This window comes from Parachlamydia sp. (assembly GCF_050255895.1).
Lineage (GTDB): Bacteria > Chlamydiota > Chlamydiia > Chlamydiales > Parachlamydiaceae > Parachlamydia > Parachlamydia acanthamoebae.
On sequence record NZ_JBFWIR010000001.1, the window covers coordinates 57,672 to 105,765 of the forward strand.

The 48,094-nt window shown below is 40.1% G+C and carries 42 protein-coding genes and 1 pseudogene (1 of these 43 running past the window's edge); 20 read left to right on the top strand and 23 right to left on the bottom strand.

The features are described 5' to 3' along the window. The 6 genes from AB7E63_RS00205 to metK all read right to left on the bottom strand — a co-directional run. Positions 1–219, bottom strand: partial view of a flavin monoamine oxidase family protein gene (locus AB7E63_RS00205; RefSeq protein ID WP_428418383.1) — the beginning only. The gene continues 1,170 nt to the left of window position 1, outside the view; only the first 219 of its 1,389 coding nucleotides appear in the window; it begins with the start codon at positions 217–219; its stop codon lies beyond the left edge, outside the window. A 615-nt stretch (positions 220–834) separates the two neighbouring features. Continuing rightward, positions 835–2,079, bottom strand: a complete 1,245-nt coding sequence (locus AB7E63_RS00210; RefSeq protein WP_006340586.1) for a polysaccharide pyruvyl transferase family protein — start codon at positions 2,077–2,079, stop codon at positions 835–837. 86 nt (positions 2,080–2,165) lie between these two features. Further along, on the bottom strand, positions 2,166–5,117 hold the full coding sequence (locus AB7E63_RS00215; protein WP_059360368.1) for a hypothetical protein: 2,952 nt from the start codon (positions 5,115–5,117) through the stop codon (positions 2,166–2,168). Between the two features lie 11 nt (positions 5,118–5,128). Then, positions 5,129–6,175 carry a polysaccharide biosynthesis/export family protein gene (locus AB7E63_RS00220; protein WP_006340589.1) on the bottom strand — a complete coding sequence of 349 codons (1,047 nt, stop codon included), beginning with the start codon at positions 6,173–6,175 and terminating at the stop codon, positions 5,129–5,131. Between the two features lie 181 nt (positions 6,176–6,356). Further along, positions 6,357–7,742: an NFACT RNA binding domain-containing protein gene (locus AB7E63_RS00225; RefSeq protein ID WP_006340590.1), complete on the bottom strand. Its 1,386-nt coding sequence runs from the start codon at positions 7,740–7,742 to the stop codon at positions 6,357–6,359. Then, positions 7,732–8,898 (bottom strand): methionine adenosyltransferase, encoded by a 1,167-nt coding sequence (metK, locus tag AB7E63_RS00230; protein WP_006340591.1) that lies wholly within the window; start codon positions 8,896–8,898, stop codon positions 7,732–7,734. Before metK ends, AB7E63_RS00225 begins: the two co-directional genes overlap by 11 nt. A 90-nt stretch (positions 8,899–8,988) precedes the next feature. On the opposite strand from metK, the gene AB7E63_RS00235 reads away from it, so the two are divergent. Further along, entirely contained in the window at positions 8,989–9,429 is a 441-nt protein-coding gene (locus AB7E63_RS00235) for a hypothetical protein (RefSeq protein ID WP_006340592.1), read from the top strand. 265 nt (positions 9,430–9,694) lie between these two features. On the opposite strand, the gene AB7E63_RS00240 is transcribed toward AB7E63_RS00235, so the two are convergent. Further along, on the bottom strand, positions 9,695–11,248 hold the full coding sequence (locus tag AB7E63_RS00240) for an NTP/NDP exchange transporter (RefSeq protein WP_006340593.1): 1,554 nt from the start codon (positions 11,246–11,248) through the stop codon (positions 9,695–9,697). Positions 11,249–11,468: 220 nt separating this feature from the next. After that, positions 11,469–11,996 carry a hypothetical protein gene (locus AB7E63_RS00245; RefSeq protein WP_006340594.1) on the bottom strand — a complete coding sequence of 176 codons (528 nt, stop codon included), beginning with the start codon at positions 11,994–11,996 and terminating at the stop codon, positions 11,469–11,471. Between the two features lie 767 nt (positions 11,997–12,763). On the opposite strand from AB7E63_RS00245, the gene AB7E63_RS00250 reads away from it, so the two are divergent. From AB7E63_RS00250 to AB7E63_RS00275, 6 genes are read left to right on the top strand one after another with little or no spacing between them, the layout of a single operon-like run. Next, a complete protein-coding gene (locus tag AB7E63_RS00250) occupies positions 12,764–13,612 on the top strand; it encodes an Mrp/NBP35 family ATP-binding protein (protein ID WP_036745969.1) in 849 nt (282 codons plus the stop codon). Next, complete coding sequence (locus AB7E63_RS00255) at positions 13,609–13,935, top strand: DUF971 domain-containing protein (RefSeq protein WP_013924208.1); 327 nt, start codon at positions 13,609–13,611, stop codon at positions 13,933–13,935. Before AB7E63_RS00250 ends, AB7E63_RS00255 begins: the two co-directional genes overlap by 4 nt. After that, the gene (locus tag AB7E63_RS00260) at positions 13,922–14,959 is read left to right on the top strand and encodes a metal ABC transporter solute-binding protein, Zn/Mn family (RefSeq protein ID WP_013924207.1); all 1,038 of its coding nucleotides are present in this window, start codon (positions 13,922–13,924) and stop codon (positions 14,957–14,959) included. The genes AB7E63_RS00255 and AB7E63_RS00260 overlap by 14 nt, the downstream gene beginning before the upstream one ends. Beyond that, on the top strand, positions 14,943–15,734 hold the full coding sequence (locus AB7E63_RS00265) for a metal ABC transporter ATP-binding protein (protein WP_006340598.1): 792 nt from the start codon (positions 14,943–14,945) through the stop codon (positions 15,732–15,734). The genes AB7E63_RS00260 and AB7E63_RS00265 overlap by 17 nt, the downstream gene beginning before the upstream one ends. A 9-nt stretch (positions 15,735–15,743) precedes the next feature. Then, complete coding sequence (locus AB7E63_RS00270) at positions 15,744–17,087, top strand: iron chelate uptake ABC transporter family permease subunit (protein WP_006340599.1); 1,344 nt, start codon at positions 15,744–15,746, stop codon at positions 17,085–17,087. Positions 17,088–17,096: 9 nt separating this feature from the next. Beyond that, positions 17,097–18,083: a metal ABC transporter permease gene (locus tag AB7E63_RS00275; RefSeq protein WP_006340600.1), complete on the top strand. Its 987-nt coding sequence runs from the start codon at positions 17,097–17,099 to the stop codon at positions 18,081–18,083. Here the strand turns inward: AB7E63_RS00275 and AB7E63_RS00280 are convergent. Beyond that, positions 18,080–18,862, bottom strand: a complete 783-nt coding sequence (locus AB7E63_RS00280) for an esterase/lipase family protein (protein ID WP_036745971.1) — start codon at positions 18,860–18,862, stop codon at positions 18,080–18,082. The two genes, AB7E63_RS00275 and AB7E63_RS00280, sit on opposite strands and share 4 nt — an antisense overlap. Before the next feature lie 233 nt (positions 18,863–19,095). On the opposite strand from AB7E63_RS00280, the gene AB7E63_RS00285 reads away from it, so the two are divergent. From AB7E63_RS00285 to AB7E63_RS00310, 6 genes are all read left to right on the top strand, one after another. After that, positions 19,096–19,389 carry a GroES family chaperonin gene (locus tag AB7E63_RS00285; protein ID WP_006340602.1) on the top strand — a complete coding sequence of 98 codons (294 nt, stop codon included), beginning with the start codon at positions 19,096–19,098 and terminating at the stop codon, positions 19,387–19,389. Between the two features lie 36 nt (positions 19,390–19,425). Further along, entirely contained in the window at positions 19,426–21,108 is a 1,683-nt protein-coding gene (gene groL, locus AB7E63_RS00290) for a chaperonin GroEL (protein WP_006340603.1), read from the top strand. A 67-nt stretch (positions 21,109–21,175) separates the two neighbouring features. Further along, positions 21,176–21,433: an FmdB family zinc ribbon protein gene (locus tag AB7E63_RS00295; protein ID WP_013924204.1), complete on the top strand. Its 258-nt coding sequence runs from the start codon at positions 21,176–21,178 to the stop codon at positions 21,431–21,433. Positions 21,434–21,615: 182 nt separating this feature from the next. Next, entirely contained in the window at positions 21,616–22,077 is a 462-nt protein-coding gene (locus AB7E63_RS00300; RefSeq protein ID WP_036745973.1) for a hypothetical protein, read from the top strand. A gap of 430 nt (positions 22,078–22,507) precedes the next feature. Next, entirely contained in the window at positions 22,508–23,002 is a 495-nt protein-coding gene (locus tag AB7E63_RS00305; protein ID WP_006340606.1) for a hypothetical protein, read from the top strand. Positions 23,003–23,284: 282 nt separating this feature from the next. Continuing rightward, positions 23,285–24,607: a hypothetical protein gene (locus AB7E63_RS00310; protein ID WP_050784549.1), complete on the top strand. Its 1,323-nt coding sequence runs from the start codon at positions 23,285–23,287 to the stop codon at positions 24,605–24,607. Between the two features lie 60 nt (positions 24,608–24,667). Here the strand turns inward: AB7E63_RS00310 and AB7E63_RS00315 are convergent, their stop codons facing one another. The 6 genes from AB7E63_RS00315 to AB7E63_RS00340 all read right to left on the bottom strand — a co-directional run bounded on the left by AB7E63_RS00315 (position 24,668) and on the right by AB7E63_RS00340 (position 30,160). Then, positions 24,668–26,305, bottom strand: a complete 1,638-nt coding sequence (locus AB7E63_RS00315; protein WP_006340608.1) for an FAD-dependent thymidylate synthase — start codon at positions 26,303–26,305, stop codon at positions 24,668–24,670. Positions 26,306–26,414: 109 nt separating this feature from the next. Beyond that, positions 26,415–27,248 carry a hypothetical protein gene (locus AB7E63_RS00320; RefSeq protein WP_006340609.1) on the bottom strand — a complete coding sequence of 278 codons (834 nt, stop codon included), beginning with the start codon at positions 27,246–27,248 and terminating at the stop codon, positions 26,415–26,417. Between the two features lie 56 nt (positions 27,249–27,304). Continuing rightward, positions 27,305–28,075: a tRNA pseudouridine(38-40) synthase TruA gene (gene truA, locus AB7E63_RS00325; RefSeq protein WP_036745976.1), complete on the bottom strand. Its 771-nt coding sequence runs from the start codon at positions 28,073–28,075 to the stop codon at positions 27,305–27,307. Continuing rightward, the gene (gene ispD, locus AB7E63_RS00330) at positions 28,065–28,754 is read right to left on the bottom strand and encodes a 2-C-methyl-D-erythritol 4-phosphate cytidylyltransferase (protein ID WP_006340611.1); all 690 of its coding nucleotides are present in this window, start codon (positions 28,752–28,754) and stop codon (positions 28,065–28,067) included. Before ispD ends, truA begins: the two co-directional genes overlap by 11 nt. Then, positions 28,751–29,734, bottom strand: coding sequence for a UDP-2,3-diacylglucosamine diphosphatase LpxG (gene lpxG / locus AB7E63_RS00335; RefSeq protein WP_006340612.1), 984 nt, complete (start codon positions 29,732–29,734; stop codon positions 28,751–28,753). The genes ispD and lpxG overlap by 4 nt, the downstream gene beginning before the upstream one ends. A 132-nt stretch (positions 29,735–29,866) precedes the next feature. Further along, positions 29,867–30,160: an SWIB/MDM2 domain-containing protein gene (locus AB7E63_RS00340; protein WP_006340613.1), complete on the bottom strand. Its 294-nt coding sequence runs from the start codon at positions 30,158–30,160 to the stop codon at positions 29,867–29,869. Positions 30,161–30,496: 336 nt separating this feature from the next. Between AB7E63_RS00340 and AB7E63_RS00345 the strand changes: the two genes are divergently transcribed. The 4 genes from AB7E63_RS00345 (at position 30,497) to AB7E63_RS00360 (ending at position 38,219) form a co-directional block, all read left to right on the top strand. Beyond that, positions 30,497–32,686, top strand: a complete 2,190-nt coding sequence (locus tag AB7E63_RS00345; protein ID WP_241208972.1) for a UTP--glucose-1-phosphate uridylyltransferase — start codon at positions 30,497–30,499, stop codon at positions 32,684–32,686. 82 nt (positions 32,687–32,768) lie between these two features. Continuing rightward, a complete protein-coding gene (locus tag AB7E63_RS00350) occupies positions 32,769–33,836 on the top strand; it encodes an efflux RND transporter periplasmic adaptor subunit (protein WP_006340615.1) in 1,068 nt (355 codons plus the stop codon). 5 nt (positions 33,837–33,841) lie between these two features. Beyond that, on the top strand, positions 33,842–36,964 hold the full coding sequence (locus tag AB7E63_RS00355) for an efflux RND transporter permease subunit (RefSeq protein ID WP_006340616.1): 3,123 nt from the start codon (positions 33,842–33,844) through the stop codon (positions 36,962–36,964). Then, complete coding sequence (locus AB7E63_RS00360) at positions 36,957–38,219, top strand: TolC family outer membrane protein (protein ID WP_036745978.1); 1,263 nt, start codon at positions 36,957–36,959, stop codon at positions 38,217–38,219. Before AB7E63_RS00355 ends, AB7E63_RS00360 begins: the two co-directional genes overlap by 8 nt. On the opposite strand, the gene AB7E63_RS00365 is transcribed toward AB7E63_RS00360, so the two are convergent. After that, the gene (locus tag AB7E63_RS00365) at positions 38,216–41,863 is read right to left on the bottom strand and encodes a hypothetical protein (protein ID WP_006340618.1); all 3,648 of its coding nucleotides are present in this window, start codon (positions 41,861–41,863) and stop codon (positions 38,216–38,218) included. The genes AB7E63_RS00360 and AB7E63_RS00365 overlap by 4 nt on opposite strands. Before the next feature lie 174 nt (positions 41,864–42,037). Beyond that, the gene (locus AB7E63_RS00370; protein ID WP_006340619.1) at positions 42,038–42,340 is read right to left on the bottom strand and encodes a hypothetical protein; all 303 of its coding nucleotides are present in this window, start codon (positions 42,338–42,340) and stop codon (positions 42,038–42,040) included. A 268-nt stretch (positions 42,341–42,608) separates the two neighbouring features. Here AB7E63_RS00370 and AB7E63_RS00375 point away from each other — a divergent pair, with 268 nt between their 5' ends. After that, entirely contained in the window at positions 42,609–43,046 is a 438-nt protein-coding gene (locus AB7E63_RS00375) for a helix-turn-helix domain-containing protein (RefSeq protein ID WP_006340620.1), read from the top strand. An 80-nt stretch (positions 43,047–43,126) separates the two neighbouring features. Here the strand turns inward: AB7E63_RS00375 and AB7E63_RS00380 are convergent, their stop codons facing one another. The 3 genes and pseudogenes from AB7E63_RS00380 to AB7E63_RS00390 form a co-directional block, all read right to left on the bottom strand. After that, positions 43,127–43,309, bottom strand: coding sequence for a hypothetical protein (locus tag AB7E63_RS00380; RefSeq protein WP_284452793.1), 183 nt, complete (start codon positions 43,307–43,309; stop codon positions 43,127–43,129). Positions 43,310–43,344: 35 nt separating this feature from the next. Beyond that, positions 43,345–43,437, bottom strand: a pseudogene (locus AB7E63_RS00385) (hypothetical protein); the annotation flags it as partial. Positions 43,438–43,529: 92 nt separating this feature from the next. Next, positions 43,530–43,892 carry a helix-turn-helix domain-containing protein gene (locus tag AB7E63_RS00390; protein ID WP_428418398.1) on the bottom strand — a complete coding sequence of 121 codons (363 nt, stop codon included), beginning with the start codon at positions 43,890–43,892 and terminating at the stop codon, positions 43,530–43,532. A 351-nt stretch (positions 43,893–44,243) separates the two neighbouring features. Between AB7E63_RS00390 and AB7E63_RS00395 the strand changes: the two genes are divergently transcribed. Next, positions 44,244–44,801, top strand: a complete 558-nt coding sequence (locus AB7E63_RS00395) for an IS630 family transposase (RefSeq protein WP_241208961.1) — start codon at positions 44,244–44,246, stop codon at positions 44,799–44,801. 50 nt (positions 44,802–44,851) lie between these two features. On the opposite strand, the gene AB7E63_RS00400 is transcribed toward AB7E63_RS00395, so the two are convergent. After that, positions 44,852–45,493 (bottom strand): hypothetical protein, encoded by a 642-nt coding sequence (locus tag AB7E63_RS00400; RefSeq protein WP_100067478.1) that lies wholly within the window; start codon positions 45,491–45,493, stop codon positions 44,852–44,854. A gap of 85 nt (positions 45,494–45,578) precedes the next feature. On the opposite strand from AB7E63_RS00400, the gene AB7E63_RS00405 reads away from it, so the two are divergent. Beyond that, positions 45,579–45,851, top strand: coding sequence for a hypothetical protein (locus tag AB7E63_RS00405; protein ID WP_006340249.1), 273 nt, complete (start codon positions 45,579–45,581; stop codon positions 45,849–45,851). 128 nt (positions 45,852–45,979) lie between these two features. On the opposite strand, the gene AB7E63_RS00410 is transcribed toward AB7E63_RS00405, so the two are convergent. Both AB7E63_RS00410 and AB7E63_RS00415 read right to left on the bottom strand, forming a co-directional pair. Further along, the gene (locus tag AB7E63_RS00410; protein ID WP_050784542.1) at positions 45,980–46,582 is read right to left on the bottom strand and encodes a hypothetical protein; all 603 of its coding nucleotides are present in this window, start codon (positions 46,580–46,582) and stop codon (positions 45,980–45,982) included. A gap of 1 nt (position 46,583) precedes the next feature. Then, positions 46,584–48,094, bottom strand: a 1,511-nt coding sequence (locus AB7E63_RS00415; RefSeq protein WP_428418401.1) for an RHS repeat domain-containing protein, incomplete at its 5' end; no start/stop codon positions are given.

A 48,094-nucleotide genomic window follows, 5' to 3' on the forward strand; every position in this document is an offset into this window, starting at 1 on the left:
ATCGATGATGCTTTGACCTCCTAATTCAGCAATTTTATCGCCTATTTTTACAGTGAGGATCCTTCCACCAACTCGATCGCGCGCTTCATATACATCTACATCCATGCCCTTCTGCTGTAGTCGATAGGCTGCTGTCAATCCGGCTAGCCCTGCTCCGATAACAGCAACCTTTGGTTTACTTTCTGCAAAAATAGAGGTCGTTGTAAAAGTGATGGCCATTAAGCAAAGTATCCTTGAAAAAAACATCAGAACTTCCTTCAATCTATTATGATAGGCAAGAAATTATCCAGTTGTATCAAAGGATTTGATTGTTCTCAAGCGCTATACATCGTGCTATCAGGGTTTATTCACAGATTCCGACTTTTGCATTGATCTACTCGTCAAAAATTTGTCGGTCAACTGCGAAAGCTCCAATACAATATCTTCAAATGGAATTTGTTTCTTACTCATAGAAGAAAGAAAGTTATTCCATCTTTATAGCACTTTTTGGCGTCATAAAAATACCATAGAATAACGTCACCGACGTAAAGATCCCATCAATTGCTCCCTGAATTTCCCTCGCTAGACAAAAATCGTGTCAGTCCTACCATAAGACATACAACAGCAACTTGGCGCAGACATCAATACTCTTCGTGCTTGGCTTGGACATGTCTCTATTAATACAACGCATATCTATGTTGAGGAGGATCTTGAGATGAAGGCCAAGATATTGGCATGCCGTGAAGTAAAAAAACAAAAAAGCATAGGCGCGACGATAAAAACTTGATGGATTTCTTGGACTCTTTATGAAAGCCTCTCATAATTAAAGCAAAACAAGAAAACTGAATAAGTAATTTAAAAGGATGAATAGGATTTAGAGGCTGAGTTACTAAATCTATCTTCAGCAAGTGATTTAAGCCCGTTAAAATTTTTTTCGGCAAGCTGGTAAATTTCTGTCACTTTCGTGTCGTTGTCAATACTAGGAGAAGAAATAATGGCATTCGTCCTTAACAATAAGTGATCAAAAAGTTCTGGATCTGAGAAAAGAAGCGGCTCTGCCTGCCCTAAAAGAGCGCAGATTGCATGCACCTTGTGCGTGTTACTATTGAGAGCAATAAACGGCGTATTCAAACAAAAAGCTGCAATCGAATGATGGAATCGACCTGAGACAAGAAAAGTTGCTTGATTGATTGTATCTAGCCATTCTTCCATTGAAGAGGCTTTAATGAGTTCCCAGGGAGCTTCGCAATGCGTTTTTAGAAAACTGACAAATGATTGATCATCTTTTGATGGAAATGCTGCTGCACCGATCAAAACTTTAATCTCAAATCCTGTTGCAGCTATAGTTTCAAGATAGCGACATAATTTTTCTGCCCCAGTTTCAGAGAAAGCAGCCGAACCTGCAATAACAAGTGTTTTTTCCTTAATTCGTTTTTTGGTTCGGTAATGATCTCTAATATATAAAGGTAAGCAATCAAAACTTAAAGTAGATGCAATATTGATTTTTCTCATCTCATCTTGACTAACAGGTTCTCGAATAGCAATAAAGTCGAGTTCGGCATATATAGTTCTATAAATTGCTTGCGCTTGCTCTAATTCTCGCTCAGCCCTCTCCTTTTCAATTTCAAAATTTTCCAAAAAACAAGCAGATAGACCTGGATCGTCCTTGGGATAAGCGGAATGGTTGATGATCTCTACGTGCTTTTCAAAAAACTTTTTAGAAATATGAGCTAAATAAAGAAGAGCTTTAGGGCCAGACCGTAAATCATGAATAGTCCCTTCTCCTGTAATCACCACAGCAACAGCATTTTGAATTGCTTCAATGGTCTCCCTGTTTTCTTCACAGAATTGATCAAATTTCTGGAGATCGTTGAATTCTTCGAACTGGGGAACTTGTTTTAGAGCATAGGTTACATTGATAGGAACAGCTTGTATGTCGAATCCCAATTCCTGAATTCCTTCTTTTAAAGCTGTACTTGTTCCTGTGCATCCCCAATGATACCAAGCAGAAGTGTCATTGAAGAGAACTACTTTTTGATTTGCATAAACCGAAGTAAAAGCAGTAATGCTTAGAAGAAAAAGAACTCGGAAAATAGACAAATGAACCTCTTAAGTGAAAAAATAGTCTAATGCCTAATCTAGGAACGCCATTTTACGAGTAATCTTAATCGTAAAATGGCATCTGCTTAAGAAAAAATAAAGGCACGTTGAATGGATGGATCCTTTTCGGAAATGAATGCACAGCAGTCTCTTAGATCATCAATTGTTTCATTCGTGACACTAATGATGGCACGTTGGTAATGGCCGAGTAGCATTCTGGCATCCCCACTCTTGGCTGATGCATGACTCACCACAAAAATCCAATCGTAGTCCAGTAAAAGAGGTTCCAAATATTGATTAAATCGCAAAGATGTCAAGAGCTCTGCCTCATAACGGGAGCTCGCACCTGCCGGTATAGCATCAAAAAATGGACACTTGACAATTGTTGGGGCTTTTTTCCCAGTTTCAAGATAAGGAATTAAACCCGCGTCACTAGTTAAGCTTTCTGGCATTTGCGTTAAAGGAAGAATTAAGATCTTAAAGCCTGTCTTTGCAAGCAAACTCGCTAAACTGCGGCAATATTCTGCTCCATTTCCTTCAATGAATAGCGTCACTTTCTCTTTATCTAGAAGCTCTTTATCAGGGTGGATAAAAGCTGCTGCTTTTCGCAGTGTACTTAAGTCTTGCTCATTCAATGGATGATTTCCACGATCCTGAAAAGTCGGAGACAAACGCCCTAACACTTCAAAACCTGAGGCAGTAAGATTCTCCTCGCTTGCCTGAATTCCGCGGAGAATTGTTTCAACAACAACTTGACCTGCAACAAGGAAAACCCCAAGAAAAGCTCCAAGAAAGGTCATCAACAATAATCTAGGTGGTCGTGGATGAAGAGGAGGCTCGGCCAAATCCAGAGGTGCCGATTGAATAATTTCCAAATTGCTCGCCGTATTTTTGGTTTCCACTAAACGTGTTAACTCTTCAACCATAGCTTGGTTAGATGCCATTTGTAAATTTACAAGCTTTTCCGCAATCCAACGAGAAGGTAACTGTTTCAACTGACCTTGTAAATCCTTCAATTGCTGCTGCACAGCATCATTTTCTTCGTGCAAATTATCCAAACGACTTTGAATAAAATCTCCTAGATTTGTTTCCAGAACGGAGATTTTTTGTTGGCTTAACTCCAAAATCACATTTTGTAAGGCCAAAATCTTGCTTGTGAGAAGCTCGATTTGCAAACGGGTGAGCTGTTGCGTTTGGTTTAAGTGGGCTTTTAAAAATTGCTTCTGAAGATCGAGTTCTTCTCTTAATCGCGTTTGCTCTTTCGCGCTTCGGTTGGCTTGGTCTTGTAAAGACAATGCCAGTGTGCTGGCCCGATCAATCATTTGACGGCTAACTGAATCTGTTAACACTGAACTTAAGGAACTGATTTCAAATGTTTCATCTTCCAACTGAGCAATGATAAAATCACGTTGCTTCAAAAGAGTTTCCGCCTGACTCATTTCCGTGCTTATCTGCACATACAATGAATTGGCTGTGGACAGACTAATTCCTTGAAACTGCTTTTGAGGTAATTGTTGCCGAGAGATTCTTTCATGCAATGTATTTTCCAAGACTTCAAAGTAGTGTGTTAACTGATTCAGATAAGCCATGTAGTTATCTTTACAACTATTGTATTCTTTCTCTCGAGAAGCACTTTCTTCTAAAGAACAGCTCTCAAAACGTTGAAAAGCTTCCTGAAGTTTACTATTCCATAGGCTCACAAAGTAATCTGGACTGTCTAATTGCTGAATTTTAATCTCTTGAATGTTATTCTCTTCTAAACGTGCCAAAATCCATTTAGCTTCATCCACACGTTTTTGGGCTAATTCATGTTCTTGAATTTGCTTTAAAAAGAGACCCCGCTGCTCTTGATCTTGATACGAAGAATTACGACGTACCACTAAGTTAAGCCCATCACATTCTTGTTTGAGATTGCGGATTTCAGATAGTATGGCATTAATCACTTGAGGATCGCTAGAACCATAGCGGTCGAGAAAAACAATATTTCCATTCTGCGCTCTTTCCAATCGCTCAATCTCTAAATTGATATCAAGTAATTTTTGTTTGTGCTTTTGGAGTGCTTCCGCGAGAAAGCGCATTCCTTCTTCTGTATTCGTAAAGCCTGTATTCACCACATCTGAGGATACCCGATCGGCAAAAACTTGCATCATGTCATGCAAGCCAGACTGCATTGTCCCTCGTCTTTTTTCCAAATAATTGATTTGCTCCTGCGAAACACGTTGATGTTCTTTTTTTAACAAATCTTGGTAAAAAGCCATCACTGTATTTAAATGCTTGCACCCCTCTTGTCGGTTTGGACAGAGATATTTGAGCTTCAAAATACTGCGGTTTTGTGTGTCTGGTTCGATATTTAATCTTGAAAACAGGTCTTTAACAACATTTCGGATCGCTCGAATTGTCAATGTATACTCTTGACCCATCAGAGGCTCAACAGCGCCCCCATCTAAGATAACTTGAAATGCTTCATTTGCAAATGGCTCACCTAAAGTACCCTCTCCCAGTAATCCAAATCGGCTTTCAGTGATCTCGTACGTATGATTTGTTAAAAATTTGAGTGTCAGGACAAGAGGAATTTCCCCTTCATATTGCAGTTTTGTCACAACAAGGTTTTCTTGTGTGTCTTTCACTGCAGGAGCTAGGCGATTGCGTAGATAGGCATATTCTGTTCGAAGGTTGTTCTTCATCCGTTTGAACAAAGGAAAGGTCCACCCTTCTTGACGCAAATCCGCTTGAATACCGTGCTCTCTAATCACATCTTGAAGCAATCGATTAGATTTCATCACCACAAGAGCTTCACTTTTGCCCGCCTCTCCTCCACTTAAAAGAGAAGAAAATACATTGCTGCCTAAGCCGGAATCTTTGGCTCCTTTCTCTTTGAATGATGCTTCTACAGCAAATTCAATCGGCCGTGTAATCGCATAACAAAAGGCTAAACATGCAAATACAAGAGCTCCATATAGGAGCTTTTTTTTGGCTTTTTTAATTGCCGCCCAGAAATCTGAAAAGGTTACTAAAAAAATCTCTTCATTCCGATCCATATGCACAAACCTTAATCTGTTGTTAGGCGATAAACGCCATAAGCTGCTTGCACTCCCTGAAAACTTGGGAGTAATTGGTTGATAAAGCGGTTCCAAGCAGTAATTGGTTTTTCTGAAACATACACGGTGTCTCCTGGCATGAGGAGTAAACTGTTGTTGGGAAGGTGAATAATGTGCTCCCAAGATAGCACGTAAATTTTGGGACAAGGGATGTTGCCTCTAATGACCTGAATGCGTCGTCGATCTCCCGTATAGGGAATCCCTCTAGCAGCCACTAAAGCTTCACGTAAAGACATAAAGCCATAAGGAAGGCTCACAGCTGTCGGTAAGCCAACTTCTCCCATCAACATCACGGTAGCGTCAGAAGGACTTGCAATGAAAATTTTATCACCTCCTCTCATGACGATATTCTGGCTCATATCTCCCGTATTCATTAATTTATACATATCCACAGCCATGGGCATTCCGTTGCGCAAAACATAGCTCATGTATAAGTTGGCTTGTGGAGGAGGACTGGCTTTAGAGAGAACTTCAAATAACCGGATTTTTCCATCGACTGGTACTGCCGGGACTTTGACTAGCCCTGCCAATTCCACCTTTCTGAGTAAACGATCTTTATAACCGATGAAAACTTCTGCATCTTGGATATGTTCGCTCAAGCGTGCCTGAACTTCCATGCGAGCTTCTTCTAATGTAAGCCCTTCCACATAGACGGATTCTATATCCGGAAGCTCAAGTCGACCTTGATAAACTCTGAATCCACCCACTTTGTCATTAATGAACTGAAAAGATTCCATCAAATCTTTTCGCTTCGGATGATAAACAACGACATTTAACACGTCATCTTCCGCAATGGCATCTTGATACTCTTCCATTGCTTCAGGGGGAATACAGCCGGTCTCTATTCCTTCCATTTCTAAAATGCCAAATTTCCCTTCACGAATTTTATACGAATCCGTGACAAATTCATCTGCACCCACAATGGCATAATCGCAATATGGGCGTGAACAGCCAGTTGCAATGCAGATTAATAACGCAAAAAACATGAGAGGTTTCATCTAGAGTTCCTTTTCAAAAACGACTCAGCCAATTGCTCTTCGCGAAAGAATGGATATAATGAAAAGTTGAAGAATGGAGCTTGGCTAAAGCGCAATCCATCATATTTAACCTATTCTCTCTTAAATCTAAAGGTTTTTTGTGGATAAAGATGATTCAAAAAGAAGCTTGAAATGAGTGAAATTATTTGATTTTTCTGTTCTTAATTTTTTGAAAACGTTCGGAATCAAAACTTTCTAGAAAAATTTCGTGCGAAGAGACATGGACCTGCCCAATTTTTTTACGACCAAAACGAGACACATGTTTACATTGGGTCAAAAGAATTTCGGCCTTTCCCTGATTTTTAGCTTTGCTATAGGCTAATGCGAGTTGAAAGGCATCTTTTAAAGATTCCCTATCTGGTCGTTGTCCCTTTGCAACGCGGATCACCACATGCGCACCCGGGAAATCACGGACATGCAACCACCAATCAGATCCTTTTGCATAAGAAAAGGTTAAGCGTTCATTTTGCTTAGCCCCTTTTCCCACCCAAATTTTTAAGCCGACTTCAGACTGATATTCAAAAAAAGGAAGGGCAATTGTTTCCTTTTGTTTTTCGGCTGGGCGGTGAAGGAGCCATTTATTACGGATATTTTGTAAATCAACTTCCGTCACAGCTTTTTCTGCAAGGACTAAAGCGCTTTCCCATTGCTCCAAATCAATAGAAGCTTGAATAAGTTGAGCCTGACAACGCTCAATCCCACCCTTCCTTTTTTTTGCCTGTCGAAACAGCTGAGCAATGCGTTCGGCAGGTTCTTCATGGATATCAAAAGTTAGGACGCGCAATTGCCCTGCATGAAACCAGTCCTCCACTTCTAATGAAGCCATGCCCTTTTTTATACGAAATAAGTTCGCTTGAATCAACTCACCTTCTTCTTGGAAATCTTTCCATTTTTCAAGCTGTTGCAATTCTTGGGTGTGTTTGAGCCTATATTTCTCACATTTTTTTATTTTGTCTCTAATCTCCCGATGCAGAGATTGCTTTTCTTTTTGAAAAACCGCAGCCTTCTCAAGTACAAGATAGCGGCTTTCAATTTCTTGACTGGATAAAATGGGAGCATTTGGAGCGGATGAATCCGGTGGACGAAGCGAAGGTACAATATAAACACCTGCTGAAACAGAATTCAAGCTTGCCAAGATATGATTTTGAGAATCAAGCAAGAACAGGTTAGGACGTTTAGAAAAAAACTCGCCTACCAAACGATAAAGCTGTTTTTCTTTTTGAAAGGTCACTTGCAAGATACGATCATCATTGAGTTGTTCGATCTTCATGACATAGCTGTCTTGCAAGAAAAAATAAAGTTTGCGCGACAGCTCACCATGAGTTACACGCTGTTTTTGCGACGTCAAGTGAAAGCGTAAGAAAGGCTCTTGGAAACCCAACAAAAGGGTCAAGATAGACCCTTTTGTTGTTTTAAAAACGAGGAATAGCTGTCGGGCTTCTTTTTGAATGCAATCTAAAATTTGAGCTCCCTGAAGACATTGCAACTCGACAATTAGATGCGCAATCTCTGTTCGATTAAGGGACATGTTTTTCGATTGCCTTTTGCAAAGCATGCACCTGGTCCGTTTTCTCCCATGTGAATTCAGGCTCTTCTCGACCAAAATGCCCGCCAAAAGCCGTCTTTTTATAAATGGGCCGTCGCAGATCGAGCATTTCGATCAATCCATGAGGAGTCAATGGGAAAACCGCATGAATCGCTTTTTCAAGCTGTTCACTGCTATATTTAGAGGTTCCAAAAGTTTGCACATGCAAAGCTGTGGGTTGCGACACCCCGATGGCATAGGATAATTGGACTTCGCAACGTTTGGCTAGTTTTGCTTTAACGATATTTTTCGCAATATACCGAGCCATATAGCAAGCAGAGCGATCTACTTTTGTGGGATCTTTTCCTGAGAAAGCGCCTCCACCGTGACGAGCAATACCTCCGTATGTGTCGACAATAATTTTTCGCCCTGTCAAACCTGTATCAGCTACAGGCCCGCCTAAAACAAATCGGCCCGTCGGATTGATAAAGAAAAGGGTTTTGTTATCAATAAATTTCGGCGGAACAATACGATACGCCATACGCGTCATATCTTCATAAATGGTTTGATTATCGACATCTGCCGAATGTTGCGTTGAAATCACCACATTATGTACGCGTACAGGTTGGTCATGTTCATCATATTCAACAGTCACCTGTGTCTTTCCATCCGGCCGCAGATAAGGCAATTCTTTGGAAACTCTGAGTCTGCGCAATTCCCTTACAAAAGCATGTGCAAGAGCAATGGGCAATGGCATCAGCTCTTCCGTTTCATCCGAAGCATAGCCAAACATTAAACCTTGATCTCCTGCACCCATTTCATCGGGCGTCTCTTCATGAATTCCTCGGGCAATGTCAGGAGATTGCGTGTGGAGAGAAGTTAAAATTCCACAAGAACGAAAATCAAATCCTAGGAAACTTTCATGATAGCCAATCTCTTGGATGGTTTGCCGCACAACATCCTGATAGTTAACATTGGCGGTTGTGGTAATTTCACCGGCTAACATCACCAAACCGGATGTCACAAGGGTTTCACAAGCGACCCTAGAAAGAGGGTCTTGCTCTAGACAGGCATCTAAAATAGCATCTGAAATTTGATCGGCGATTTTGTCAGGATGCCCGACAGCGACAGACTCGGAAGTGAATAAATAATTTCCCATTAAGATCCTATATGCAATGCTGGTGGCAACGAAGTTTGCTGAAAGAGAACTATAGAAAAAGAGCAGTTATTATTTCAATTGGAGAAATGCATGTTTAAGAAATTAGGACTATTAATTTTTCTTTGTTATACCCCCCTTTTAATGAGTTCAGAACCCGCCACATTTCACCAAATAGCCCAATTAAGTGATCAAACAGCGATCAAAATCCGCGGTTTTCTCTATGAAAACCCGCAAGGGGGATGGATTCTTGCTGCAGAACCCAATCTCAAGTCTTGTTGCATTGGAAATAAAATGGATAAGCAAATTTTCATCGAAAACTTTCTCGCCCTGCCTAACACAGAACAAATCGTGGAGTTAGATGGAATTTTATCTGTAGTCACATTGACCAATGGGCAACGCCAATATTTTTTAAATCAGGCAAAACAGATGAATGTTGAAAACCAATCTCAGCTAGGAATGGGTCTTTTGATGCTTTTGGGAATCGGAGGATTCAGCTGGCTGCTCCTCAGATTCTGTGCCAAATCTCTATAATGGGCAGCATCCTGAAGGGTCCTGTGTTCCCATGATTGGAATGATAATAAGATGGTTGGTAAACCACATACACATCCATTCGCAGTCAAAAAAATAGACCTCGTTTGCATCTTTTCTAAAAAATTTTAATCCGTTTTTTATCAATGTGAAATTTAGAAAGAAAAAGGCAATCTATCACGTAATTGAAAATAGCAGGTCAAAAAAAACCAGCTATAAGACAAGCTTATAGCTGGTTTAATTTACGATCCCTTTCGGAAGCGATAGCTTATGCAGCCGTTGTTTCTGTTGCGGCTTTAACTGCTGCCACAGGAACTGCAGGCTTCGCAATAGTTTCCCCTGTCAAAGCAACGAATTGCTTATTCAGAGAGCGTACTGCGATCATCCATACAACGATTACTGCAATTGTTGCAACTGCAACATATGGAGTAATTGCGCTGATTGTTCCGAAGAACACAAGAAGACCTTGCTGAATGAATGAACCACCGGATTTTCCAAGACGAGCTCCTACCACGTCAATAGCCGCTTTCCCTTTAACTTTTGACTCTTGGTCAAGAGGGATATAAGCCATTTCTTTGGTCGGATCGAACAAGGAATACTTTGTCGATTTACTCATGATGTTTTGGATCATTCCAATCACAACAGCAAGCATCAATGGAGTTGTTCCCAACATTGCGATGTATCCCTGTAGAGAATCACGGAAAATCACGAAGGAGAAGAATCCTAAGCCTGTGAGAAGCAATACAGTTGGAGTTGTCATCGCTGCAAATCCCCATCCCTTCTTACGTACGATGTATCCACCAACGAACATCATAATGATCGTGATAGCACCCGTGAATGTAGAGAAGGCTCCCATGAATGTGTTATATTCATTTGGATTAGGATATTGCAATTTAAGCTGGTTCTTCCAGGTTACTTCTACAAGGTTAATTGAAATCCCGTAGCAGATCACTAAGATTGCGATGCATAGAATGTACTTGGACTTACCTAAGAATGCGAAGCTTTCCATGATAGACATTTTAGCTTTTGCTTTTTTAGGTTGTTTTACATCACTTGGATCATAGTAACGAGGATCTGTCATCACGTTACGCTGCATCCACCAGTAAACAGCCACCACACAAACACCTGCAAGAACAACGGATCCCATTAAGTAGTTAAGGGAAACTTGCCATGCATCTACACCAGCTGGAAGATGTTTACGAATATCAGAGAAGTACATAATCGCAGGACCGGAAACGAGCAATGCCACGTTTGCTCCTAATCCTAGCAAAGTGTAAAAACGTTTTGCTTCTGTGATTTTCATGATGTCATTTGCAAAGCCCCAGAACATCAAGGAAAGAACAGCGCTTCCCCACAATTCAGAAAGAATGTAGAAAAGAGAGTATGTCCAGTTACGGTAGCAAGCAACTAAGCCACCCAAGCCTTCTGGTAAGAAAGATTGAATGTATTCTGCTGAAGTTGTCGGATGCAAAAAGTCTTTATTTGGATAAAGCACTGTAGCAAACAGGGCAAAGAAAACAATAAACGGAGTGATTGTGACATAAAAAAGTTTTTCTTTGCTAAGGATGTTGCTTAATTTTGCATAAAGCAACATAAAAATAATGGCTGCAGGTACAACGCCCCAAACTTTCAAGAATGGAATCGCTTCTGCACCAGAAGAAGTCACAATTAATGTATCCTTAGTATCTCTTAAAATTGTATAGTTAAAAGAAATACAAAAAAACATCAAAAACATCGGCAAGAGTTTTCTCAACTCGTAGTTATGCACAGGCCAAAAAAAGGAGCGCAACGGTCCAAACTCTGGCTTGGATTCATTTGTCATAAAATCAACCTCAAACTAGTTCATATTTTTTCAATTCTAATTATCTACAAAACGAATGTTCGTTTTATGCGATAAACTTATTCTCTAAATTTAAGAATTTAAACTCTTTCCATTAAAAAGGCAAGAAAAATGTTTGAAAAGTAAAGCTATAAAAAGACAAAAGCACTCCTAAATAAGAGTGCTTTCGTGGATCAAATGTAAAAACTATTCAACGCTCTTTTTAAACCAAAGCTGTAGAAGTGGGAATTGCATTCATTTGGTTATGGTGACTTGTAATAACTTCCACATACAAATTCCACAATTCAGGGTCAATTTTTCCATGGCGAATAGAAGCGATTAATTCTCTTTTAATTGTGCGGAGATCTTTTTTAGGTGTTAGTTTTCTAACCATGTCCTTGTCTCCTGCCAAACGCGCCATATTTAACATCCGCTCGATGTCTTGCTTAGAAAACTGGAATTGATCACGACGTTTTCTTGAACCTCTAGCAGCTCTTGGTTTTGGAGTCACGAGTGCAGGAGCCTCAGGATCGATAATGTATTTCTGGATTAAACCTGCTAACTCGATTGGATCTTCGACTTTTAATTTACGCATTGTAAAATGGTGAATGTAACCTCCTGTATCAACAGGCAAATAACGGCAAATGTCATTTTCTTTATCTCCCGCTATTTTTCTTACCGCAGCATGAATCAACGCTTCGATTTGCTTGGCGTCGACTTTCACTTTTTCTCTCTCTAATGTTTGAGTCATTTCTACCTTCCTTATTGTTATATCGATTCAATTTAATGTCTAAAATCAAGCGCTTTGGCTTTTCAATTTTTCAGCTGAAAAACTGAGTAATTATAAAAATAAAAAGAAATTTTTTACGATTCGAATTCGCTTTTAGAGAAAATGAATGCCTAATTAATCAATTGTTCGGTTGTTACAATTTTTGCATTCATCTCTTTTTCACAAACTCTTATAAATCTCATGATCTGAGTATCCAAAACTTCCGCATCTTATTTGCTGTTTTCTCTCAGTGAAATAAGGCTTAAATCACAAACAGAGGGCTTTTCCTCTATACTCAAATTAGTAAATTAGGAACTTAAAGAGTTATATGATTTTTATGCAACACAAATTCAAGGAAAACTTAGAAATAATTCAATTGTCCGAGTATGAACAATTTTCAAACTTTAATGATCCATTAATCCGTTTCACCAACATTTCATCATATTTAAGCGATTGCACACCTTAACTAAATAATCGAAGGTTTTTGTTACTCTTCAAATTTTTTCTAGCAAATAAAAAAATCGACTTCATTTGCACCCTGTTTATTGGAAGAAGATAAGCCTGTATTTTTTCCTAAATTAAAATGATAAAAGCCCTCTCTTCCTCCCATTTATTTAGACTCCCCCTTTAATACGCAGCAAGTTTCAAAAAGCACCCTAATATATTTTGATAGGAAAGGGTAAATCAGGTAAAATTACATCTTGTATACTTTAATTTTGTATATTTTGCTCTCCACAAAGGATTTCATCATGCCAATCCAAATGTTTGACAACACAAAAACTCCTTCTATTCAAAATGCGATTGCAATCGCTGCAGGTAAAGGTGGCGTTGGAAAATCGACAATGACAGTCAATCTGGCTTTGGCCTTGAAACGACTAGGATACGAAGTTGGGATTCTCGATGCCGATATTTACGGTCCTTCCATTCGCAAAATGCTTCCGGAGGATCGCCTTCCCACCCAGCGAGATGCCTTGATTACCCCTGCCCTTTGCCAAGGGATTCGAATGATTTCTATCGCTTATTTTAGACACGAAAACGAAGCTGCCGTGGTAAGAGCTCCCATTGCCAATAATGTGATCACACAATTTATCCAAAATGTCAGTTGGGGACAGCTCGATTATCTTTTAGTGGATTTCCCTCCAGGAACCGGAGACATTCAACTTACATTGGCACAACAGGCCAATTTAACAGGTGCAATTGTCGTTACCACGCCTCAAGAAATCTCTTTGTTAGATGTTCGAAAAGCCATTCATATGTTTAATCAAGTCAAAATCCCTTTAATTGGCATTATTGAAAATATGAGCTATTATGTAGATCCAAGCTCTCAAGAAAAACGGTTTCTTTTTGGAGAGGGTGGAGGCAAAAAATTAGCGACGGAAATAGGCGCTCCTCTTCTAGGGTCTATCCCAATCGATCCGGAGATTTGCCGCAGTGGAGATGAAGGGTCTTCGCTTTTTTCTAAAACCCCTTTATCCTCTAGTGCTCAGTCTTTTCAACATGCAGCGGGTCAACTCGTCGACCATGTGCAAGTTCTCAAAGAAAATAGCAAAAAAGGACTTTCTCATTTTGAACTGAACTGGAAGGAAATGGCTAAATGACACATACACCCGCATTATATATTTGCTCGATTCAGCAAAAGGATAATCACACATTCTCAATTGAATGGAACGATGGACATCGCATGAACTATCGCTTATCTGACCTTCAACGCGTCTGCCCTTGTGCGGGATGCTGGGATGACGCCAATCAAGAGCGTTTAAATCTACCCCAAAATAGTCCAGACAATCTCACCGCGCTTAAAATTACCAGCGTAGGAAGATATGCTCTCCAAATTCGCTTTTCTTCAGGATGTTCAAATGGCATTTATTGCTACGATTTTCTTCATGCTTTCCACTTAAGGACCCAAAATGAAACCACCTAGTCTTCTTTTGTTGTGCTTGTTTAGCTTCATGCTTTGGGGGTGTGCTTCTGAAAAACCGCATTCAAATCATTCTGACGCCTCTCAAAAAAAGAAAATCTCCGTGCTTTCTACAACTGCGATGATTAATGATTTAGTGAAAACGATTGGAGGGGAATATATAGATACGCGTATTTTAATTCCTGGAGAGCTCGACCCTCACTCTTATCAATTAGTCAAAGGGGATGATGAAAAGCTCACATCGGCCCAAATAATCTTTTCGAATGGATTAGAGCTTGAGCATGGGCCTAGCCTGAAACAATATTTGCAAAAAAGTCCTAAAGCTATTCCCTTGGGCAACAAAATTTTAGGTCAAAATCCTTCTGTGATTTTGCAAGAAAATGGGCAATTTGATCCCCACATCTGGATGGACATGTCTCTTTGGGCCCAAACCATTCCCTTTATTACAGAAAAACTTTCTGAAGTTGACCCCAGACATGCCCCTATCTATCGTAAGCGGGCAGAAACCTTACAAAAAACCTTGCTAGAGGTCCACCAAGAAATTCGTAAGGATATGCAGGAAATTCCTTGCCCCAAACGATTCCTAGTCACTAGCCATGATGCCTTTAATTATTTCACAAGAGCCTACCTTGCTGAAGAAGATGAATTATCTTCCCATAAATGGAAGCACCGTTTTGCAGCTCCTGAAGGCCTGGCCCCAGATAGTCAATTGAGTGCTGTAGATATCCAAAATGTGATCGACCATTTAAAAAATTACCAAGTTCACGTTCTTTTCCCAGAATCTAATGTCAGCAAAGATTCTATCCGCAAAATCGTGTATGCAGGAAAAGAACATGGCCTCAATTTGATCATGGCCCAGGTCCCCTTGTATGGGGATGCCATGGGACCTCCTGGTTCTGATGGAGATACATACATTAAAATGATCCAGCACAATGCGCGCACAATTAAACATTATCTGATTGCTTATCCAGATGCCCCTGAATACTCTATCCATATCCAAGAGTCTTGCCATGTCAAAATCCCCTGATCCTAAACATCCTTATGCTTTGGAAACAACCCAATTAACTGTCAATTACGACAAAACACCCGTTCTTTGGGATGTTTCCTTAAACATTCCCACAGGTCAATTAGTCGGAATCATTGGACCAAATGGGGCAGGCAAAACAACGCTATTAAAGGCATGTCTTGGACTTTTGAAACCACTTTCTGGAAAAATTTCTTTTCTAGGTAGCCCCCTAGACAAGGTGCGCTTAAAGGTTGCTTATGTCCCCCAGAAAGAAACAGTCGATTGGGATTTTCCCATAACGGTCAGAGAACTTGTGCTCATGGGGCGCTACGGAAGCCTTGGCTTATGGAATAGCCCAAAAGAATCCGATAAAATGTCTGCTGAGCATCACTTAAATACTCTAGGAATGTCGACTTTTGCTGATCGGCAAATTAATCAACTTTCGGGCGGGCAAAAGCAAAGAGTTTTTCTCGCTCGTGCTCTTGTGCAGGATGCTGATATCTATTTAATGGATGAGCCATTCACAGGAATCGATATGGCTACTGAAAGGATCATTATGGATCTTCTCCATCAATTAAAAGACCAAGGGAAAACGGTATTCGTTGTGCATCACGATTTGAATACGGTTCGTAGCTACTTCGACTGGATTATTCTACTGAATATGCGACTCGTTGCAGCTGGTCCTACAGAAGATGTTTTTACACCCGAAAATCTTAATACAGCCTACGGGAAAAGCTACGCCTTATTTGATGAGGCGTTGAAAATTTCACAACAGAAAACGTCCGGAATGTCTTAAAGGAACTTTGTGCATACATTCGTCTCATTCTTTTTAGATCCTGTTTTACGTGCACCCACTATCGGATGCATGCTCATGAGTTTTTCCGCTGCTCTTGTAGGAGTTATAGTCTTTCTACGCAAACAGTCTTTGATTGGAGAGACACTTTCTCATGCCACCTATCCAGGGGTGATTTTTGGAGTGATTATTGCTGCTATCATCCCTTTAGAGCAAGATCACGAATTGCAAATAGCAACTTTAATTATCTTGGGTGCTTTTATAACAGCATTAATTAGTTTGTGGTGCATCCAAATTTTAGAAAATAAGTGGAACATCCGCACCGATTCAGCCCTTTGTTTTATTCTTGCAACATTCTTTGGTGTTGGGGTGACGCTGGCCAGCTATTTACAGTTTGCTTCGCCTTCTTTTTACAAACAAAGCCAAAGTTATTTATATGGCCAAGCCGCCACGATGAACGATTACCATGTCATTTTATATGCCATTCTTTCTTTAATTGTCGTTTTACTCTTAGCATTTTTGTATAAAGAACTGCAAATCATCACTTTTGATCGGGAATATGCGAAGAGTTTAGGTATTCCAATTAAAAAAATCGATGCCTGCCTATTCATCCTCATCGCACTTGCGCTTGTTGCGGGAATTCGTTCTGTGGGTGTTGTCTTGATGTCTGCAATGCTCGTCATCCCAGCTGCATCTGCCCGTCAGTATACGAATAAACTGAGCCATATGTTTATGCTAGCTGGTTGCTTTGCTTTAATCAGTGGTTTCTTTGGCAACTATTTTTCGGTCGAGGGCAGCACCTATTTTGCTCAAAAATACCCCACAGCACGCATTTCTCTTCCAACAGGGCCGATGATCGTTCTAGTGGGAGCCGTAATTTGTCTTTTTTCTCTCTTATTTGCCCCCGAAAGAGGATATTTACTCCGTTTAATACGTATTTTTTTGTTTCAAGATCGCTGCATTAGCGAAAACTTGCTGAAAGCCATGTGGCAGAAAAGGGGCAAACAACCTTTTTCTTTGGATACCATTTTTGAATTTCAAAGCGCTTCACGTATTTACTTGTGGTTCTGCCTCATGAGGCTTATTCACAATGGTTGGGTTGAGCAATATCACCATAATGCCTATGCCTTAACTGTCGACGGTGAAGCGCGCGCCGCACAAATTGTGCGCTTACATCGCCTGTGGGAAGTCTATTTAGCAGATTACTTAGGAATGGGATCAGAAAGAGTACATCGCAGCGCGGAAGAAATGGAGCACATTCTCACCCCCGAACTGGAAAAAGAGCTAACGGTGCTTTTAAAAGACCCCAAAAAAGATCCTCATCATCAGCCCATTCCCCCAAGCCCTTCTTTTTAGGTGAAACTTATGGAAAACACACTGAATCCTTATTCAGGCAATCTATTTCTCGACTTTTTTTATACGCTGATTACTCGCCTATTTCTGTTCGCAACGGGGCAGCTTTCACTCAATCAACTGGCAAGTGATGAGATCCAAATGATCGTTCTGATCGAAATTTCAGCAGCTGCAGCGCTTATAGGGTGTTTTTTAGTCTTAAGAAAAATGACCATGCTCGCAAATTCTCTCTCTCACACCATTCTAATTGGAATTGTGGGAGCTTTTTTCCTCTCTCACACCTTCTTCAGTTCAGGAAAAATAGCGGAAGATATCTCCATCAATTTGCATGTGATGCTGCTTGCCGCATTTATTATGGGTATTGTGACCGTTTTTCTAACAGAATTTCTGACCAAAACACTCAAAATGCAAGAAGACGCAAGTACAGGAATTATTTTTACCACCCTATTCGCAGCGGGGATTATTTTGGTAACGGTTTTGACTCGTAATGCACACATCGGCACTGAAGTGGTGATGGGGAATGTGGATGCCTTGCACCTTGAAGACAGCTACTTAGCAGGGCTTATCCTCATCATTGATTTAATTGTTCTGTGGTTGTTTTTTAAAGAATTTAAAATCACGACTTTTGACCCTAACCTCTCACATGCCTTAGGTATTTCTCCGACCATCTTTAACTATTTGTTAATGACCTTGGTTTCGATTACCATTATTGGGGCATTTCGTGCAGTCGGTGTTTTAATGGTCCTTTCTTTCATTACAGGCCCCCCTTTAACAGCCAGACTTCTAACCGCGCGTTTAAAAGTCATGCTCGCATTGGCTGTCGGAATGGGAATTCTAGCCTCTTTGATTGGCGTGGCTGTTTCACGTCACGTCCTATCAGCATACGATATCGCCTTGTCAACAGGCGGGATTGTTGTGTGTATCACAGCGCTCTTCTTCATCTGCGCACTGTTTTACACAAACAGCCGAAGCTCACGGATTATAAGGGAACAGAATTAAGCTTTTAAAGCCTTCAGCACTTGCTTTAAAGCCCTTCGAGAGTACAAAAAGGATATATGCCCCATGCCTCGAAAATTGACGTGTGTCGCATTTCTATTTAGGCCTAAGGCCGAGTCATTGGGTTGAATAAATAAATCTCCCACCCCTGCAAAATGGTAAAACTGCGTTTTACTTGCTTCATTTTTTTGGTTTTGGTCAAGGACAAATGGAGATTGAAATAGCATTTGCTTTGTACATTTTCCTAATCGTAGAGCGACTCCAAGTGAGGCCACTTTTGTGCCGACTAAAGGGGTTCCAAGAGTCACAATTTTTTTCACACTCGCTGCCGGTGCCAAATCTGTCGCATAGTAAGATGCCACCAATCCACCCATCGAGTGACCCACGATGTTTAATTGATCCGTTCCTGATTCCTTGGCAATTTGCTCCGCCTTTTCTTTAACCCTTGCCCCGTATTCTTCAATCGAATGAAAGGGCGATCCAAAATTTAAGAAGTGGACAGAATAGCCTTTTCGCGCAAAATACCAACGATAAAAAATCCAAGCAGAACTTCTATCGGCAAATCCATGTAAGAACAAAATGGGAGTCTTTTCTTTAACAACTTTAGGGCGTTTATCTGAAAGAGAAAAAGGATAGGTAACAACGCGGAGAACAAATGCCCCTAGATCTTTCACAAAAGCGCGAATATAATCGACCAAAACACTTAATTTATCTTTCACAATTTGAAATGAAGAGAACTTCATAGAACTTTCTGGGAATCGATATGGGTTAATTGCTATCATAAAATACACCTCGATTGGGAATGAATTAACAAGTTACCTACATTAAAGTCAACTTTTATATATTGGCACTCCATACCCCAATCTGCTAAAAACAGCATCTTCCACTCTTGACATAAATCAATTTTATTCATACGCTTTATAACTTCAAGTGAGTAGGCCTTTTTGAAACCCTTCCACTTGCAATCTAGCTTGTAAAAGACAAGAAAACATTTTGTATAGAGGAGCAATGAATCATGGCAAATATTCAACCATTGGCAGATCGTGTTTTAGTCAAACGTACCAAAGCATCCACCTCAAAAGGAGGAATTTTACTTCCTGATTCAGCCCAAGAAAAACCCAAAGAAGGGATCGTTGTTGCTGTAGGGCCTGGTAAAATCAACGAAAACGGACGACATGAACCTGTTTCTCTCGAAGTAGGGGCACGTGTGCTGTTTAGCTCGTATGCAGGAACAGAAGTTAAAAGTCCTAAAGATGAAGAAACTTATCTCATTCTCAACGCAGATGACATCCTAGGCGTTTTTGCATAAATCGAGCCTTTACCATTCATTACAGGAGTTTGACTCATGTCAAAATTATTACAATTTAACGAAGAAGCCCTCAAATCCATTTCTAAAGGGCTCAAAACTTTAGCAAAAGCTGTCAAAGTGACACTTGGCCCAAAAGGACGCAACGTTGTCATTAACCGTGGCTTTGGTTCCCCGCTTTCAACAAAAGATGGTGTGACTGTTGCAAAAGAAGTTTCTTTAAAAGATAAATTCGAAAACATTGGAGCTCAACTTGTCAAAGAAGTTGCCTCCAAAACATCCGATATTGCAGGCGACGGCACAACAACTGCTATCGTGTTAGCCGAAGCAATTTATAGCGCAGGGCTGAAAAGTGTTACAGCTGGAGCTAATCCGATGAGCCTAAAAAAAGGGATCGAACGCGCTGTAGAGGTTCTCAACAAAGAACTAACCGCTTTAGCTTCCCCTGTAAATACTTCTCAAGAAATCCAACAAATTGCTTGCATTTCTGCTAACAATGATCCAGAAATTGGTGAAATCATTGCAAAAGCAATGGAAAAAGTTGGCAAAGATGGAATCATTACAGTTGCTGAAGCAAAAGGGATTGACACGACGTTAGATGTTGTGGAAGGGATGCAATTTGATAAAGGATATGTCTCCCCTTATTTCATCACAAACCCTGAAAATATGTCTGTTGAACTGCAAAACGCACTTGTTCTCGTGACAGATAAAAAATTATCATCCGCAAAAGATTTGATTCCCATCCTTGAAAAAACCATGGAAAAAGGCGCTCGCCCTATTTTGATTATCGCAGAAGATATCGATGGCGAAGCTCTAGCGACACTGGTTGTCAATAAACTCAAAGCAGGTCTACCTGTTTGTGCAGTAAAAGCTCCTGGATTTGGTGATCGTCGCAAAGCCTTGCTTCAAGACATTGCGATCTTAACGGGTGCTACAGTTGTTTCTGAGGAAGTTGGTTTGCAAATCGAGGAAGTAGATGTATCCGTCCTCGGTAGAGCCAAAACAATCAAAATCACGAAAGAAGAAACCACCATTATCGATGGAATGGGAGATGCCGGCTTAATCCAAGATCGCATTAATCAAATTAAAGCCGAAATTGCAAATCCTTCAACTTCCAATTATGACCGCGAAAAGCTCGAAGAGCGTTTGGCAAAAATGGTTGGTGGAGTTGCGATCATCAATATCGGTGCTGCGACAGAAACAGAGCTAAAAGAGAAAAAGGCACGCGTAGAAGATGCATTGCACGCAACACGTGCAGCTGTAGCTGAAGGGATCGTTCCTGGTGGAGGCGTTGCTCTCTTACGTGCAGTCAAATCTCTTGACAACCTCAAAGCTTCTGGTGATGAAGCCACCGGCATAGCCATTATTAAATCTGCAGCATTTGCACCAGCTACGGCAATTGCCAATAATTGCGGTAAGCAAGGCAACCTCATTGCAGAGAAAATCTTCGAAGCACAGGGAGCTCATGGCTACAATGGGTTGACAGATGAGTTCTGCGATCTCGTCCAAGCAGGCGTTATTGACCCGGTACGCGTTACAAAAAGCGCCTTGACAAATGCTGCCTCTATCGCAGCGCTCTTGTTGACAACCGCAGCCGTCATTACTGACAAACCAGAACCTAAATCCAAGCAACCAGACATGCACGCTATGGGCGGTATGGGTGGCATGGGTGGAATGGGAGGTATGGGAATGGGTGGCATGGGCGGTATGGGCATGATGTAACCCTCTTTTCGAATATTTCCAGAGGCATCAAAAGATGCCTCTTTTTTTTATCAAAAGGAATATATGTATGCCAACATATGACTATACATGCCAACAGTGCAGCCACAACTTTGAGGCTAGCCAAAAAATTACGGCGGAACCACTCGTCACCTGCCCTGCATGCTCGCAAGATACCCTGCGAAGAGGTCCCGGAGGAGGAAGCAGTCTAATGATCAGAGGAAAAGATTTTTACTATACCGACTACGGCCCTGGTAAACACACATCTTCTAAACAAGAAGGTGGCTGCTGTCCGTGCGGAAAAGATCAGTCAAGCTGTAATTCATAACCTTTAGTTTGCTGAAATGTAACATTTCAGCAAGCTTTCTTATTACCAGCATCTCGATAATTCAATCAAATCTTTTATAGATCCAAAACTAATTAATCTACATTAATTTACCTTGAATTGAGATTGACACTTTAAAATCAATTATTTATAATGTGTTTTATCAAATAAATAAAGGTTTTTATATGGATCTAAAAGTAGCTATCGTTGCCTCTGTTTTTGTTGTGACTCACCCCATCGTGGGAATTGCCGCTCAACCTATATTGGCAGTTAAAGCGACGGTGCACGCAATTTCTTTAAACTATCATTGGCGCCATACAAAAAATGCACAGGGTATCACTCTTAATCGACTGTATATGAACACAAGCACCAAATTTACCGTAGAAGATTTAACTCGTCTCAAACACGAACAGAAAAGACTTGATTCACGAGATAAACTTTTTCTCACGTTAGAATATATGCGATTACTCGCAAAATGCATTATCCCTGTGATTGGTTTGTTCTGGTTTGGTGCGTCACTAAATAATTGGTTCTCCGAATCTAAGGGGGAAGAAAAAAAATTTTGGGAAGAAAGAGAGTCTCTTTCTTCCCACATCAATCAATTAGAACGAGAATTAAAGGCACGGAATATCACTGTCCTGAGCTAATTTCCACCAATCAAAGGTTTCACCATGCCTGTTACTGCATGGCAATTTTTATTTACTGTTCCACTGGATGGATTCGTTGATTTGTGAGAGATTATATAACGTTGTTTTACAAAAATACCCCCGCCTTTAGCTTGCATGATCTGCCCCGCACCCCGCTAAACGCCACTAATCAGAGTTAAGGACTTTTATCACATCGGCTATGCCCAGGCAACTGTTGTTGCTCATCGTTAAAAGATCAATCAAAATGTAATTACTAATCTTTAGTTTACTGAAATTATGCATTCAGTAGACTTTTGCTACTAACAACACATCGACAATTTAATTAAATCTTTTATAGACACCAAAACTAATTAATCCTAAATAAAAATTGACATTTTAAAATTAATCATTTAAGATATAACTTTCATTATAAACAAGCAAAGGTTTTTATATGAGTATTAAAAGTACCGCCCGTACAGCTTTAAATCTCTCTCTTTTTACAGGTTTTGTTCTTACTCACCCTGTCGTCGGAGTTGTCGCTCAACCTATATTAGCGGTGAAAGCTACAGTGCATGCAATTTCTTTAAACTACCATTGGCGTCATACAAAAAATGCACAGGGCATTGCCCTTAACCGGAACGATACACCTTCGTATATGGACAGAACCACCAAATTTACTGCAGAAGATTTAACTCGTCTCAGGCACCAACAAAAAAGACTTGATTCGCGATATAAACTTTCCCACACGCTAAAAAATATGCGGGGATTAGCAAAATGTATTATCCCTGTGGGTGGTTTGCTTTGGTTCGCCTCATCAATTGATGATGATAATAAAAAATTCGATGGCAAACAAAAAACCTTACAGAATGAAAAAAACGCTCTAATGTATCATATCCATCAATTAGAACAAGAATTAAAATGTCGCAATGTTAGTGTTCTGACCTAATCCCAACTAATAAAGCTTTTGCCATGCAGTAACATGCATGGCAATTTTTTTATTGAAAAATCTCCCAGCGTTGTTTTTTATAAGCATAACCTTTGCTTTTAGCTCGTCTATTCGAGCCCTTCCATGTACATCTTTACATAGTCGCATATCTATCTAGCTGTACCTCTTATTTCCGATTATCCCGCTTTTTTCTCATCCATTGATTTTAAATTTGGCAAAAAAAGGACATAAGGCTTATATCATTTGCAATTGCATTTTAGCATTTCTCAAAAAGGATCCAGCATGAATATTACCGCCCTCTATAGTGAAGACTTGTATCAATCCTTAAGAAATTTACCTGAAACGATTTTGGATCACACTTTAAGTTTTTTACCCCCTAACGACAGGCTGCACCAACCAGGAAACCCGCTTCATTTTGAACTTGAAATGCGCAAAGCTTATCTAGCAGCAACAGATATGCAAAAAGCTTATCAAACAAATGATAACGACAACGAAAGAGTGCTTGTTCAGGTGAGAACAATTGTTCAAAATGCATTTACTCTTTTAAAAAAATACAAAGTCTTTATGAATCCATCAGATTCACTTCCTGAAGCTAGCATTATTTGGGCTCAATTTGTGCAGAAATTTGCCTTGCGTTTTGAAGTCACCATAAGGAGAGAAGTTCGTTTGGAGATTGCAAAAGCCGTGAGAGATGCCATTTTTGAACATGCCTGGCCGGAATTAAACACTTTGTTATGGTATACTTTGGTTCCCTTAAGAGAACCTGTCAAAGCGAATTTGAAAATCAAGTCTGATACACTAAAAATTAAACCTTATCAAAAATTCGATGCCTTAACAATTTCAAAGCCCTATATTAAAACCCTTTGGCGGGTCATTGATCCTAAAAAAGAGCTGGAAATCTTAAAGTCTATTATAACTAAGCGCAAAAGTTTTTTTGAAAGAAATATTTCTTTGATGGCTTTTAAGAATAGTGGTTTCGAAAAAAAATCGAGCTATCAGCAAGCCATCACATGTGATTGTTGTAGAAAAATTTCTAAAATAAATTTTGAGATTGTTTTTCCAAAACTCCTTCATTATCCCGCACAAACTCAGTCTCGTGATATTCATGCTGAAATTTTACCAAAATCAGTTCCTCCCGCAGAACTTCCAGAAGCTTTAGAAGATTTCCTGATTCAAACAGTTGGAATGAAACTTTCTGAGCAAAGATTAAAAAAACCGTGCAGAGCTTCTCCTGGTGATTCATCCAGTTTTGTATCCTTTTTAGATAAAAGCTTAAAAACAAGGATGACTCATATTGTTGTACAAATTCAAAAGGGGGAAAAAATCCCTGCGGGAGCCTGCGATATTCCAACTATTTTAAAAATGCTGGAAAACGCACAAACTCTTTTCAAAAACAAGAAACCCGATGAAATTTCTTTAAAATCAGAAATCTCACCTTCTCCTGCACACACTTGCATTCATTTGAAATTTAAATTACCCGATTATACATGGCAAAGAGTTTACCGAGATAATGCCTCATGGTTAAACCACCATTATCGTTTAGCAAGAATCGTTTCTTTGGCGATTCGCCTAGTTGACCTTGGTTATCATGTTAAGATGGAATAGGATTGCACAAGAAGAAATACGTTTCGCCAGCTCGGCTGGCGAATATGTCAATAGCATAAGCTATTGTCGCGACTGCTTTTCTTCTTTTCGAATTTCTTGATCTAGTCTCCCTAAATCATACCCTTCGAAATCGACAAATTTGAAAAAACGCTCAAATTGAGGGAATGCCTGGCTGACTTTTTTGGCCATTTCTTGCGCCACAAGGCGGTAACCTGAGTGACCGGCTGCAGCTGAACGCAATTCGCAAATCCATTGCAATGCACGCAAATTCACATGAAAGTACCAACGAATATTATAAGCCATTGGGACTACATATTGAGCTTCTTCCGGCAATTCTGTCGATATCGTATCATAGGCTTCTTTAGCTGTATGCAAGGCTTGCAGATACTGTTCTTCAAATTCGGTTCCCACAATCTCTTGTGGCACATAAAACCCATAATCACAGCTCAAGAACTGTCGTTCTTGTGTAAGCAGGCGATGCCGGTGTAAATCGCGATACACACCAAAGTCTGTCACCATTTCAAATGTGAAATCTGCATGCTCCAAAGCACGTGGCGACTTTTGGCGTCGATTTTCTCTTGCACTGCATCCCGCATCCAAAATACGCGCAATTTCCTCTTCTGGAAGACTACGGCAGTATTGTAAAAGATCATGGTATCCCTTATCAGAATGGGCAAACAATAAAGCAGCCGCCACTTTAACCACAGCATCCGGATCAGAAGACAACAGTTTGACGCCTTGATCCATCGAGCGTTCAGGGAAATTGGTATTTTGAGCAGTTACTACGGATAATTCTGCTTGCATTGCTTCATAATAACGCGCAAAACTTTGATGTGTATGGTGAGAGAGATCAGAACGACGAATAAAAGAAGGAATGACTTTGCCTAACTCATCGTATGCCCGTTTACCTAGATCCTGTAATTCTGCTAAATTGTTACAGTGCATTTTATGAATGAGTTGTTCGTAAAAACGTCCATTCCCAAAAATCCCCATATTCGTCAGTGTTCCCGCAGGCAATAATCCACGCAAACAATCCAACACCTTAGCACGCACTGCAGCAGCATAGGCAGATTTTGAAGTTGCCTGATCTTTGGGCATCTTCTCTTCTATCATTTCTGTAAGGGGAGGGATTAACTTGCTATAGGTCTCAAATAACATATTACAGGTATTGACATACAAATCTCGGTAAGCAGATGTCATTAAAATGGGCTCACGATAAAAGAGGTATTCCCCTTTCACCTTTTGATCAAAATACACATAACGGGTTGATTTTTCGAGAGGAGATCCTCCAATACGCGCATCTTCTACCAATTTAGCTGCAAGCATGGAAATATTTTCAATGGCTAGATGCGCTCCTCCTAGTTCACCAATGGAATCGTCACCGTACCCATCCAAAATGCGATCATAAAAATTTTGAGCTTTTCGGATAGCGACAGTTTGATCATTTTGCCCTTCAGAAGACTCACTTGACTCCCCTGCAATGGCTGAAAAAGCACTCTCGTCATTATTCGAGATAAATTCTTTAAGAAGAAGTGTGCGCAAGCCGAGTGTAGATCTTGAGTAACGTGAAAATAAAGCACCCTTAATCACTTCAGGCAGGTTTCGCAAAACAAAAACATGGCTGTGAGTGTTCGTTACATAACGCTCAAGAATTTTAAGCTGGCTTTCACTAAATTCTTCGTAATCGTCTAATAACATGGATGAGTCCTTCTTCAATTTTTTAAATTCTACAAATAAAGAGCAGTAGTAAGGTTGCCAGCTCTTTTTTTAGCACGCAAGCAAAAAAGTCATATTTGGCTTTGCGAACTTACCATCTCAAATAATTTCGATAGGCCGCATTCCAAGAATACGCCACTTTCGTTTTCTGGTCAAAATCATGCCGAACCTGAATGGCAATATACGGATAGGGGTGCCTATTATCAAAATTGCGCCCTTCCGTTTCCTTGAAAATTTTGATATAAATTTCTTTATTATAAATCGGCCTAGTCACCACATTCGTGTCATCTTTTTCATAAGCCTTGAATTCTGTGTACTCATTTTTATTCAAATACTTAGGCTCATTTTTATAGAAATCTTTTATCAAATCTATAATGACTTCAGGGCTATTTTCCATGCCTTGCACATAAAAAGCAACCTCCGCACCAATCATGTGTTTTGAATAGCGATTGTCTGGAGTTTGATCAGAATAAGCATGATGATCCGGACAACTATGCCCACATGTAATCACCACTTTGCTGTTTGTCTTCGCCTGAATATGATTCAATAGATCGATCAATACGGGATAAATAAATTCTTCACCTTCACGCAAAGGCAAACTATGCTTTCCCCCACAATCATAGAAACGCTTGGTTTCTTTTTCATTTTGCACAACATGTTCTGGATTTAGACCACTTCCTTTGCAGCGGAAAAATTCTTTGGTAATTTTTGGACATCCTCCAATCACATTTTTTTCCCACGGGTAGACTTGGGCCTGCGCAGCTTCTGGAGGATGAATAGTGAATAAATATTCATCGTGCACACGATAAAGATATTCCCCTTTTTGGTAGCCATGTTGGGAATCCAAAGGTTGATCAGGCGATGAGCACGAGCTTAGAATCCCAAGAACAAAGATGACAAGAAAATAAGAAAAAAAATGTTTCATATAAATTTCCCTTATACGCTTCCACCATAAGCAAGCGTTGAAAGTGTCGCAACCTTTTAATGAGGAAAACTCAGAACGCCTTCAGGAAAATTCACCTGATGCAAAAAAAGGCCATGCGGTGGGGCTGCTTTGCCAGCTTTTTTACGATCTTTCGCAGCAAAAATTGCAGGAATGTCTGTTATCGGTCGATAGCCAGTGGCAACTTCTATCAAAATCCCCACCATATTTCTAACCATTTTGTAGAGAAATCCATCGCCTTCAAATTCGAGGCGACAACCCTCATCTTCCATGATCACGTCCACTCTTTTAATCGTGCGCACAGCATTTTGTGGATGTTCTCGATGCGCCTCATTCGCAAATGAGGTAAAATCGTGCGTTCCCACAAAAAGTTGAGCCGCCACTTGCAGTTGCGATAAGTCTAATTTTTGTCGAATATGCCAAGCATAAAAGCGAGAAAAAGGACTTTGCACGCGAGAAAGAGTTAAATGATAATGATAAGCTTTACCACTCACACTATATTGCGCATGAAAATCAGGGGGCACTTGGCAAATATCTTTCACTCGAATATCCTTCGGCAAAAGTCCATTAATGGAAACTAAAAAGCGGCGTAAATCGATTTCTGCATTGGTAGAAAAATGAGCCACTTGCCCTCTGGCGTGCACACCCGCATCTGTTCGCCCCGAAGCCACCACCCGAACTGGCTGTCGCACAATTTTTCCGATTTCTTTTTCCACAATTTCTTGAATGGCCAAGGCGTTAGGTTGGATTTGCCAGCCGCTATAATGTGTTCCATCATAAGCCAGAGTTATTTTAAACTTATAAGACACGATCACCCACCTTTTTGGCAAGCCATTGCTCAGCAACCACCATGTCTTCTGGAGTCGTGATTTTTAAATTAGCGTAATCGCCCTCTACAAGTTTGACTGGCTTTTCCAAAAGCTCGATAATTGAGACATCATCTGTCACATCGATGCCCATTTGATGCACCTTGTCAAATCCTTGATAAAGCAAGTGGAAATCCACAGCCTGAGGTGTTTGAATTTCCCACAACAAAGAGCGATCTAACGTTTTATCGACAAAACCTGTGGCAGTACTTTGCTTGAGGGTAAACTTAATAGGCATGCCGACCGTAGCCGCTCCATGTTCACTCGCAGCGCTTAAAACACGCTTAATTAAGGCATGATCAATAAACGGCCTTGCCGCATCATGAATGCAAACAATTTGAGAAGCTTGTTTAATTGCTTGTAAACCACTCCAAACGGAATCTTGTCGACGCACTCCAGGCAAAGCAAAATGGACACGCGTATCCTGCGTATAATCGGCAAATAAAGCATGATAAGCGGGATCACACACGACGACAATTTCTCCAACTTCCGATAGCTCCATAAAACACTCTAAACTATAGAAAGCAACAGGCTTCTCAACTAGTGGCAAAAATTGTTTGGGCAAATTTTGACGCATCCGAGCACCGATTCCTCCCGCTAGAAGGATAACGCTGACTGTCATGATTTTTTCCTCAATGTTAAAAACAAAATTTCAGGCACTGAAAACCACCGAAATTTCATAATTGCCCCAACCCCTCGATTCACATACAACCATTTATCCCGTACCTTAAAAAACCCTTTTCGCAGAGACATGTTTTCCAGTTTGGTAAATTTCTTCCACATCCAAGGGAGATTAATTTGACATCCATGCGTGTGCCCTGACAAAATCACTTCTCCTGGATATGATTCAAGTAAGGCTGAGCTATCGGGATTATGGGCTAAAATAATTCCCGGATATTGCTTATCATAGTTTTTAAAAGCGATTTCAGGAAGACAGCGTCCTGCCATGTATTCACCCAAACCACAAATATTTAAAAAGCTATCCCCAATTTGAACTTGCTCGGTTTCGTTGTGTAAGGTTTTAAAAGATGTCTCTTGCAAAACCGTTAAAAGCTCAGGGTGCAGTTCCACTTTTTTTGCACGCTCAACAATTGTTCCTGTTACAGGGACATCATTGAGGAGCCGCTGAAAGCCTCGAATGAGGTTCGATTGAATGCTTTCAACAACGTCATAATCGCCTTCATGATTGATCGAAATGCATTTTTCATAATCATGATTTCCAAAAATTGCATAACAACCATAACATGCATTTAAGGAGTTAAAAAAATTTTTCATTCTTTGTTGATCGTCTAAAACAGACTTACAGAGAAAATCTCCAGTAAAAAAAAGGAGATCTGGATTGAGCTGATTGATCTTGCGAATGACTTTTTTTAAGAAAAAAGAGGAAACAGATTTATTTAGATGCAAATCACTAAACTGGACAATTTTTAATCCATCCAAAGCCAATGGTAAATGGGGAATAGCCACATCCACGTGGGAAACTTCCACTAAATTGGGCTCAATAAAACGCGGCCATATTCCTACAACAGAAAAAATGCACCAGGCATCCCATAACCATTGATGGAAATGTTTATTGGATTTTTTAATCGCTAAATTTTCCATATCTTTTAATAATTCCCAAAAAGAGAATAAGTATAGAAGATTAGGGAGTTAAAAAACAGAATTTGTTTTTAAGAAAAAGAGATAGGGAATTAAAAAAAGCAAGGTGCGAGAAAGCACCCTGCGAAATGAACATTAATGGCTCGCTGCAACTTCTGTTTCTTTCAAATGCTTCGCAATTTTGCTTGTCATTTTGAACATATCAATCGGCTGATTGGAACCTAAAACTTTAGCCAATTTCGCATCGGGGTTGATATTGCGTTTGTTTGTAGCATCTTGAAGCTTATGTTTTTTGATGTATTCCCATACTTTTTTTGTCACTTCTGTTCTAGCCATTGGGCCTTTTCCAATGAGCTCTTCCAAAGTTTCGCTAAGATTCACCGGCTTCATAAATGCTGAGTTTTTCTTTGGTTCTTTTTCTTTGGCCATTTTTTTCTCCTATAGGTTTCTTGTCATTCAACTTAATTTTGATAACCTGGCTTTCTTCATTCAAAGAGTAATCTCTGATTTTCTAGTTGAGCACAGTTCATTCTAGAGGTTTCTTTTAGCTTTGTTACTATTTTCTAGTCAAAACAATTTATTCTCTCGTACACAAGCACACACCTATCTCCTAGCCTGTTGGATCAATAATTTCCGGGACAAATCACTCTATAAACCCATAAGAATAAACTTGAAAAGATATCTTACAGAATGCAATTGCTTACTTGCGAAAAAGAGTGCAAACATGGCAACCTTGGGCAAATTTCAACATGGTCAAAGATGAGTATGATTGCTATTCCCCCTAATTTATCCCTTGAAAAACAAAAAGCTGAACTCGAACCTCTCATTGAATCTCTCAAAAAAACCCCTCCCATTGAGAAAAAGATCGAACTGATTACACACTTTAAACAGGTTGCACAGGAATTTGAAGCACTGATTCAACGCTATCCTTTTATTACAGAAGTTTCTAAACCCGAAATCTTATGTGTTAAATCTCTATTAGCTATTGGGCAAGGACACCTCTTTTTTCAAGAAGAAACGATTTTGGAAGATGACGCAGACAATTTTAATCTGCTGTTGGAACAATTGCTGCCCATTGAAAGTTTTTATCAAGAAATGGGAGGACTGATTGGTTATCATCACGCCGTGATTTCACTTATTCTTGAACAAAAAAATCCTCCAGCTAAACATCCAAATCGTTCCTATCATAACCCTGAAGGATATGATTTTTCCCACGAAAATGATGACACCTGGCAAGCCGTTAAATGGGGCATTGAAAATCTTTCCTCCCTCTCACTTATTTATCCTGTCGGAGGCGCCGGGGACCGCCTAAATTTAATGGATGAAACCACAGGAGAACCTTTACCCGCTGCACAACTCCTTTTTTGTGGAAGAACTCTTTTAGAAGGTTTGCTGCGCGACTTACAAGGGCAAGAATACCTTTATTATAAGCTTTACGGAAAGCAACTTGTCACGCCGGTTGCGATGATGACTTCTCATGAAAAAAATAACCATCAGCACATCTACCAAATTTGCGAACGCAATCTCTGGTTTAATCGCTCACGGGATAACGTATTTCTTTTCATTCAACCTCTTGTTCCCGTGATCACACAAGAAGGACATTGGTTATTAAAAGATCCTTTTTCTTTAAAATTGAAGCCCGGAGGGCATGGAGTGATTTGGAAACTGGCGAAAGATGCGGGTTTATTTGAGTGGTTGAAGGAGAAAAAAAGACCCCATGCATTAATCCGCCAGATCAACAACCCACTTGCTGGAACAGATGATACATTGCTCGGTTTCGTCGGTATTGGAAGTCATCAAAACAAAGTGTTTGGTTTTGCTTCCTGTCCACGCTATCTCAATACTGCCGAAGGGATGAATGTTGTGGTTGAGGACAAAATCAATGGCACATATCGGTACTGTACAACAAATATTGAGTATACCGAATTTAAAAAATGTGGCTTAAGTGATATCCCTTGTAAAGAAGGAAGCGTCTATTCCGCTTTCCCTGCAAATACCAATATTTTATTCGCAAATTTGCAACAAATTGAACAAATCATTGAGACACATCCCTTGCCGGGAAAACTCATCAATATGAAATCAAGCGTATCGGTGGAATGTGTAGAAGGAACAAAAGAAATCCCCGCCGGAAGACTCGAAACCACAATGCAGAATATTGCGGATGCAATTTTTGACAATTTCGATCATCGATTAGAGCCGAAAGACTATCACGTATTAAAAACTTATTTAACCTATCATGAAAGACTTAAGACTATCTCTGTCACCAAGCACAGCCTTTGTCCAAATGGTTCTCTGGCCGAAACCCCCGAAAAGTGCTTCTATGATCTGATGCAAAATATGCATGCTCTTTTAAGTCAGAAGTGTCATCTCGAAATGCCTGCTATGCCATCCGAAGAAGAATACCAAAAACAAGGACCTTCTTTTATCGCACTTTTTCATCCAGCCCTCGGTCCACTCCATTCCATTATTGCACAAAAAATCTCCCAAGGCAAAATGGCCCATCAAAGCGAACTTATCTTGGAAATTGCCGAAATTTTGCTTCACCATGTTGAGTTGAAAGGTAGTTTAAAAATCTATGCAGATCGGGCCTTAGGGTATCTCAACAAGGAAGACATCATTCATTACGGCGAACAAAGTGGAAAATGTCGATTGAAAAATGTCAAAATTCGAAACAAAGGAATTGATTTTTCTCAAAAGAATATGTTCTGGAAACAAGACATTCATCATTTGGAATCCATGCAAATCAAAATTCATGGAAATGGAGAGTTCATTGCGGAGAATGTGACATTTGAAGGCAATATTCAAATCGAAGTTCCGCATGGTCACCAAATGCGTGCCTCCCAAAAAGATAATCAAATAGTGTACGAAACTACACAGATTGAAAAACCTTCTTGGTATTGGTCTTATGCATGGAATTCCCATCATCGGATAAAGCTTACTCAAACTTTTTCATAAAATGACTGCGTAAAACATTTAAAAAAAGTTTATTAAAATTTTGGAGTGGTATATTCCTTAATTTTAAAAGGAGGCTGCGCAAATGTCTCGCAAGCAACTCTACTTTTTATTTTTATGTAGTGCATTTCTGGGAGTAACCCTTGGTGTATGGGCTTGGCATCATTTTCAGATAAAAAAAACTGTCAAAATAACTAAAAGGCAAACAACCGATTTGCCTGTTTCTGTAACCATTGCCGAATTACACCCTTTTCAAGATTTTATTGACGTCATCGGAACCGTTTATGCCAATGAATCAGTGCAGCTCTCAGCAAAAGTAACGGAGACTGTTACAAAAATTAATTTTACAGAAGGCCAGTATGTTGAAAAAGGAGAAGTGATTGTTGAGCTTAATTCTGAAGAGGAAAAGGCTATTTTTGAGGAAGCTGAAAAGCAATACACGCGTATTCAAAATCTCGCGCAAAGTGCTGCCGTTACTTTAACAAAACGAGATCAGCAATTGATGAATATGCAAATTGCGCAAGCTAAATTGAATAATCGTAAAATCATCGCGCCCTTTTCGGGAATTTTGGGCCTAAGAAAAGTCAGTGAAGGGACTTTAGTCACGCCTGGTACAGTAATTACTTCATTAGACGATATAAGCAAAATTAAATTTGAATTTTCAATCTCAGAAAAACGCGTGGGTTTGGTATCTGTCGGACAACCCATTCAGGCCTCTTCAATCGCTTATCCGAATGAAGCTTTCATTGGTACCATTTATGCGATGGACACGCGTGTAAACTCCCTGACGCGTGCTCTTGCGGCAAAAGCAATCATTCCCAACGAAAAATTTCTTTTAAAACCAGGGATGCTCTTACATGCCCGCATTTTTCTCCCCGCTGAAAATATACTCATACTTCCTGAGGAAGCCATTCTATCCAAAAAAGGAGATAAAGTGGTCTATGTGATCGATGCCGATGAGCTAGTCGAAAAACGTCCCGTTCAATTGGGAAGGCGTTTAGCAGGATCGGTCGAAATCACAGAGGGCCTCCAACCAGGCGAACGGGTGATTTTAGAGAGTCGTGTAGTGCTAGAATCTGGTCAAAAAGTGGCCATTATCGAAACAAAAACAATCGAATCTTCTCATCAGGAATTTCAACAATTTAAAAGTTAGGCCATATGAAGATTTCGGATGTTTCGATCAAAAGACCAATCTTTGCCCTTGTGTTTAGCTTGCTTCTTGTCTTATTTGGAACACTTTGTTTCTTTAAACTTCCATTACGTGAATATCCAGATGTCAATCCCCCCGTCGTCTCTATCCGCACTGGCTACACGGGTGCATCAGCCGATATTGTAGAAACTAAAATCACGCAGTTGATCGAGGGTGTAGTGAGTGGCATTGAAGGAGTCCATACCATCGAATCCGAGAGCCAGGATGGAGACTCTTCCATCACGATTGAGTTTAATATTAACCGCGATATTGACACAGCCGCCGCCGATGTCAGAGATCGTGTTTCACGCATCTTAAATGACCTTCCTCCCGAAGCGGATACCCCAGAAATCACCAAACTAGATTCGAACACACACGAGGTCATTTGGCTGCGCATTTCCAGCGATCGGTACAATGCCATGGAACTCACAGACTATGCCCATCGTTATCTCGTCGACCGTCTTGCGATTGTCGATGGGGTCGCGCGAGTGCGCATCACAGGAGAGCGGCGTTATGCCATGCGCATTTGGCTGGATCGAAAAGCCCTGGCTGCACGTGGATTAACGGTGGATGATATCGAACAGGCCTTGAAGCGGGAAAATATCGAACTCCCCGCAGGTCGCATTGAGTCTTATAAACGGGAATTCACCATTCGAACAAAACGACTTTATGAAACCGCGGATGATTTTAAAAATCTCGTGATCAAACGGGGAGACGGCGATTATCTCGTCAGACTTGGCGATATCGCCGAAATTGAGATTGGTCCAGAAGATAAACGCACGGAACTACGAGCTAATGGCCTTCCGGCCATTGGAATAGGTATCTCCAAACAATCCAAAGCCAATACGCTAGAAGTCACCCGAGGCGTACGCAAAGAATTACAGGCCATTCAAGCAATCCTTCCTAAAGATATTCACGTGGTCGTATCGTTTGATGGTTCGATATTTATTGAAGCGGCTATTTGGGAGGTCTATTTAACTTTAGCAATCACGCTTTTGTTGGTGATTGGAATCATTTTTATCTTTCTCGGAAGTTTTCGCGCAACAATCATCCCAGCCATTACCATTCCTATTTCACTAATCTCGGTATTCATTCTCCTTTACGTTCTTAACTATTCGATCAACTTACTGACCTTGTTGGCTTTAGTGCTCGCCATCGGTCTAGTGGTCGATGACGCCATCGTCGTACTAGAAAATATTTATAAAAAAATCGAAGCGGGAATGCCTCCTCTCGCAGCTGCTTTTATTGGAACACGCCAAGTCTCTTTTGCCGTTGTCGCCACAACGGTGGTTTTGATCGCCGTATTTATTCCGATCGCTTTTTTAGAAGGCCACATCGGGAAACTGTTCACAGAGTTTGCCCTGACATTAGCTGGATCAGTGGCTTTTTCCAGTATGGTCGCCCTCACGTTATGTCCGATGCTTTGCTCTAAAATTTTGAAGAAAGAATACTCCATTTCCTATTTGGGGAATCTGACAAGTGGATTCATCAATCGGACCCATGGCACCTATCAAAAAAGTTTGGTATGGGTGCTTAAACATCCGACATTCATCATTCTGACATCGGTTACTTCGCTCCCTCTTATTTATATACTCTTCACGACCCTTCCCGATGAATTTGAACCGCTCGAAGATAGAGGCTATTTTTATACACTTTTAAAAGCTCCAGAGGGCTCCAGTCTCGCATACATGAAAATGCATATGCGCAAAATCGAAAAAGATTTTATCTCCTTGGTCGACAACCATGAAGCCACGCAAACATTTCTCGTTGTGCCTAGTCGATATTCCAGCACAGGTTCTTTAAATACAGGTAGAGGGGTCGTTTTATTGGAACCATGGGAGCAACGCACACGTTCCTCTAAAATGATCGTAGATGACATGACAGAACGGTTTAACCAATATGCGGGCATGCAAGTTATTCCTATTATGCCTAAAGGGCTTGCTCTAAGAAGAGGTGGACAACCTATCCAACTTGTCTTACAAGGTAGCTCTTATGACGAGTTGGCCAAATGGCGCGACATTTTTATCGATAAAATCAAAACCCATCCGGGAGTTATCAATTTAGATCACGATTACAAAGAAACCAAGCCACAATACTTGGTTGAAATCGATCGAGATCGCGCGGCTAGCTTAGGGATTTCAAGTGAGATGGTGGGAAAGACCTTAGAAACGATGTTAGGTTCACGTAAAGTCACCACATTCCTTGATCGAGGCGAAGAATATGCCGTCATTCTTCAGGGCAAGGAAGATCATCGCCGCACAACAGGTGATTTAACAGGGATCTATGTACGCTCTTCCCACGCACCCGAATTAGTGTCTTTATTTAACCTTGTACGGATGAAAGAAATATCGGATGCCGCCTCTTTGAACCGCTTTAATCGGTTGAGAGCAATTACAATTAGCGGAAGCTTGGCTCCTGGATTTTCCTTAGGGCCTGTCTTAAGTGATCTTGAAAAAATAGCACTTGAGACACTCCCTTCTACGATCCGAATGGACTACAAAGGGGAATCGCGCATGTATAAAGAAACGAGTGCCTCATTTCTTTTTGCCATTGCCTTAGCCTTAATTATCGTCTATCTAGTCTTGGCCGCTCAATTTGAAAGTTTTATTCATCCTTTTATTATTTTGACAATTGTCCCTTTAGCTATCTTAGGCGGTCTCTGGGGAATTTATATGTGGGGCATCACCATCAATATCTACAGCCAAATTGGAATGATTATGCTCATTGGTCTTTCGGCCAAAAACTCGATCTTAATTGTAGAATTTGCCAATCAGCTGCGCGATGAGGGAAAAGATATTTTGAGCGCTTTAAAAGAAGCCTCTCTTTCCCGATTTCGTCCGATCTTGATGACGGCGCTGTCGACAGCAATTGGAGCTCTGCCCCTCGTCATTGCCACCGGAGCAGGAGCTGAAAGTCGCATTAGCATTGGAGTGGTTGTTTTTGTGGGTGTCTTTTTTTCCACATTCTTAACCCTCTACATCGTCCCCGCCTTTTATGTCTGGATGGCTCACCATACAAGCTCACCAGAAACAACTGCCAAAGAATTAAATCGGCAGCTTCAGACAATCGAAAACGAGCCACATCATGCGTAAATTGTTAAAAATACTTCCATTTCTTCTTCTCATAAAAACTTCAGTGTTCGCCCTCACCCTTACGGAAGCTTTAGAACATTTTGTGGCGACCTATCCAGGGATTCAGGCGCAATATCAAAACGTACGCGCAGCGGAAAATCGGATCGATGTGGCTCGTTCAGGCTATCGTCCGACGGTTTATTCCTATGGAGAAATTGGTGTGGCTCGCTATACGCGTTCTTCTGATCGCTCTGTCTTTAGAACGCCAAAGGCAATCGGAATTTCAGCCAGCCAGCCCTTGTATAGGGGAGGGCGCACCATAGCTGCCATAAAAGGCTCAAAATATGCGTATCTCGCACAAGAATTAAGCTATGAAGAGGAAATGGAGCAACAGCTTCTTGAAACGGCGACTTTGTACATCGATGTGCTACGTGAGCAAGAAATTTTAAAGGCGAATCTCAATAACGAAGAGTATTTGAAAAAAGAGCTGCAAGTGGTCACCGATCGGTTTAAGTTGGGCGATGTGACAAGAACTGACTTGGCACAAGCAAAGTCTCGCTTTGCAGGGGCCCAAGCGCAAGTGATTCAATCGCGTGGCAATTTAACAAGCATCAAAGCAGAGCTTGAGCGACTGATTAGCCAAAAAGTTTCTACTTTAGAATTCCCTGAATTTACCCCAAACCTGCCTAAAAATGTGGAAGCATTTTGTGAGAAAGCCCTAGCTCAAAATAAAGAATTAGCAGCACAATTGGCCAGATATCATGCGGCCATCCAAGTCTATCGAGAAATCAAAGGAGAGCAGTATCCAGAGCTAGATTTAGATAGCTGGATTCAGCACAATCGCGATCAGGCAATTCCGCATGAATATACGAATGAAATTGTGGCCGAACTCAGCTTCACAATGCCCCTTTACCAGGCAGGCAGAGTCAAAGCAAGGATGCGAGAAGCGGCGGCCTTAGCTCAAAAAGAATGGTTAATTTATTTAGAAATCGAAAAATTCATTCGCCAATACTGCGTTCAAGCTTGGGAAAACCTGGAAACATCCAAGTTCCAAATCACCGCCTATAAAACGCAGTTAGAAACAGCAGAAGTGGCATTAAAAGGGGTACAGGAGGAAGAATCAGCAGGCATGCGCACCATACTCGATATTCTTAACGCGGAGTTTGAAGTCCTCTACGCCAAAGTCAATCTCATCGATGCGCGCCGCGATCAATTTGTTGCTGAATTGGAAATCTTGCATCTCCTCAGCAACCTATTTACTCAATTTTTAGCCTAGCTCGGAATGGCTCGACAAATCTTTTCCACATCTTGAATAAATGGATAATGCTTAGCAATAAATCCTTTTACGCTTGTTTGATCTTTTTTTAACACCGTTTTTGACCGCAGCTCTTCAAGCAATGCTAGATAGCGTGGAGCTAGCTGAGGATCTTTCTTCAAATTAGCAAGCATCTCATTTTTTATGGTTCTTAAATCCCCATTGCTAATCTTTTGCGGAGCATCTAAATCAAAATTGACCGTCATTTTCTTTAAACCAAGATCGAGCGTTAAATAGCCAGCGTTACCTGATGGTTGCTTAAATAGCCATCCTTTAGGATTTTCACTAAAATAATACGATAATGCGCTCTTATTCTGCACAATGCCTAAGGCTTGAATTTGATTTGAATCTCTAATAAATCCTTCACAATGTCTCTTTAGTGGTCTAAAGAAAAGCCCCTCATTTCCAATCACTTTTTGTGCTACCCCATCTCTATCAGTTTGCAAAGCTTCTAGCTTGTGAAGGATCGTTAAATAGTTCGTTGCATAATGAGGATGTGTTTTTAACTTTTCATACATGAGCTGCACGAGTTGTTGTTGATCTGATTTTTCAAGTGGATTCTCATGATTTAAATTGACAGTGAATGTAGCAATCTGATCATCACCCAAATCAATTCGCACAGTTCCCATCGTTTTTGAACTTTCTTTTTTCACGTAACGATTGAAAAAACCAGTCGACACGTTATTTAAAGTAAAAGACACATCAAAATTGGACACAGGAATCTTATAAGGGTCATTTGTTAGAGGTGTTTTGAAAACATAATCCCCTACTTTATGTGCGATATATTCTTTATTATTAAAGACAGCAGCAGCCACAACCGATATAGCGGCACCAGGAATAACTCCAAATCCTGCGGCTAATCCCCCTGCAACAAGCAAAGCACCAGTTGAATACCCATGCCATTGTTTTTGAGCTTTTTGATTCGTTTGAGCCATTTCTGTTAGAATTTGACTGCTATCCTCAAAATTGGCACGCGCCTCTTCAATATGGCCTTTCATCACCCTGATTTCTTCCAAGGATTCTGCATTCTTTTGCGAAAGTGTCTGCGCGCGATTCTCTATAGCAACAAATTTTTCACTCGCTCTTTCTTTTAATTTCCCAAATTCGAAAGCAGCCTGCGTCATGACAGAAGATGCTTGATCTGAAAGTTGAATGCCTTGTTCTAATGTTTGACGGGCTTCATCCATGCTCACTTTGCCCTTGGAGCACGCGACATCAATCTCTTCAGCCAGCTGCTTAAAACGGATCAGTTGGTCTGCAGACGTGTGTTGCTTGCTTTGCAGTAAATGAGATAATTCTTTAAATTTAGTGACAGCGATCCCAAAATGCTCCGATGAAGCGTCCATTTTTACTTTACTTGTCTCGTAGTGAGCTCTAGCCGAAACAAAAAGTTTGTTTGCTTGTTGGTAAAGACCTGTCGCCCCTTTTTGACGCTCTTGAATTTCCTCATTTCCATCCATCGCCATTTCTTGGATAGCCTTAAGCGAATCGCCCACTTCTGTCGCTAGTTTTTCGACAGATCCTAAGGTCTTGTCCATTTGATAGAGAACACCAGATTGTGCTTCTCCGATCGTTTTCAATACATCGATATTGGCTTCTGTGTCTCCCAATAATTTGAAAAGCGTTTCTTCAGAAAGCGGATTGCGAATATCTTGGATAATGTCATAGCAACGTTTTGCACCTGCAATTGTTAGGCCTGCACCAGTCAGAAAAGATAATGCTTCTCCCGAAGAAAAACCCGACATCATGAGAGACAATCCCTGAAATACAGATGAACCTGAAACCAATGCATCTGTTCCATGTTTGCGCGTAAGATGCACAGCTTCGGAAACGAGTAAAGCAACCGCAAGAAGTTTTTTCGAAGATTCACAAGCTGTTCCTCCAATCGAGCTTAAATAGCTCAATTGCTGCGGCATCACTTCTTTTTTAGGTTCAGCAGGAATGTCCACCGGAAGGCTTACAGGGGCGCGCTCTTCAGCTAGTCGTCCTTTTTGTTCTTCCGTGATTCCTTTGTCTGCAATCAGATGAGCACAAAATCGATGAATTCTTCCAAAATAGGGAGAGTCTTTTTCAACAATTCCTATGATCTTGCCTTGTGTACCGCGGTCGAATTCAAACGTTTCCAGAGTATTCAAAATTTTGGTTACAGAAGAAGCTAGTGCAAATTCCGGATTTTCAATCAGAATGCGAGACATTTTTTCTTGTAGAGCACACAAGTCTAATTTACTAATGGGATCTTTTTGACGAAAATCAAAACGTAAATTCACACTTTCATTTCCCAAATTGACCCGAATTGTCCCTGTCGTTTGAGATTTGACACGTCTAACATATCGATTAAAATGACCACAAGAAACTCGATCAAAAGAAACCGCGACTCCGTAAGGCTCTACAGCAATTGTCTCCGGATCATCAGGATTCGGAATACTAAAAGCCCAATCCCCAACCTTTCTAGCAATCATTTCCTTGTTTTTGAAAGCCTGGGCTCCCACAACCGTTCCCACGATGGCTGGTAAAATTCCAAATCCTGTCATCGCTCCTGCTAAGACGCCTCCAGCTATAACAGCACCTCTTGTATATCCACGATCAATTTGGGCGGCTTTTTCATTGTCTTTTTGCATCTCTTCAAGAATTCTGCGGCTGTCTTCATGGCACGCCTTTAGATCGTCGAGCAAAAGCTTCATTTGGCTAATCTCTTGCTGCGATTCTTCATTTTTTTTGCTCAACTCATCTGCCAAAGATTCTAAGGCCACAAATTCCGCGCTAGAGCCTTCCGTAAGCTGTCCAAAAACACAAGCGGCTTTAGACATAAACAAAGAGGCGTTGTCAAATTCTTGGATTCCTTTGTCTAATTGTCCTTGGGCTTGATCCATGTAGTCTTTAGCCTGTTCACACTCTTGTTCAATGCTCTTAGCAAGTTGTTCAAGTTGATTGACACGTTCAATCAATGAACCTGTTTGACTTTCTACAAGCTGTTTAATATGTTCGAATTTAAGCTGAACAGACTCAAAACAGGCTGCAGATTGTTGGGTAAGAGTTTGGCTGTCGAGAAAATGACAGCGAGCATTTGCATATAACGTTTTGGATGCTTCATAAGATTTCAGAGCTTCTGTTTGATGCATTTGTAAATCTTCCCGTCCATGCAAAGAAGCAGCTTGAACTTGACGAACAAATGCATCAATTTCATTCGCTTTATTTTCGACAGATAGTAAGCTTTGCTCGAGCTGCGCGAGAGTCCCTTCACTCATCTTTCCATACATTTCTAAAGCGCCAATGCCGGCCTGTACGTCCCTTAAAAGTTCTCCAAGTTCGCTTTGTGTACGCGTCGATTTAATATCGCTAAAAATATGATAGGCCCTTGTTGCCCCAGCCAGAAATAAACCTGTATTGGCTGCTAAAGAGAGCAAATTTCCAGAAGTCGCGACTTTCGAAATCGCGAGAAGAGCAGTACCAATAGTTGCTGTAGAGCAAATGGCGTCCGTTCCGTGTTCTCCAGCGATTTTTTTCAGAGCGGAAGTTGCTTGTAAAAGATGTTGTGTGCGTGCACGAATTGTTTCTGAAAAAGATCGATTGGTTCCAGATAAATTTCTTTGATTGAGCTCGTTCATTGTTAATTCCTAGTCAGGAGTATATGATTTTTTGGTGAGATTTTATCTAGAACAACGAATTGCTGCAATTGATTTAATAGGCAAAATTATGATCATCCTCGTAAACCTAGAAATGTTTTTCTATAAGTCAAACTTATGTTTTTATGCGATCATAATTTGCCAAATTAGGGTTATTTAGCCCGTATAAAAAGGACAACTTATTCTATGGAGAGAGCCATCTCGACTCCATAAATGGCAGGATGGGCATTGCTGAAATGCTTGTCGAACATACAGCCCATCATCATCAAAAAATACACCTGAAGCAGATTTTAATTCTCCCTCTGCATTCACGAAAAAAATTCCCTCAGAAAGGATGTGTATCTGTGAAGGCAGCACATAAGTTTTTTCTGAAGAAACTGTATCTGCTAGTAATGGAGAAACAATTGTACAAATAAATAAGCAAAGATAAATTCGAAAACATAATTTTCCTAAAGCCATAAGAACTCCTTTTTATGTTAGTCGTTTTTGCCATTTAATATTGCTTAAAGACCTGCTAGAACGTTGCGAGCAAATCCTTGCCGCGAAAATATACAAGTGAATATTTTACTTGTCAACAAATAAAATCTTTGTGTAAGCGCAACGTGAAAATGTCACCACTTGTGCAAAGTTAAAATGTCACCATCTGAAGTATTCTATTTGTCAATTACAAATGGGAACATCAAATGGACATGATTAAAATGAGCAGAAAAGACATGATTTTGACAAATTGGCACGTTCAGAAGGTTCTGCAAGTGAAAGAAAGCGATTTTTAACTTTTGCTCACATAAAAGATGGAAGGAGTTTTTCCGAAGCTGCCCGTATGGTTAGAGTACAGCCCCGCACTGTAATTGTGTGGGTTAAAAATTTTCGTAAACGGGGACTAGAAGGATTGCGGCAGCAAAGAGGCTCTGGAGCTAAGCGTCTTATTTGTGAAGAAGCAGAAAAAATGGTATGCAAAGCTATAGATGAAATGCAAAAGAATCGCCCTGGAAGCAGGGTTAGAGGTCGTGATATATGGGAGATGGTGAATAAAAATTATGGAATAAGTTTATCTAACGGCAGTTTGTACAGACTCTTACATCGTGCCAGTTTGTCATGGATTACAGGAAGATCCCAACATCCGAAGGTCGACTTTGAAGGAAGGAAGATTTTAAAAAAACTTTAAAGAAAATGTTATAGAGATCATACCCAAGGGGATTGATCCAGAAAAGGTAGATATACTTATCCAAGCTGAATCTGAGAATTTTAAACAGAAGCAAGCTTGATCGTATTTAGCTGAATGCGTTGGAAATTGTCTGTAATACTTGTCATTAATTCGTTTTTGATTTTTAGTACTTCTTCAAAAAAGAATCGCCGTACTTGTTCTTTAAAATCCGCAAATTTTTCATAACACTTATTGTAAGTTTTTTCTGCCTCAAAACCTTCCACAAACGCTCAATTGGATTCAAATTCGGTGAGTAGGGTGGCAGATAGTATATTTTGATCTTTGACGTTTTGAGATACTCTTCAACCTTCTTATTTTTATTTGAGCGTCCATTATCGCAAATGATGTGGATCTTAACTCTCTAATCCTGTAAAAAAATGCAATCATGCTATCTGCATCTACTGTCCCATATTCCTGAACCAATAATTCCATTTTTTTGTAGAGTTAGAGCTCCAATAAAATGCATTCGATATTGAGCACTTGTTGTCGGTAACGTTTTGATCTCCCCTTTTTTATCCAGCCGCAAACTGCCTTAGACTGAAATTCCGAATGTACGGCATCCATAAAGAAAATTTCTTCATCTTCCTTGAGAGATGCTTTTAAGCATTCATAAGCTTGAATGAAGTTCTCTTGTTTTCCTGGGTCCAACTTACCAGGGACTTTGATCGGCTCTTTGTAAATAAAGCCTTGTGCCTTCAGCCAAAAGGTCATTCCCGACACAGTATAGTCAATTCCATATTTTGCTTTAACATACTTACAGATTTCTTTAGCATGAATATAAGTGGTTGTTTGTAGGTAATTATGCAATTCTTTAGCTTCCAATTCGCTTAATTTTCTTTGACTCCCACCTCTGGCATCATGTTGTGTTTTCTTTTCTGCTTCGTATTCTGCGAGATAACGATAAACGCTTGTACACTTATACGATGTGCTTGAGCTATTAGCTCATGAGACATCCCTTCACTTCTTGCTAAAACAACACATAGACGGGTGTGTTCGTGTTTGTCTTTTGTTTGTCTTTTGTTTGTCTAGCACGTCTTTCAAGCTCAAGCTTTAATTCAACAGAAATATTCATCATCATTTTCTTAAAAGTTTGAAAAACATCTTAATCATTTTTCTCAGATTGAACAACCAATTTTTATATTCAGCTCAGAGCAATATATATGGTTTCAAGATGAGGCAAGAGTAGGCCAACGAGGTACATTAACGCGTACTTGGGCTAAAAAAGAAACAAGACCAAGGTTGACTAGACAGCAACAATTTGAATATGCTTACATATTTGGTGCTGTGTGTCCTAAAACAAATCAAAGCGTGGGTCTTGTACTGCCAGCAGCAAATTCAAATGCAATGCTTGTCCACCTGGAAGAAATTTCTAAAAATATTCCTAAAGGTCGTTATGGAGTTGTTGTTCTGGATGGAGCAACTTGGCATAAAGCGAAAAAAATTAGGGTATTCAATAATTTGAGCGTGCTTGTATTACCCCCTGCTTCACCCGAATTAAATCCTGTAGAACAAATATGGCAACAGTTACGAGATAATTGGCTAGCAAATCGATGCTACGATGGATATGAAGCAATTTTAGATGCTTGTTGCCATGCTTGGAATTGGTTTGTTGATCTACCTGGAAAATTCACCAGCTTTGCTCAAGATCGTGGGCTATTTTATGATTTTAATTTTGGGAAATGGTATAAATTCTGCTTTATCCATTTTTCTTCTTAATAAGTTTCTAATATTGTTTCCCATTCAATGCCTTCGAATCTGGGCATTGTTTATAATTCTTGTTTATAAATTTCAAGAGCCTTGTTTCCTAGTTTTATTGAACGCGGGTTAAACGGCTTCAGCTCATAAATGATGTGATTAATCATATCTAATGCGTCAATTCTTTTTCCACTCGGTAGTCTAAATTCTTTCTTGACTCCTTCTACACCAAGTTTATATAAACGATGCATTTCCTGACCATGTTTCAAATTAGATCTTGTGTATGCTAATACATTTTCGATAGCTTTGGTGTTTTGGCGTGCAGTGTCGCTTAATTTTGAAACTTCTTGATTGCCATTTCTTCTCAAGAGCGAAAAAAAATTTTCAACTCTCTCTTTATGCTTAATAAACCAACCACCTGCGGTTGATGATGCTAACCTCACACCATAAGCTTCATATGCCGCCAAACCCGCTTCCTTTGTAAGCCAAATAGCGGCACCTTCAGCAAACAATTCACCTCCTCTTTCAGCAATAAATTCTTCTTTTTGCTTATAATCTAATCGATTCCATCGTTCCTGAATTTGACTATAGTCCCCGTTTGATGCAGCATCGAAAATTTGTCCGGCATATCCAAATTGTCTGTCAAGTGTATCGAATGGGTGGAACCCAAAGTTTTTAATTCCTCTTCCAAATGCAGAAACATTTCTTGACACTCGATCTTTGAATTCCTGATCTCTTTTCTGTTCAAGAAAATCGACGCTACCACCTATATGCAAACCATATAAATAAATAAATGATTTGAAAAGGCTGCTTTTAAATACTTATGGTAAATTTACCTCAGAATTTAAACACTTAGAGGAATGGAGTCACAATATTACAAGCTGTCTAGGATGGCTAAATGGGCACATTCCGGAAGAACATTGGAGCGCTTTGCAAGACGCAAATAAAGTTAGGCAAAACTTGATGAGGATCTATAAGCGTATGGCTAAAGTCCCCAGTCGCTTGCAGGACATTCAAGCTATTTTTGAGCCTAGAAGAGGAACAATCAAGGCCATAGAAGATACCAATTAAATCATGATCTTGCATCTTTTGTTAGATCAATAGAAGTTCCAGTCAGTTTGACACGAACTTCTATTTTTATTTGGATTAATTTATTGGGCATGTCACTCCTAATGCACGTTGAAAACCAAATACTCTTCTCAATGATTCATATTAACAACTTTAAATTGATAAGAATCATCATTTTTATACCTTGGATTGTGATAAATTGTTTTGCACATAGGACATGTTACCATTGCATCTTCGATTGTAGATGATTCCCATGCATCCACGCATTTTGGACAAATCAACCACTTTTCATCGCCAATTTCTGCTGTTTGTTGAACAGATGGATCTGGAAATTCTTTATCCATCAAAACTTTATACTTTCTAAAATTTTTCACATATTCTTCTTCGCCATTAGTTAATTGATCATAGTAATAAGGATCGTTTACCCATTCAGGATATGCCCATAAAGTGTCATAATCCTCTGCATTATATTTTAAACAAGAAAAGACCCAGCATTTTGACATTCTTCCATCCAAAACTTCAAAGAGAGAAGATGGTTTCCAAATGGGATATTCACAATTATTCCTATTGCAAATATAATACCAAATATATCCTTCGACAATAACCATTCCATAGACTACATATATTTTATTAATTTCCAAATCAAATGTACTATCTCTCTCATATCCCTTTAACTTTCCTATACAATTTTCGGGAAGATTAGCACCTTTATTATATAAACACTTTACTAACATTTTAATTAACCGGGTTTTTAAATTTAAATAATATTCTTTGCATTAATTCGCGATGTTCCCAGTAATGAATTTGTATCTCTGTCCCATTATCGAGTCGAGTAGGTGTATGCATTACTTTCTTCCAAATCGCTTGAGGAAAATTAGGATCTTTAATTTTGCCTTTCAAAATCTCTTCTCCAGCTCCTGCTTGTGCTTCTTTTAATACTATCTGTTCAATTAAATCAATAGGTTCAGTACGTACTGGAGGCTTTGAAATTCCTTTAGCTGCTGATTTTGCAGTTGCACTTGCAGTATTTTCAGCCGCAGATGGTATAGTTGTAGTGGCTTCTACAACTAACTTTCTTTCAATTGAAGCGGATTCCGCCATTACTTTGCTGGCATTTGTAGCAGCACTACGAATCCCTCTACCTGCAACTTGTGCAGCTTCAGTTGTCAATAGTTTTTGGGCCCCCTTAAAAGCTACTTTTTGCGCAACTTTTTTTACCGCTAAAGAACCTATTTTATAGGCTAACCCAGCGCCGCTATAAAGCAACGCGGCATCCGCGGCTAAAAATATTCCATCGACAGTATATTCACCTAATTTGCCAGCAGAATAATTATCGTAACATTCCCCATTCAGAATTTCTGGGGGAGCATTTGAATAGTCCTTTGTAAGCCGGTTATAAATACCCTTAATAAAATTTTTGCTCGCCTGATATCCAGTTTCTCGATCTTGCATTTCTTGTAATGTCTGCTCTTTTTCAAATTCAGACCACTCTGAAAGACCAAATAAATCAATACTAGTTAAAGGACTGTTATTCACATATGCATATAGATTAGGTCCGGCTTCATAACCAAGGGGATCAGCAGTGATCCAACGAGCTATTTGAGGGTCATAGTAACGTCTGCCAAAATAAATCAGGTCCGTTTCTGGATCAGTTCGTTTGGAACAAAAACGCCAAGATGTTATCGGTTTTTTAACATCCCCAGATGGATCAAAGATGGTTTCTTCTCCGAAAGCCGTGTAGCGATAGATATCGACAGGTTCACCTTTAGAGTTTAAAAGAACTTGAACATGCCCTGTGAAGTTAGTTAAAGGAATATATACTTGTCCTTGAATTTCAAAAGCAACCGCAGCACCAATCTCAGCACCACGTCCATGGGCAAGCGGTCTAAATTCCATTAAATGTTGCTCTGCATCACAAACTCCTACTTCATTATCTCCTTGGTAGAGGAAATACTGTGTATCTTGTGTCACCCAATTGTCTGTTAATGGATCCCAAAGCGATTTAACTTTAGAAAGGCGCCGACTTAGATCGTCATAGGTGTAGTTAAAACGTATATTGCCGATGGTAACAGAAAGTAATCTATCCCAGGCATCATACGTGTATTTTTGATCATGACGTTCGGATAGATTTCCATTGGGGTCATAGGCATAAGCACTCAGTTTGTCTCCTAAAAGCTGATTCAGTGAATTGAAGTCAAAACGTTGATCATCTTTTACAAAGCGATTAAAGAGTGAATCGTGTTGAT

Excerpts from the sequence above, each read along its gene's own strand:
- AB7E63_RS00255 (WP_013924208.1), top strand. The coding sequence starts at position 13,609 with ATGACACATACACCCGCATTATATATTTGCTCGATTCAGCAAAAGGAT.
- AB7E63_RS00360 (WP_036745978.1), top strand. The coding sequence starts at position 36,957 with ATGCGTAAATTGTTAAAAATACTTCCATTTCTTCTTCTCATAAAAACT.
- AB7E63_RS00275 (WP_006340600.1), top strand. The coding sequence starts at position 17,097 with ATGGAAAACACACTGAATCCTTATTCAGGCAATCTATTTCTCGACTTT.
- metK (WP_006340591.1), bottom strand. The coding sequence starts at position 8,898 with ATGGGAAATTATTTATTCACTTCCGAGTCTGTCGCTGTCGGGCATCCT.
- AB7E63_RS00280 (WP_036745971.1), bottom strand. The coding sequence starts at position 18,862 with ATGATAGCAATTAACCCATATCGATTCCCAGAAAGTTCTATGAAGTTC.
- groL (WP_006340603.1), top strand. The coding sequence starts at position 19,426 with ATGTCAAAATTATTACAATTTAACGAAGAAGCCCTCAAATCCATTTCT.
- AB7E63_RS00265 (WP_006340598.1), top strand. The coding sequence starts at position 14,943 with ATGTCAAAATCCCCTGATCCTAAACATCCTTATGCTTTGGAAACAACC.
- AB7E63_RS00215 (WP_059360368.1), bottom strand. The coding sequence starts at position 5,117 with ATGGATCGGAATGAAGAGATTTTTTTAGTAACCTTTTCAGATTTCTGG.
- AB7E63_RS00310 (WP_050784549.1), top strand. The coding sequence starts at position 23,285 with ATGAATATTACCGCCCTCTATAGTGAAGACTTGTATCAATCCTTAAGA.
- lpxG (WP_006340612.1), bottom strand. The coding sequence starts at position 29,734 with ATGGAAAATTTAGCGATTAAAAAATCCAATAAACATTTCCATCAATGG.
- AB7E63_RS00305 (WP_006340606.1), top strand. The coding sequence starts at position 22,508 with ATGAGTATTAAAAGTACCGCCCGTACAGCTTTAAATCTCTCTCTTTTT.
- AB7E63_RS00315 (WP_006340608.1), bottom strand. The coding sequence starts at position 26,305 with ATGTTATTAGACGATTACGAAGAATTTAGTGAAAGCCAGCTTAAAATT.
- AB7E63_RS00300 (WP_036745973.1), top strand. The coding sequence starts at position 21,616 with ATGGATCTAAAAGTAGCTATCGTTGCCTCTGTTTTTGTTGTGACTCAC.
- AB7E63_RS00250 (WP_036745969.1), top strand. The coding sequence starts at position 12,764 with ATGCCAATCCAAATGTTTGACAACACAAAAACTCCTTCTATTCAAAAT.
- AB7E63_RS00225 (WP_006340590.1), bottom strand. The coding sequence starts at position 7,742 with ATGTCCCTTAATCGAACAGAGATTGCGCATCTAATTGTCGAGTTGCAA.
- AB7E63_RS00285 (WP_006340602.1), top strand. The coding sequence starts at position 19,096 with ATGGCAAATATTCAACCATTGGCAGATCGTGTTTTAGTCAAACGTACC.
- AB7E63_RS00350 (WP_006340615.1), top strand. The coding sequence starts at position 32,769 with ATGTCTCGCAAGCAACTCTACTTTTTATTTTTATGTAGTGCATTTCTG.
- AB7E63_RS00410 (WP_050784542.1), bottom strand. The coding sequence starts at position 46,582 with ATGTTAGTAAAGTGTTTATATAATAAAGGTGCTAATCTTCCCGAAAAT.
- AB7E63_RS00245 (WP_006340594.1), bottom strand. The coding sequence starts at position 11,996 with ATGACTCAAACATTAGAGAGAGAAAAAGTGAAAGTCGACGCCAAGCAA.
- AB7E63_RS00295 (WP_013924204.1), top strand. The coding sequence starts at position 21,176 with ATGCCAACATATGACTATACATGCCAACAGTGCAGCCACAACTTTGAG.
- AB7E63_RS00370 (WP_006340619.1), bottom strand. The coding sequence starts at position 42,340 with ATGGCTTTAGGAAAATTATGTTTTCGAATTTATCTTTGCTTATTTATT.
- AB7E63_RS00235 (WP_006340592.1), top strand. The coding sequence starts at position 8,989 with ATGTTTAAGAAATTAGGACTATTAATTTTTCTTTGTTATACCCCCCTT.
- AB7E63_RS00355 (WP_006340616.1), top strand. The coding sequence starts at position 33,842 with ATGAAGATTTCGGATGTTTCGATCAAAAGACCAATCTTTGCCCTTGTG.
- AB7E63_RS00340 (WP_006340613.1), bottom strand. The coding sequence starts at position 30,160 with ATGGCCAAAGAAAAAGAACCAAAGAAAAACTCAGCATTTATGAAGCCG.
- AB7E63_RS00260 (WP_013924207.1), top strand. The coding sequence starts at position 13,922 with ATGAAACCACCTAGTCTTCTTTTGTTGTGCTTGTTTAGCTTCATGCTT.
- AB7E63_RS00345 (WP_241208972.1), top strand. The coding sequence starts at position 30,497 with ATGATTGCTATTCCCCCTAATTTATCCCTTGAAAAACAAAAAGCTGAA.
- AB7E63_RS00220 (WP_006340589.1), bottom strand. The coding sequence starts at position 6,175 with ATGAAACCTCTCATGTTTTTTGCGTTATTAATCTGCATTGCAACTGGC.
- AB7E63_RS00320 (WP_006340609.1), bottom strand. The coding sequence starts at position 27,248 with ATGAAACATTTTTTTTCTTATTTTCTTGTCATCTTTGTTCTTGGGATT.
- AB7E63_RS00240 (WP_006340593.1), bottom strand. The coding sequence starts at position 11,248 with ATGACAAATGAATCCAAGCCAGAGTTTGGACCGTTGCGCTCCTTTTTT.
- AB7E63_RS00365 (WP_006340618.1), bottom strand. The coding sequence starts at position 41,863 with ATGAACGAGCTCAATCAAAGAAATTTATCTGGAACCAATCGATCTTTT.
- ispD (WP_006340611.1), bottom strand. The coding sequence starts at position 28,754 with ATGACAGTCAGCGTTATCCTTCTAGCGGGAGGAATCGGTGCTCGGATG.